The sequence below is a fragment of the Staphylococcus sp. NWU MK-U1 genome, assembly GCF_033283505.1.
GTDB lineage: Bacteria > Bacillota > Bacilli > Staphylococcales > Staphylococcaceae > Staphylococcus > Staphylococcus haemolyticus.
This window is the reverse complement of record NZ_JAVSMG010000001.1, coordinates 519,042-576,712: the sequence shown is the minus strand read 5'-3', so window position 1 is coordinate 576,712 and position 57,671 is coordinate 519,042. Positions and strand designations below refer to the sequence as shown.

51 protein-coding genes and 4 pseudogenes (2 of these 55 cut by a window edge) are annotated in these 57,671 nt (G+C 34.6%); 41 read left to right on the top strand and 14 right to left on the bottom strand.

Going from position 1 to position 57,671, the window contains the following annotated elements; translation table 11 throughout:
- Nucleotides 1–2,544, bottom strand: partial view of a 5'-nucleotidase C-terminal domain-containing protein gene (locus SBL16_RS02910; protein ID WP_119472296.1) — the 5' portion only. The gene continues 360 nt to the left of window position 1, outside the view; only the first 2,544 of its 2,904 coding nucleotides appear in the window; the start codon lies at nucleotides 2,542–2,544; the stop codon falls past the left edge of the window.
- A 288-nt stretch (nucleotides 2,545–2,832) separates the two neighbouring features.
- Between SBL16_RS02910 and SBL16_RS02905 the strand changes: the two genes are divergently transcribed.
- From SBL16_RS02905 to SBL16_RS02880, 6 genes are all read left to right on the top strand, one after another.
- Nucleotides 2,833–3,789 carry an L-threonine 3-dehydrogenase gene (locus tag SBL16_RS02905; protein ID WP_317952655.1) on the top strand — a complete coding sequence of 319 codons (957 nt, stop codon included), beginning with the start codon at nucleotides 2,833–2,835 and terminating at the stop codon, nucleotides 3,787–3,789.
- 243 nt (nucleotides 3,790–4,032) lie between these two features.
- Nucleotides 4,033–5,109 (top strand): branched-chain amino acid aminotransferase, encoded by a 1,077-nt coding sequence (locus SBL16_RS02900; RefSeq protein WP_107612217.1) that lies wholly within the window; start codon nucleotides 4,033–4,035, stop codon nucleotides 5,107–5,109.
- A gap of 165 nt (nucleotides 5,110–5,274) precedes the next feature.
- Nucleotides 5,275–5,724: a GNAT family N-acetyltransferase gene (locus SBL16_RS02895; protein WP_059747568.1), complete on the top strand. Its 450-nt coding sequence runs from the start codon at nucleotides 5,275–5,277 to the stop codon at nucleotides 5,722–5,724.
- A gap of 610 nt (nucleotides 5,725–6,334) precedes the next feature.
- Nucleotides 6,335–7,558 carry a Fic family protein gene (locus SBL16_RS02890; protein ID WP_233641682.1) on the top strand — a complete coding sequence of 408 codons (1,224 nt, stop codon included), beginning with the start codon at nucleotides 6,335–6,337 and terminating at the stop codon, nucleotides 7,556–7,558.
- Nucleotides 7,559–7,979: 421 nt separating this feature from the next.
- The gene (locus SBL16_RS02885; protein ID WP_107612215.1) at nucleotides 7,980–8,399 is read left to right on the top strand and encodes a GNAT family N-acetyltransferase; all 420 of its coding nucleotides are present in this window, start codon (nucleotides 7,980–7,982) and stop codon (nucleotides 8,397–8,399) included.
- 99 nt (nucleotides 8,400–8,498) lie between these two features.
- On the top strand, nucleotides 8,499–9,200 hold the full coding sequence (locus SBL16_RS02880; protein ID WP_107612214.1) for an HAD family hydrolase: 702 nt from the start codon (nucleotides 8,499–8,501) through the stop codon (nucleotides 9,198–9,200).
- Nucleotides 9,201–9,257: 57 nt separating this feature from the next.
- On the opposite strand, the gene SBL16_RS02875 is transcribed toward SBL16_RS02880, so the two are convergent.
- Together SBL16_RS02875 and SBL16_RS02870 are read right to left on the bottom strand one after the other, a co-directional pair.
- A complete protein-coding gene (locus SBL16_RS02875; RefSeq protein ID WP_011276690.1) occupies nucleotides 9,258–9,920 on the bottom strand; it encodes a deoxynucleoside kinase in 663 nt (220 codons plus the stop codon).
- Nucleotides 9,913–10,530, bottom strand: a complete 618-nt coding sequence (locus tag SBL16_RS02870) for a deoxynucleoside kinase (RefSeq protein ID WP_053017854.1) — start codon at nucleotides 10,528–10,530, stop codon at nucleotides 9,913–9,915. Before SBL16_RS02870 ends, SBL16_RS02875 begins: the two co-directional genes overlap by 8 nt.
- Before the next feature lie 63 nt (nucleotides 10,531–10,593).
- Between SBL16_RS02870 and tadA the strand changes: the two genes are divergently transcribed.
- From tadA to SBL16_RS02820, 12 genes and pseudogenes are all read left to right on the top strand, one after another.
- On the top strand, nucleotides 10,594–11,067 hold the full coding sequence (gene tadA, locus SBL16_RS02865) for a tRNA adenosine(34) deaminase TadA (RefSeq protein WP_107612213.1): 474 nt from the start codon (nucleotides 10,594–10,596) through the stop codon (nucleotides 11,065–11,067).
- A 136-nt stretch (nucleotides 11,068–11,203) separates the two neighbouring features.
- Nucleotides 11,204–12,073 carry a Cof-type HAD-IIB family hydrolase gene (locus SBL16_RS02860; RefSeq protein ID WP_053018533.1) on the top strand — a complete coding sequence of 290 codons (870 nt, stop codon included), beginning with the start codon at nucleotides 11,204–11,206 and terminating at the stop codon, nucleotides 12,071–12,073.
- A gap of 22 nt (nucleotides 12,074–12,095) precedes the next feature.
- Entirely contained in the window at nucleotides 12,096–12,662 is a 567-nt protein-coding gene (locus tag SBL16_RS02855; protein ID WP_053017847.1) for an NADPH-dependent FMN reductase, read from the top strand.
- Between the two features lie 351 nt (nucleotides 12,663–13,013).
- Nucleotides 13,014–13,172, top strand: a pseudogene (locus SBL16_RS12165) (YSIRK-type signal peptide-containing protein); the annotation flags it as partial.
- A 981-nt stretch (nucleotides 13,173–14,153) separates the two neighbouring features.
- A pseudogene (locus tag SBL16_RS12160) lies at nucleotides 14,154–14,540 on the top strand (Ig-like domain-containing protein); the annotation flags it as partial.
- 30 nt (nucleotides 14,541–14,570) lie between these two features.
- Nucleotides 14,571–16,113 (top strand): annotated as a pseudogene (locus tag SBL16_RS12155) (fibrinogen-binding adhesin SdrG C-terminal domain-containing protein); the annotation flags it as partial.
- 219 nt (nucleotides 16,114–16,332) lie between these two features.
- Nucleotides 16,333–16,452 (top strand): annotated as a pseudogene (locus SBL16_RS12150) (LPXTG cell wall anchor domain-containing protein); the annotation flags it as partial.
- A gap of 295 nt (nucleotides 16,453–16,747) precedes the next feature.
- Nucleotides 16,748–19,900: a Rib/alpha-like domain-containing protein gene (locus SBL16_RS02840; RefSeq protein WP_317952644.1), complete on the top strand. Its 3,153-nt coding sequence runs from the start codon at nucleotides 16,748–16,750 to the stop codon at nucleotides 19,898–19,900.
- Nucleotides 19,860–23,495, top strand: coding sequence for a Rib/alpha-like domain-containing protein (locus tag SBL16_RS02835; RefSeq protein ID WP_317952678.1), 3,636 nt, complete (start codon nucleotides 19,860–19,862; stop codon nucleotides 23,493–23,495). The genes SBL16_RS02840 and SBL16_RS02835 overlap by 41 nt, the downstream gene beginning before the upstream one ends.
- 123 nt (nucleotides 23,496–23,618) lie before the next feature.
- On the top strand, nucleotides 23,619–25,235 hold the full coding sequence (locus SBL16_RS02830) for a poly(glycerol-phosphate) alpha-glucosyltransferase (protein WP_107634674.1): 1,617 nt from the start codon (nucleotides 23,619–23,621) through the stop codon (nucleotides 25,233–25,235).
- 9 nt (nucleotides 25,236–25,244) lie between these two features.
- Nucleotides 25,245–27,305, top strand: coding sequence for a UDP-N-acetylmuramoyl-tripeptide--D-alanyl-D-alanine ligase (locus tag SBL16_RS02825; RefSeq protein WP_142813469.1), 2,061 nt, complete (start codon nucleotides 25,245–25,247; stop codon nucleotides 27,303–27,305).
- A 180-nt stretch (nucleotides 27,306–27,485) separates the two neighbouring features.
- Nucleotides 27,486–28,787, top strand: a complete 1,302-nt coding sequence (locus tag SBL16_RS02820; RefSeq protein WP_107611805.1) for an MFS transporter — start codon at nucleotides 27,486–27,488, stop codon at nucleotides 28,785–28,787.
- A gap of 81 nt (nucleotides 28,788–28,868) precedes the next feature.
- Here SBL16_RS02820 and folE2 read toward each other — a convergent pair whose 3' ends face one another.
- The 3 genes from folE2 to SBL16_RS02805 are packed head-to-tail and all read right to left on the bottom strand — an operon-like array spanning nucleotide 28,869 to nucleotide 30,802.
- Nucleotides 28,869–29,747: a GTP cyclohydrolase FolE2 gene (gene folE2, locus SBL16_RS02815; protein WP_053017977.1), complete on the bottom strand. Its 879-nt coding sequence runs from the start codon at nucleotides 29,745–29,747 to the stop codon at nucleotides 28,869–28,871.
- A 13-nt stretch (nucleotides 29,748–29,760) separates the two neighbouring features.
- A complete protein-coding gene (gene bshB2 / locus SBL16_RS02810; protein ID WP_053017978.1) occupies nucleotides 29,761–30,426 on the bottom strand; it encodes a bacillithiol biosynthesis deacetylase BshB2 in 666 nt (221 codons plus the stop codon).
- A 13-nt stretch (nucleotides 30,427–30,439) separates the two neighbouring features.
- Complete coding sequence (locus SBL16_RS02805; protein ID WP_161772886.1) at nucleotides 30,440–30,802, bottom strand: YojF family protein; 363 nt, start codon at nucleotides 30,800–30,802, stop codon at nucleotides 30,440–30,442.
- A gap of 269 nt (nucleotides 30,803–31,071) precedes the next feature.
- Here SBL16_RS02805 and hxlA point away from each other — a divergent pair, with 269 nt between their 5' ends.
- The 8 genes from hxlA (at nucleotide 31,072) to SBL16_RS02765 (ending at nucleotide 37,165) form a co-directional block, all read left to right on the top strand.
- Entirely contained in the window at nucleotides 31,072–31,704 is a 633-nt protein-coding gene (gene hxlA / locus SBL16_RS02800; RefSeq protein ID WP_107611804.1) for a 3-hexulose-6-phosphate synthase, read from the top strand.
- A gap of 2 nt (nucleotides 31,705–31,706) precedes the next feature.
- Complete coding sequence (gene hxlB / locus SBL16_RS02795) at nucleotides 31,707–32,255, top strand: 6-phospho-3-hexuloisomerase (RefSeq protein ID WP_053017979.1); 549 nt, start codon at nucleotides 31,707–31,709, stop codon at nucleotides 32,253–32,255.
- 183 nt (nucleotides 32,256–32,438) lie between these two features.
- Entirely contained in the window at nucleotides 32,439–32,690 is a 252-nt protein-coding gene (locus SBL16_RS02790) for a hypothetical protein (protein WP_233641642.1), read from the top strand.
- A gap of 12 nt (nucleotides 32,691–32,702) precedes the next feature.
- On the top strand, nucleotides 32,703–33,824 hold the full coding sequence (locus tag SBL16_RS02785) for a long-chain fatty acid--CoA ligase (protein WP_313770318.1): 1,122 nt from the start codon (nucleotides 32,703–32,705) through the stop codon (nucleotides 33,822–33,824).
- Nucleotides 33,821–34,966, top strand: coding sequence for an acetyl-CoA C-acyltransferase (locus SBL16_RS02780; RefSeq protein WP_107611803.1), 1,146 nt, complete (start codon nucleotides 33,821–33,823; stop codon nucleotides 34,964–34,966). Before SBL16_RS02785 ends, SBL16_RS02780 begins: the two co-directional genes overlap by 4 nt.
- Complete coding sequence (locus SBL16_RS02775) at nucleotides 34,935–35,315, top strand: hypothetical protein (protein ID WP_053041205.1); 381 nt, start codon at nucleotides 34,935–34,937, stop codon at nucleotides 35,313–35,315. Before SBL16_RS02780 ends, SBL16_RS02775 begins: the two co-directional genes overlap by 32 nt.
- Nucleotides 35,305–35,565: a hypothetical protein gene (locus SBL16_RS02770; RefSeq protein ID WP_107611802.1), complete on the top strand. Its 261-nt coding sequence runs from the start codon at nucleotides 35,305–35,307 to the stop codon at nucleotides 35,563–35,565. The genes SBL16_RS02775 and SBL16_RS02770 overlap by 11 nt, the downstream gene beginning before the upstream one ends.
- A 193-nt stretch (nucleotides 35,566–35,758) precedes the next feature.
- Nucleotides 35,759–37,165 (top strand): MFS transporter, encoded by a 1,407-nt coding sequence (locus tag SBL16_RS02765; protein WP_053017124.1) that lies wholly within the window; start codon nucleotides 35,759–35,761, stop codon nucleotides 37,163–37,165.
- Between the two features lie 338 nt (nucleotides 37,166–37,503).
- On the opposite strand, the gene vraX is transcribed toward SBL16_RS02765, so the two are convergent.
- On the bottom strand, nucleotides 37,504–37,674 hold the full coding sequence (vraX, locus tag SBL16_RS02760; RefSeq protein ID WP_011276668.1) for a C1q-binding complement inhibitor VraX: 171 nt from the start codon (nucleotides 37,672–37,674) through the stop codon (nucleotides 37,504–37,506).
- A gap of 250 nt (nucleotides 37,675–37,924) precedes the next feature.
- A complete protein-coding gene (gene thiD / locus SBL16_RS02755) occupies nucleotides 37,925–38,755 on the bottom strand; it encodes a bifunctional hydroxymethylpyrimidine kinase/phosphomethylpyrimidine kinase (protein ID WP_037537375.1) in 831 nt (276 codons plus the stop codon).
- Nucleotides 38,756–38,894: 139 nt separating this feature from the next.
- Between thiD and SBL16_RS02750 the strand changes: the two genes are divergently transcribed.
- The 4 genes from SBL16_RS02750 (at nucleotide 38,895) to SBL16_RS02735 (ending at nucleotide 41,939) form a co-directional block, all read left to right on the top strand.
- Nucleotides 38,895–39,554, top strand: coding sequence for a uracil-DNA glycosylase (locus tag SBL16_RS02750; RefSeq protein WP_070839491.1), 660 nt, complete (start codon nucleotides 38,895–38,897; stop codon nucleotides 39,552–39,554).
- Entirely contained in the window at nucleotides 39,555–39,938 is a 384-nt protein-coding gene (locus SBL16_RS02745; protein WP_107611801.1) for a DUF5327 family protein, read from the top strand.
- Between the two features lie 27 nt (nucleotides 39,939–39,965).
- Nucleotides 39,966–40,334 (top strand): DUF423 domain-containing protein, encoded by a 369-nt coding sequence (locus SBL16_RS02740; protein ID WP_160380486.1) that lies wholly within the window; start codon nucleotides 39,966–39,968, stop codon nucleotides 40,332–40,334.
- A 126-nt stretch (nucleotides 40,335–40,460) separates the two neighbouring features.
- Entirely contained in the window at nucleotides 40,461–41,939 is a 1,479-nt protein-coding gene (locus SBL16_RS02735; RefSeq protein ID WP_053018559.1) for an APC family permease, read from the top strand.
- A 70-nt stretch (nucleotides 41,940–42,009) separates the two neighbouring features.
- Here the strand turns inward: SBL16_RS02735 and SBL16_RS02730 are convergent, their stop codons facing one another.
- From SBL16_RS02730 to hemQ, 3 genes are all read right to left on the bottom strand, one after another.
- Nucleotides 42,010–42,462 carry a threonine/serine exporter family protein gene (locus SBL16_RS02730; RefSeq protein WP_317952643.1) on the bottom strand — a complete coding sequence of 151 codons (453 nt, stop codon included), beginning with the start codon at nucleotides 42,460–42,462 and terminating at the stop codon, nucleotides 42,010–42,012.
- Nucleotides 42,463–42,474: 12 nt separating this feature from the next.
- Complete coding sequence (locus SBL16_RS02725) at nucleotides 42,475–43,242, bottom strand: threonine/serine exporter family protein (protein ID WP_053017129.1); 768 nt, start codon at nucleotides 43,240–43,242, stop codon at nucleotides 42,475–42,477.
- 739 nt (nucleotides 43,243–43,981) lie between these two features.
- Nucleotides 43,982–44,731: a hydrogen peroxide-dependent heme synthase gene (gene hemQ / locus SBL16_RS02720; RefSeq protein WP_011276660.1), complete on the bottom strand. Its 750-nt coding sequence runs from the start codon at nucleotides 44,729–44,731 to the stop codon at nucleotides 43,982–43,984.
- A gap of 173 nt (nucleotides 44,732–44,904) precedes the next feature.
- Here hemQ and pta point away from each other — a divergent pair, with 173 nt between their 5' ends.
- From pta to SBL16_RS02690, 6 genes are all read left to right on the top strand, one after another.
- Nucleotides 44,905–45,894 (top strand): phosphate acetyltransferase, encoded by a 990-nt coding sequence (pta, locus tag SBL16_RS02715; RefSeq protein ID WP_107611800.1) that lies wholly within the window; start codon nucleotides 44,905–44,907, stop codon nucleotides 45,892–45,894.
- Complete coding sequence (locus SBL16_RS02710; protein WP_016930863.1) at nucleotides 45,894–46,736, top strand: biotin/lipoate A/B protein ligase family protein; 843 nt, start codon at nucleotides 45,894–45,896, stop codon at nucleotides 46,734–46,736. Before pta ends, SBL16_RS02710 begins: the two co-directional genes overlap by 1 nt.
- Nucleotides 46,737–47,664: 928 nt before the next feature.
- Nucleotides 47,665–48,588, top strand: a complete 924-nt coding sequence (mvk, locus tag SBL16_RS02705; RefSeq protein ID WP_037537381.1) for a mevalonate kinase — start codon at nucleotides 47,665–47,667, stop codon at nucleotides 48,586–48,588.
- A 4-nt stretch (nucleotides 48,589–48,592) separates the two neighbouring features.
- On the top strand, nucleotides 48,593–49,576 hold the full coding sequence (mvaD, locus tag SBL16_RS02700; RefSeq protein ID WP_107611799.1) for a diphosphomevalonate decarboxylase: 984 nt from the start codon (nucleotides 48,593–48,595) through the stop codon (nucleotides 49,574–49,576).
- A 12-nt stretch (nucleotides 49,577–49,588) separates the two neighbouring features.
- A complete protein-coding gene (locus SBL16_RS02695) occupies nucleotides 49,589–50,665 on the top strand; it encodes a phosphomevalonate kinase (protein WP_053017131.1) in 1,077 nt (358 codons plus the stop codon).
- Between the two features lie 207 nt (nucleotides 50,666–50,872).
- Nucleotides 50,873–51,214, top strand: a complete 342-nt coding sequence (locus SBL16_RS02690; RefSeq protein WP_011276654.1) for a DUF1450 domain-containing protein — start codon at nucleotides 50,873–50,875, stop codon at nucleotides 51,212–51,214.
- Nucleotides 51,215–51,344: 130 nt separating this feature from the next.
- Here the strand turns inward: SBL16_RS02690 and SBL16_RS02685 are convergent, their stop codons facing one another.
- The 3 genes from SBL16_RS02685 to hypR all read right to left on the bottom strand — a co-directional run bounded on the left by SBL16_RS02685 (nucleotide 51,345) and on the right by hypR (nucleotide 53,530).
- The gene (locus tag SBL16_RS02685) at nucleotides 51,345–51,548 is read right to left on the bottom strand and encodes a cold-shock protein (protein WP_049426256.1); all 204 of its coding nucleotides are present in this window, start codon (nucleotides 51,546–51,548) and stop codon (nucleotides 51,345–51,347) included.
- A 232-nt stretch (nucleotides 51,549–51,780) separates the two neighbouring features.
- Nucleotides 51,781–53,103, bottom strand: a complete 1,323-nt coding sequence (merA, locus tag SBL16_RS02680) for a hypothiocyanous acid reductase MerA (RefSeq protein ID WP_107611798.1) — start codon at nucleotides 53,101–53,103, stop codon at nucleotides 51,781–51,783.
- Nucleotides 53,090–53,530, bottom strand: a complete 441-nt coding sequence (gene hypR, locus SBL16_RS02675; RefSeq protein ID WP_107611797.1) for a redox-sensitive transcriptional regulator HypR — start codon at nucleotides 53,528–53,530, stop codon at nucleotides 53,090–53,092. Before hypR ends, merA begins: the two co-directional genes overlap by 14 nt.
- Before the next feature lie 129 nt (nucleotides 53,531–53,659).
- On the opposite strand from hypR, the gene SBL16_RS02670 reads away from it, so the two are divergent.
- The 5 genes from SBL16_RS02670 to SBL16_RS02650 form a co-directional block, all read left to right on the top strand.
- Nucleotides 53,660–54,595 carry an aldo/keto reductase gene (locus SBL16_RS02670; RefSeq protein ID WP_107611796.1) on the top strand — a complete coding sequence of 312 codons (936 nt, stop codon included), beginning with the start codon at nucleotides 53,660–53,662 and terminating at the stop codon, nucleotides 54,593–54,595.
- 244 nt (nucleotides 54,596–54,839) lie between these two features.
- Nucleotides 54,840–55,376, top strand: a complete 537-nt coding sequence (locus tag SBL16_RS02665; RefSeq protein WP_053017135.1) for a flavodoxin family protein — start codon at nucleotides 54,840–54,842, stop codon at nucleotides 55,374–55,376.
- A 115-nt stretch (nucleotides 55,377–55,491) separates the two neighbouring features.
- Nucleotides 55,492–55,968: a GNAT family N-acetyltransferase gene (locus SBL16_RS02660; protein ID WP_053017136.1), complete on the top strand. Its 477-nt coding sequence runs from the start codon at nucleotides 55,492–55,494 to the stop codon at nucleotides 55,966–55,968.
- Between the two features lie 19 nt (nucleotides 55,969–55,987).
- Nucleotides 55,988–57,304 carry an HD domain-containing protein gene (locus SBL16_RS02655; RefSeq protein WP_172592541.1) on the top strand — a complete coding sequence of 439 codons (1,317 nt, stop codon included), beginning with the start codon at nucleotides 55,988–55,990 and terminating at the stop codon, nucleotides 57,302–57,304.
- A gap of 40 nt (nucleotides 57,305–57,344) precedes the next feature.
- On the top strand, nucleotides 57,345–57,671 hold the 5' portion of the coding sequence (locus tag SBL16_RS02650; RefSeq protein ID WP_162838998.1) for a YwhD family protein. The gene runs 210 nt beyond the window's last position; 327 of the gene's 537 nt are visible here — the first part of the coding sequence; its start codon is at nucleotides 57,345–57,347; the stop codon falls past the right edge of the window.

Genomic DNA, 57,671 nt, shown 5'->3' with positions numbered 1-57,671 from the left:
GTTGTTAGTATGCATCTTGTCGGTAGTGCTTGGAATGACAAGATTATCATCAGTGCTATTATGAGTTTGATTATTGTTAGCTGGGATTTCAATTACGTTGTTATTATCTTTTTGATGGTCTTTATTAGGGAATTCAATGACATTATCTTTATTAGAAGAATCAGCTTGTTTATCCTCTATAGTATTGTCATCATTATCATTAATATGACCAGTATTGTCTTTGTTATCATTGTTTGAATCTGGTGTTTGTTGTTGGCCATCTTGTCCATTAGTTGAATGATTATTATCATTATCTTCTTTACCAGTATTTGGTTGTTCATTACTTTCCGGTAGACCATTAATGATACGTACAGGTTCTTCGGTATTGTATTGATTTAAATCTGTATTCTTAATATATTGAGCGACAACTGCATCTAAAGAAATGCCTTCCTCACGTTGTCCACCAAACATATCATAGCCATCTCCTTGATTAGCTGTGAAGTCATTGGTAGTTACATAGTAAGTACGGTTAGGATCTAAATCTTCATATTCTCCATTCTCTTTATTCAGTACCTTGATGGCATTAATGCGTTGGCCAGATGCTTTATTGATATCATAATACACTCTGAGTGAGTCAGATACTTGTAAGAATCCTCCATTTGCACCTAAGACTTTCTTACCGTCTTGAGTTTCAGTATCAGCACTTAAACTGTGTTCAAATGCCTTTTCAACATCTGAACCCTTCACTTGAATTTGAGAAATTAAATTACCGAATGGTAACACTGTTATGATGTCGTTTTCAGTAACCTCACCTTTTTCAATTGAAGCTCGAATACCACCACCGTTAGTGATTGCGAAATCAGGTTGATGTGAGAAGTTCTTAGAGGCATATGCTTCCATAGCATCTGTAATAAGGTTACCTAAGTTTGTTTCTTGTGTGCGCGCTTGAGCACGTTCACCATTTAACGTCACTGTATTATTAGGTATAACAACTGTTGACGTTTCTTTTAAGAAGTCGTCATTTGCCTTTTTAGTTTGTGCATCAATTTGTGAGTCAGGTGTGATATCTTTAGCGTCCGCTACATTGATTAATGATGCTTTGATATCAGACGCTTTTTGATTTTGAAAAGTAAAATCCACATGTCCTACATTTGCTAGTGCAGTACCAGTTTGAGCGAGTAGATTATTAGTCCCATAATGTTCACCGTTATCAATCACGGTATGTGAGTGACCATCTAATACGAAGATAGGTTTTTTAAATGAACCGTCTTTCGTAAGTTGATCAATTAAATAATCACCACGCCAAGTTTTTTGGGTCGATTTATCTACACCTAAGTGCGATAAGATAACGAATACATCGACATTGTTTTTAATTTCATTCATGGCTTGTTTGACACTAGTTAATGGATCTTTAAATTCAACACCTTCAACAGCAGTAGGCGACGTTTTAGTTTTTGTTTCAGGTGTCGTGACACCTACAATACCATAGCGGACATTGTTTTTAGTTACTGTAGTTGAAGGATCAAATACGCGTTTACCATTTTTGTAGATATTAGAAGAAACAATAGGGAAGTTTAATTGTTTCTGCAATTTAAGTAATTGGTCATAACCAAAGTCAAATTCATGGTTTCCGACAGTCATTGCATTATAGCCAACACTATTCATAGCTTTAGCCATTTCTTCTCCCTTTGAATTGTTAGAAACAGGTAAACCTTGAAAAGCATCTCCTGAATCCACCATTAAATCCGGATTATATTTGTCTTTAAGACCTTTTACTTTAGCCATACCGATGACTCTTCCATCATCCTCTACAAATCGGCCATGTATATCATTTGTATGTAAAATTGTATGTTTATTTGTGTTGTCAGAAGTTGTTGCCATTCTTTTGTTGACAGTCACATGTTGAGATTTCGATGCTGCTTGTTCTGATGTAGTATTGCTATTTTTAAACACTTGCTTTGAAGCAGGTGTAGATTGTTGTGATTCAGGAACATTACGCTTTTGCTGTTGTTGAGTTGATTCTTGAGGTGTTTGTTTAACTTTAGTGGAAGTAGATTCTTTTGTAGTTTCTACTTGCGTAGACTTGCTTTGATCCGACGTCGAAGGAGAAGGTTTCATCTCCGTATCATGGGATTGCGATGTATTATTTTCATTCGAAGTTGATTCAGACGATGCTTTTTCTTGTGAAGATGTATTATTTTCGTTTGTAGTAGGTTCAGGTTTAGCTTTTTCTTGTGAAAATGCAGAACCTTGAGATGAATTATTATGCTTCTCTGAAGTAGTGTTTTGTGTTGTAGACGTTTCAACATTAAGATGTGAAGTTGTTTCAGACGAAGGTGTGGCTTGGTCATTATGTGAAACGTTGTTTGACTCAAGGGATAAAGGTTTATTAGTAGATTCAATGTTAGCTGATGATGCTTCTTTTGAAGCCGATTGTGGTACTTCTGCGGTAGCTGTTGTGTTAGTAGCTTGTGTTGCCTGAGATTCAGCAGCATAAGAGGTACCAGTGGTGATACCAAATACGATAAAACATAAAACTAAAAGTGGAATAAGATATTGCTTCATATTTGCCTCCTTTATTAGATGAAATTTACATTCTCATATTAGCATAAGTCGCAAAGCCTTAAGCTTACTCATTAAATTATTTACAATAATTTTAAAAACAATTAATAAATATAACGTTATGAAGAGTATGTATCTCTGACTTTTCAAAAATAAAGTGAATTTAAAAGAGTGTACTTTGTGAGTATACAAGAAAGCGCTTTTATATTATAATAAGCATGTAAATAGGGAGTATGTACACCCTAAAAGGACAATCATTCGTGGTAAACACACAAAGGGAGTTTTTTATTTATGGAAAGAATCGTTATTACAGGAGCACTTGGTCAAATTGGTACTGAGTTGGTATTAAAATGTAGAGAAATTTACGGAAATGACAATGTATTAGCTACGGATATTAGAGAGCCGGAAGAAGATTCACCAGTTAACAATGGTCCGTTTGAAGTATTAGATGTTACAAATCGTGAAGCTATGATGGCAATCGTTGAGAACTTCAAAGCAGATACGTTAATGCATATGGCAGCATTATTATCAGCGACTGCTGAGAAAAATCCTTTATTAGCATGGGATTTAAATATGGGCGGTCTAATGAACGCATTAGAAACAGCTAGAACGTATGAATTACATTTCTTCACACCAAGTTCAATTGGTGCATTTGGTGATTCAACGCCTAAGAAAGATACACCACAAAATACAATTCAACAACCTACTACAATGTATGGTGTGAACAAAGTTGCTGGTGAGTTATTATGCCAATACTATTTCACAAAATTTGGTGTCGATACGCGTAGTGTGAGATTCCCAGGACTTATCTCTCATGTTAAAGAACCAGGTGGCGGTACTACTGATTATGCTGTTGAAATTTATTTTGAAGCGGTTAGAAAAGGTCGTTACACAAGCTACATTGCTAAAGACACATACATGGATATGATGTATATGGATGATGCAATTGATGCAATTATTAAATTAATGGAAGCAGATAGCGACAAACTTGTAACACGTAATGGCTATAACCTAAGTGCTATGAGTTTTGAACCTGAACAAATTAAAGCTGAAATCCAAAAACATTATCCTGACTTCGCATTGGATTATGAAGTAGATCCAGTACGTCAAGCAATTGCTGATAGCTGGCCAGATAATATTGATACAAGCTATTCTCGTAAAGAGTGGGGCTTTAACACTAAATACGATTTAGCTGGTATGACTGAATTAATGTTAAAAGCGATTGAAGAAAAAGAACAAAATAAATAAAGTGTGACTGTCATACAAGTCATATAACACAGAACCTCAGACTAAATGTTTGAGGTTTTCTTTTTTATCTGAAATTAGTTAGTAATGGCCATTAAAAATTTACTAAAGTATGTTATTTTTAAAGAAAGGGTTTACAATTAGTATTTAGTTTGAATTTTTAGAAAATTCATTGAATCAACATTACGAGATTGCTATAATTTAATATACTATTACTAACTAAGAATTATTTAGGAGGCTTTCATCATGTCAGAAAAAGTTAAATTTGAACAACGCGACTCACTTAAAGAAAAACCAGAAGGTAATTTAGGATTCGGTCAATACTTTACAGATTATATGTTAAGTTTTGATTATGATGTAGATAAAGGTTGGCATGATTTAAAAATTGTTCCTTACGCACCATTTGAAGTTTCACCAGCTGCACAAGGTCTTCACTATGGACAAGCGGTATTTGAAGGTTTAAAAGCATACAAACATAAAGGTGAAGTTGTATTATTTAGACCAGACCAAAACTTCAAACGTATTAATGATTCATTAGCACGATTAGAAATGCCTAAAGTAGATGAAGAATTATTACTAGAAGGTTTAAAACAATTAGTAGACGTTGAACGTGATTGGGTACCTGAGGGAGAAGGACAATCATTATATATCCGTCCATTTGTATTTGCGACTGAAGGCATTTTAGGAGTAAGAGCATCTCATCAATACAAATTATTAATCATTTTATCTCCATCAGGCGCATATTATGGCGGAGACACATTAAAAACAACTAAAATTTACGTTGAAGATGAATATGTTCGTGCCGTACGTGGTGGTGTAGGATTCGCTAAAGTAGCAGGTAACTATGCAGCAAGTTTATTAGCACAAACAAATGCTAATAATTTAGGCTATGATCAAGTATTATGGTTAGACGGTGTAGAACAAAAGTATGTTGAAGAAGTTGGTAGTATGAACATCTTCTTCGTTGAAAATGGTAAATTAGTTACACCTGCTTTAAATGGTAGTATCTTACCAGGTATTACACGTAAATCAATCATTGAATTAGCTAAAGAGTTAGGCTATGAGGTTGAAGAACGTAAAGTGTCAATCGAGGAATTATTCGAAGCTTACGATAAAGGTGAATTGACTGAAGTATTCGGTTCAGGTACAGCAGCAGTTATTTCTCCAGTCGGTACATTAAAGTATGAAGATAGAGAAATCGTTATTAACAATAACAAACCTGGCGAAATTACTAAAAAATTATATGACACATACAATGGCATCCAAAGTGGTAAATTAGAAGATACGCATGGTTGGAGAGTCGTAGTTCCAGAATATAAATAAGGTAAGTTTTAAGAACTGGAAATCTTGAGAAATCGAGGTTTCTAGTTTTTTATGTCTATGTCTGGATCTAGTTATATAAAATTGAAATTTTATTAGGATTAATAATTGACCTATTGAGATATAGTAATTAGAAATATATTCTATCTTAAAAAAGTGGGGATAATTATGTTTGAAAAATTGGACTCTATTGAAGATGCACCATTTGATTTACTGTTGTTGGCTGATCCTTCTATGAAATTAGTTTTAAAATACCTACAGAGTGGAAAGTGCTTTATTTATAAAGATGATTCAAAAATATTAGGTTGTTATGTATTGATAGAGATAAGTGTAGACAGGGTTGAACTAGTCAACATAGCTGTTCGTGAGAATAAACAAGGACTAGGAATTGGTAAAAAATTATTATTACATTTGTTTGATTATGCAAAACAAAAAGGATACAAAGAGATCATTGTGGGGACAGGCAATTCTAGTATTGATCAAATTGCTTTTTATCAAAAAGCAGGTTTCAGAATGATTGGAGTAGAAATTGGGTTCTTCGAAAGAAATTATAAGGATAAAATATATGAAAATGGAATTTTATGTAGAGATAAGATTTGGTTTTTGAAAAAAGTGTGAGCAAGTAGTATATGGATGTTATATAAAAATAATAAAGATTAAAAATAAGCATTGATATGCAAAGTTTTTTATTAACCAACTTAAATTGTATAGCACTTTTTACACTAAAAATTATTTATAAAACCATTTACAGTTTCATACTAAAAATTGATGTTATTAAGAAAAGAGCTTATTGTAAATATATGAGAATAATTGCGATTATATTAGTGATATGTCTATGGACTAGCTTATTTATTAATTTTGGTATGATTAATGTCTTTTTAAATATAGCCACTACATTTGTGGTACTTAAGTTACTTAATGATAGAAAGAAATAATTTATTTGGATTTATTTTAGTTTACACACCTGTTACTATGACAGGTGATTTTATATTAAAATGTGCACCCATTGGAAATATAGAAGGAATATTCAATGATGATTAGTATACTTATAAAAATGACTATTTAACATAATTAATTTTTAACTATGTTTCATCTTGAGTATAGTGATTTTTAAAGTTAAGAATATTGCTTTTAAAAGAAGAACGTATTATATATAATATAGTCATTCATAAATATCATATTTAAATATATGATAAGTAAGAAGGTGTATCTTGTGGAGTACAAATCATTGAAAAAGCTTTTTCATATGTATGGATGGGATAACATTGAAACAGAATATAATATGCGCTTAAATAGTTATTCAAGTTATGTTACCGATTTTATTATTCATCCAATTCAGGATGAAAAACAACAAAGAGACGTTGAGTATCCTTTATTTTTTATTCTTAACAGAACGTTGGGTATTAATCTTGAAAAAGTCTTAAAAAACTCAGATAAAATTAAGCAACTTTCTTCAGCATTGCCTGATATCGCAAATGAAGCATATATTAAACATTTATTAATTAATGAACTTCAAAGTACTAATGAAACAGAAAATATAAAAAGTACGAAAAAAGAAATAGCTGCGTCTTTAAACAAAACTAAAGGTGAGAATAAGCGTTTTGATGGTTTAGTAAACCAATATATTATGATTGAAAATGATGATGTTGAAATTAACTCAATTACAGATATACGTAATATCTTTGATTTAATTGTTGCTTCTGAAATTCTAGAAAAAGATTTACCAGATGGAAATTTGTTTAGAAAAAATTCTATTGGTGTATATGACAATGCTAAAAGTAAATGGATTCATAGAAATGAATTTAATGAACCAGAAATTTTTGAATATCTAACTATCTTTTTAAGTTTTATTAAACATTACAAAGCACCAGATATTTATAAAATTCTAGCTAGTCATTACATGTTTGAATATATTCATCCGTTTTATGATGGAAATGGAAGAGTAGGAAGATATATTTTAGCTAAATTACTTAATGATAACTTGGATTCATTTACAGCACTCACTTTTTCATACGTCGTAAATCATAATAAAAATAAATACTATAAGGCATTTCAAGAAGCATCTGATTACTTTAATAAAGGTGAAATAACAAATTTCATTGATGATATGATGCAATTACTTATTGAAGGACAAAATAATATAATAGAAACGTTTGAAAATAATACAGAAATCATTAAAAGACTTGCACAGGCACTTGATCAACAAGGATTGAATAAATATGATTCAGATGTTCTCTTTATATTACTTCAAGATAAAATTTTTGGAAGTAAATATTCTAGAATTACTATTAAAGGAGTTAAAGATATCGCAGGATATTCAAGAAATAAAGTTAATGAAGTAATAAAAAAATATGAAAGCAAATTAATTAAGTTAAAAAGTAATCCTGTTGTTTACGAGGTGAAGGATAGTTACGTACAAGAATTGCTTTCTATGCAAAACAATACAAATTGAAATATTTAAACATACAAATACGCAACATTAATGAGCAATTACGCAATAAACGCCAAATTTATCCTCAGGCGCTTACAATAAAAATGTAATTCAAATATTAATGAAGGAGTGGAATCAAATGACAGACGTATTCGGTTTCATAAAAAAAGCGATTGACTTTATTAGTAGTATTTTAGTACACGGTGAACCTAAATAATTAAATTTATAATGAAAAATCACCCCGGTGTTAGATTAAAAATCTAATTTTCGGGGTGAATTATTTATATCGGTTTTTAAATTACACAATCATAAATTTAGCTTAATTGAATCAACGTAGGCAAATGATAAAGAAATCGGTATTGAGACGCATTTATTTATAAGACTTAAAACCTATAAAAAAAGTGTATATTATATAGAAAAAGACCATTTAGGGGGGGATTAAATGGAATTTAAGCTAATTACTTATTTCGATGAAAGCTATATTAATTCAATTTATGAAGTATATCAATCAGTTGGGTGGTTAAAACATGACAAAGAGACTATATGTGAGATTTTCCGTAATAGTACACATGTAGTCTTTGCAATTTATGATAATAAAGTCATTGGTTTTGCTAGAGCATTATCAGATGGTGTATTCAATGCAGCTATTTATGACTTAGTTGTTAATAAAGATTTTCAAAATAATCAAATTGGTATGCATATGCTTAAACACATTCTTAAAGAAATAGGGTCACTTTCATGTATCCATTTAATCTCAACTATCGATAATTTAGAATTTTATCAAAAAGCAGGATTTAAAAAATTGAAAACTGGTATGGTTATATATCAAGATAAACGCCTAACAGATACATATACTGAATAATTGGTAGATGGAATATTAAATCATTCTATTGAGTCTAAAATAAAAATTTGTATTACAATAGAAGAGTTAATAATCATAATTCACAGGAGTGTTATGAAAATGGAATGGATATTATTTGATAAAGACGGGACTTTAATAGAATTTGATAAGAGTTGGGAGAAAATTGGTATAAGATTAGTGGATAGTCTTTTAGATGAATACCCAGTAGCTAATAAAGAAGTTGCACATCGACAATTAGGTGTTCTTGATAATGCAATCGTACCTGATTCTGTAATGGGTTCAGGGTCACTAGATGAAATGATTAAAGCTTTTAATAACGTTGTTGGTAAAGATGTCTCAACTTGGACACGTAATACGAGCCAGGAACTTGTTGATACACGTGTGCCAGAGAACAACTGGATTGATGGTGTGTATGATATGATTCAATCTTTAAAAAAAGAAGGCTATAAAATTGGAATTGTTACAAGTGATTCACGAAAAGGGGTATTGCAATTTCTTGAAGATACCAACTCTAAAGACGCTTTCGACTTAGTTATCTCTACAGAATCACATGCAGCGGAAAAGCCAAATCCAGCAGTATTAAATCCACTGTTTGATTCTTATGATGTCAAACCTGAAGATGTAGTTATAGTAGGAGATACTAATAACGACATGAAAACAAAGGTTAATGCTGAATTAGGTCTAGCAATTGGTGTGCTTACTGGTATAGCTAAAAAAGAAGAGTTAGTAGATGCTGATGTGATAATAGAGACAGCTGTGAGTGTGCCCGAAGTCTTAAAACAATATATTGAAAACAAATAAGATAAAAAATGTAGAAACGCTACACAAAGAGTTTGAAATGTGTAGCGTTTGTTTATGTTAACGATTATCTACCTTGCGATAAGTATTAATTACATGTGCAATTTTATCAATAATAGGGTCTAAAGAGTCAGGATTTTCGTGAATATCATATTCATTGATATTTACACGTACTACTGGACAAGCATTAAAGTTATTTATCCAGTCTTCATAACGTTTGAATAACTTTTGCCAATACTCAGGATCCGTATTAATTTCCATATCACGACCACGTGCTTTGATACGCTCAATTACTTCATTGTAGTCGCACTCAAGATAAATTAATACATCAGGTTTAGGGAAGTAAGGTGTCATTACCATTGCATTGAACAACTCAGAATATGTTTTAAAATCATCTTCATTCATAGTACCTTGTTCTTCGTGCATTTTCGCGAAAATATCAACATCTTCATAAATAGAGCGATCTTGAATGAATCCACCACCATATTCAAACATACGCTTTTGTTCTTTAAAACGTTCTGCTAAAAAGTAGATTTGTAAGTGGAAACTCCAACGTTCAAAGTCATCATAAAATTTATCTAGATAAGGATTATGATCTACATTTTCAAAAGAGGTTTTAAAATTTAATTTGTCAGCTAAAGCCTGTGTCAATGTTGATTTCCCAACACCAACGGTACCAGCAATGGTGATTATTGCGTTTTGAGGTACTTTATAATTATTCATGTTCAATTGCTCCTATCATAGGTCTTATTTTTTCTAAAATTGATTGATAATCTGAGTCATTTTTAACAAAATCAATTTCACTTGTATTAATTAAGACGACATTCGCGCCTTCACTTTTCATGGCATTATAAAATGTTAAATAATCTTCTTTGAGATTCAATAAATAGTCATCCTCAATATGATGTTCAAAACTACGATTACGTTGCGCTATTCTTTGTTTCAGAACATCCAAATCAGCATCTAAGAAAATAATCATGTTAGGCATTTCAAGATCTTCAGTTAAAATATCGAAAATGCGGTCAAATTTATCAAATTCATTATTACTCAACGTGTTACGAGCGAAAATTTTATTTTTATAAATATGATAATCGCTAACAACACCTTGAGTCATTTTAGCGATATCTTTTGCCTGTTTATATCGATTACAGAGGAAAAACATTTCTGTTTGAAAACTCCATTTAGAAATATCATCGTAGAAGTCAGATAAAAATGGATTTTCATCAATTATTTCTTTTTCTTCATAGTAATTTAATGTCTGGCTAAGCTTATGAGTTAGGGAAGATTTACCTACACCAATTGGGCCCTCAATTGCGATAAATGGTTTGTTCATAATCACATCTCCAAATGTTAAAATAGACAATGAGTATTGTATCATAAGTGAGGTATAACACACATGGCAAATGATGAATATTACATGAAATTAGCGATTGAAGAAGCTAAAAAAGCTCAAAAACTTGGAGAAGTTCCTATAGGCGCAATCATAGTTAAAAACAATGAAGTCATAGCAAGCGCACATAACTTAAGAGAAACTGCGCAGCTACCTACGGCTCACGCAGAACATATCGCTATTGAACGTGCTTCAAAAGTAGTTGGAAGTTGGCGTTTAGAAGAATGCAAATTATATGTGACACTTGAACCGTGCGTCATGTGTGCCGGTGCCATTGTGATGAGTAGAATTCCTAAAGTGGTATACGGCGCCACTGATCTTAAAGGTGGATGTAGTGGTAGCTTGATGAATCTATTAGAAGAATCTCGATTTAATCATAGAGCTGAAGTTGTTAAAGGCGTACTTGAGCAAGAATGTGGTGATTTATTACGAAACTTCTTCCGTGAGCTACGGTTAAAGAAGTCTAAAGCGAACATGTAAGCGTACAAATTGAGCTATATTTGTTAAAATAATACACGTGAATTAAGTGTTCAAGTTGAGATTTTAAATTTTAACTTTAAGATGGTTTTTTCAAGATAAATAATAATTAATTAAGAGAATGAAACGAGGTAACTGTATGATTAAATTAATAGCAACAGATATGGATGGCACATTGTTAAATGCTGCACATGAAATTTCTCAAGAAAATGTTGATGCAATAAAATATGCACAATCACAAGGGATAACAGTTGCCATTGCGACAGGTCGTGCATTTTATGAAGCGAATACACCTGTAGCTGAGACAGATTTAAGCGTACCATATATTTGTTTAAATGGTGCAGAAGTACGTGATGAATCGTTTAATATTATGAATACGTCTAATTTGAATCATGAATTAGTGGAACGCATTAAATCAATACTAGATAAAGATGACGTATATTATCAAATTTATACTAATAGAGGGATTTATACAGAAGATCCAACCAAAGATTTAGATATCTACTTAGATATTGCTAAACAAGCAGGACAAGAAGCGGATGTTGAAAAGATCAAACAAGGCATTCAAAAGCGTATAGATAATGGCACATTAAAAGTTGTAAATAGTTATGAAGAAATTGAAGATATCCCGGGAGAATTAATCATGAAAGTCTTAGCTTTTAATCCGGATTTAGAGAAAATTAACGCCATTGGAGCAGAACTTTCAGCTATTCCAAGTTTAGCCATTTCATCATCTTCACGCGGAAATCTTGAAATTACACATTCTGACGCGCAAAAAGGAATCGCGTTAGAGTCTATTGCTAACCAATTAAACATTGATTTAAAAGATGTTATGGCATTAGGTGATAACTTGAATGACGTATCAATGCTAGAGCGTGTAGGTTATCCTGTTGCAGTAGAAAACGCTATGCCTGAAGTTAAAGCAGTTGCTAAATATGTAACGGACACAAATGAAAATAGTGGTGTTGGAAAAGCCATAATGAAGTTATTGAAAGAAGAAAATAATTAATATTAAGAGGTGTATAGTAGAAATGAAAGGACTTATAGTTGTTGGTAGTGCCAAAGTTGGCTCACATACAAATGCGTTAGCTAAATACTTAGTGGGACAGTTTGATACACATGATTTAGATGTTGATATTTATGATTTAGCAGAACGCCCATTAAATCAATTAGACTTTTCTGGGACAACGCCGTCTATCGATGAAATTAAAACCAATATTAAAGATTTTCAAGAAAAAGTAATGGCAGCAGACTTCTTAGTACTTGGAACTCCTAATTATCATGGTTCATATTCTGGCATCTTAAAAAATGCATTAGATCATATCAATATGGATTATGTCAAAATGAAACCAGTAGGATTAATCGGTAATAGCGGAGGCATCGTAAGTTCAGAACCATTATCACATTTACGTGTTATTGTTCGCAGTTTATTAGGTATCGCTGTTCCAACACAAATTGCTACACATGACTCAGACTACAGTAAACTTGACGATGGTACATTATATCTTGATGATGACCAATTTCAGTTGCGTGCAAAATTATTTGTAGACCAAATTGTATCATTTGTGAATAATAGTCCTTATGAACATTTAAAATAAATTTTAATTACCTAAAAAAACACATATATAATAGTAGAAACTAGTTTTTTAAGAACGATAATTATCGTTCTTTTTTTATTGTTTAAAAAAAGAATATTTTAGCAAACCATTTACAAAAAATATAGAAGTGTAGCATAACTACCTTATTATTCATGATTTAAGAATAAAAAATAATTAATCTTTAAATTAAATTATATTTACTTGTTTTTTTAATGTAAAAATGTGGTATAGTTTTTCTGTATTTAATTGTTTTCAATAATTTGGAGATTAATCTTTTCGACATTTTATAATTTTTAAACAATTAAATTAAAATTTTAATGAATTTAGGTCGATTTATAATTCGTTTAAGGAGTGTTCTGTTTGAAAAATAAACAAAATAAGAGGTTAGATTTTCTACCGAATAAACAAAATAAATATTCGATTAGAAAATTTACAGTAGGGACAGCATCTATATTGGTTGGCGCAGCATTGATTTTTGGCAGTGCAAATGATGAAGCAAAAGCAGCTGAAAAAGATCAAGTTTCTACAACAACTAATAGTAATGAAGAACAAGATGTAAAAGCTAAAGGTAATGTACAAACATCAGAGAGCACTACACTATCACAGGTTAATCCAGAACAAGTTGATGTAACAAAACAAAATGTTGAAACAGATGTAGATAATAATGCATCTGAAAATGCATTTAACAACGAAATTTCAAATGAAACTAGTAAACAAGAAACTACAGAAAACTCATCAAATCAAGATGTAAGTTCTCAAGAAGGTACAAATGAAAATAATAGCATTGAAACTAGTAAAAATTCAAATTCTACAGAGACATTAAGTTCAGAAGAACCATCACAAAATAATTCTGCAGAAAAATCAATTAGTGAAAAAACAACAGAAAAAGCATCTACAGAGGAAAGTCAAAGTACCCTAAATGCTAAAAATGATGCAACTAATGCAGCTAAATCAGAACAACCAAGTACAAAAGAAACAACTAAGCAAGAACCAAAAACTTCAGAAGACTCAACTCATAACGAACTACAATCGAGCACAGAAAGCGATACTAAAGAAGCAAATAAAGACGTTAGTATAGAATCTAATCCTGAACAAAAAGACGCTAAAACACCAGAAGTTAATTCAAAAGAACAGACATCTGTTGAAAATAATAAGTCAAGTGATGTAACTAGCAATTCAAATAATTCAGTTAATACATCAAATTTAGATACATCATTTAAAAATGCTGAGACTCAATTATATAACGCTAATGATAACACAGCTAAAGAAGAAGCATTAACTAACTTTGTAGCTGAAAATACTGGTAGCTCAGTAGAAGAAGCAAATGAAAGTGTTAAAAATCTTAATATTGACTATAACAATGTAAATAATAAAGCATTACTAAGTGCGTTAATTAATGCAGATTCAAACAAAAAAGATTCTGAAACAACTTATGCAACAACGAGTGATATAAATACAACGCGTTCAATACAACCCAAAAGTAGATTAGCTGTGAATAAATTAGCAGCTGCAAGTCAAGGTCAAAACGTAAATGACTTAATAACAGTTTCAAATCAATATATTGAAGAAGGTCAAAATAATGATGGTGTAATTCACGCACATGACGGTGAGCCAATTACATATCATTCAGATATTGCTGTCGATGACGCTGTAAATAGTGGGGATACAATGACGATTGATTATGATCCACATACAATCCCATCTGACCTAACTGATCAATATTTTGTGCCAGATATTGCAGATAGTAATGGAGATATAATAGCAACAGGTACGTATGATGATGCTACTAAACGTGCAACATACACATTTACAGATTTCGTTGATACGCATTCAAATGTTACTGGAACTTTATCATTATCATCATTTATTGATAAATCAAAAGTACCAGCAAGAGACACAAATATCGATATGACATTTAAAACTGCTAATACTGCTTATGATCAGAATTTCACTGTTGATTATCAGTATCCTAAAGTTGAAGGTGATTCTAATATTCAAAGTATATTTACTCATCTTGATTTAGATAATCAAACAGTCGAACAAACTGTGTATGTTAATCCATTAAGATATACAGCTAACAATACAGAAGTTACAATCAACGGTACTGGACCAAACGGTAGCACAATTATTGATGATAGTACTGACATTAAAATTTATAAAGTTGCAGATGATCAATATCTACCTGACAGCAATAGAATTTATGATTATTCTCAATATGAGGATGTTACTAATGATTATCCAATTACTGTTAATGGTGATAATACTGCCTCCATTAATTTTGGAGATATAAATACACCTTACATTATCAAAGTAGTTAGTAAATATCAGCCTGATTCAGAAGGTAACGTAAATATCCAACAATGGGCATCTATGGTTACAACTAATAAATATTATGGTACTGATGACACGGCTGAATATGGTAACAACATAACATTTGCTACTAGTAACGGTAACGGAAATGGTGACGATACTGACAGTGATGCAGACGCAGATAGCGACGCAGATGCCGACGCAGATGCCGATGCCGACAGCGATGCGGATAGTGACGCCGACGCAGATAGTGACGCGGATGCCGATGCCGACGCAGATAGCGACGCCGATGCGGACAGTGATGCAGATGCTGACAGTGATGCGGATGCGGATAGTGACGCGGATGCCGATGCCGACGCAGATAGCGACGCCGATGCGGACAGTGATGCAGATGCTGACAGTGATGCGGCGGATGCGGATAGTGACGCGGATGCCGATAGCGACGCCGATGCTGACAGTGATGCGGATGCGGATAGCGACGCCGACGCAGATAGTGACGCGGATGCAGATAGTGACGCGGATGCAGATAGTGACGCCGACGCAGATAGTGACGCAGATGCCGACAGTGACGCAGATGCCGATAGCGATGCCGATGCTGACAGTGACGCAGATGCCGACAGCGATGCGGATGCCGACAGTGATGCAGATGCGGATAGCGATGCAGATGCCGACAGTGACGCAGATGCCGACAGCGATGCGGATGCCGACAGTGATGCAGATGCGGATAGCGATGCGGATGCAGATAGTGATGCGGATGCCGACAGTGACGCGGATGCCGACAGTGATGCAGATGCGGATAGCGATGCGGATGCAGATAGTGATGCGGATGCCGACAGTGACGCGGATGCATGCCGATAGTGACGCAGACGCAGATAGTGATGCGGATAGCGATGCGGATGCGGATAGTGACGCGGATGCCGATAGCGACGCAGACGCAGATAGTGACGCGGATGCCGATAGTGACGCAGACGCAGATAGTGATGCGGATGCCGACAGTGATGCCGATGCGGATAGTGACGCCGACGCAGATAGTGACGCAGATGCCCACAGCGATGCGGATGCAGATAGTGACGCGGATGCAGATAGTGACGCAGATGCCGACAGCGATGCCGACGCAGATAGTGATGCGGATGCCGATAGTGACGCAGATGCCGATAGTGACGCAGATGCCGACAGTGACGCGGATGCCGACAGCGATGCCGACGCAGATAGTGATGCGGATAGCGATGCGGATGCAGATAGTGACGCAGATGCCGACAGCGATGCCGACGCAGATAGTGATGCGGATGCAGATAGCGATGCGGATGCAGATAGTGACGCAGATGCCGACAGTGATGCAGATAGTGGAAAAGAAAATAATGAATTACCAGATACTGGTAGTGATGAACAAAAAAATGGAGTGATTTTTGGATCATTATTTGCTGCAATTGGAGCATTACTATTAGGTAAGAATCGTAGAAAAAATAATAATAAAAAATAATTAATTTTTAAGTAAAAAATGTGTCCGTAGCATACTTAATTTGAGTGTGCTACGGACATTTTATTTAAATAGAATTAGGGAACAATTTTTATTATGTTTAGTAAATTAGAATAACGAAAATTAAATATCATTGAATAAAACAAAATTATTATAAAATTATAAAAAATAATTTAGCATGACTAAATTAATGTTTTTTTAAAAAACCGAAAATTTATATTGTAACTACATATAAAACATGATAAGTTTTTCATGAGTGTTGTGCTCAATTAATTTGAAAAATAGGGATGTGAGTTATTTGAAGAAAAAATCAAATAAAAGATTAGATTTCTTACCGAATAGATTAAATAAATACTCGATAAGAAAATTTACAGTGGGGACGGCATCGATTTTAGTCGGTGCAACATTAATTTTTGGTGCTGGTCACGATGTAGCTAAAGCTGCTGAAACTAATCAAACTGAAAGTGGAAAAAATCAAACTGATTCAGATGCACCTGAAGAAGATACGAGTAATCAAACAAACACATCTCAGAACGAAATTTCACAGGAAAATTCAACTCAAGAAACTAGTGTTAGTGCAGAAAAATCAACAGTAGATGAAAATTCTACTGAAAATGTAAGTGAAGAACAACCATCAACAGATGAGAAAGTAACTGAAGAAAGTACAACAGAACAACCATCAACAGAAGAGAAGGTAACTGAAGAAAGTACAACAGAACAACCATCAACAGAAGAGAAGGTAACTGAAGAAAGTACAACAGAACAACCATCAACAGAAGAGAAGGCAAGTAAGGAAAGCACAACAGAACAACCATCAACAGAAGAGAAGGCAAGTAAGGAAAGCACAACAGAACAACCATCAACAGAAGAGAAGGCAAGTAAGGAAAGCACAACAGAACAACCATCAACAGAAGAGAAAGCAAGTAAGGAAAGCACAACAGAACAACCATCAACAGAAGAGAAAGCAAGTAAGGAAAGCACAACAGAACAATCTTCAACAGAAGAGAAAGCAAGTAAGGAAAGCACAACAGAACAATCTTCAACAGAAGAGAAAACAAGTGAAGAAAGTGCAACAGAGCGATCCACGGTAATAGATAAAGATTCAAGCCAATCTGTTCAAAATATTTCTCAAAATCTTGGTGTTTCAAATGAAGAAACAATAAGTGCACTTAACGATGCTGGAGTAAATACAAGCAATGCTAGTGAGGTTGACGCTATTGCAGCACTTATCCAAAAAGATTATCAAAATAATAAAAATGAAAATCCAGTAGCAACTTTTTCAAACACTTCAAGCCAAGCGACTACTAATAATAATACTAGAACTAGAACTTTAGCTCATAAAATTAGAATTGCGGCAGCTGCGGTAGCTGAAAATAATAGTAGAATTATAGATGCTGATGCGATTGCTAATGGTTACATTAAAGGTCAAACTGATGCTACTAATGCAGCTAATACTTTATCAGGACGTGCTTGGGTAGTTGATCAAGGTACACCTTCAACTATGTCAAATGGTTTAACTCCTGTTCCTGACGGTACAGCTGTTTACATGCAATGGATTGATACTGATGGTGTAGTATCTCCAATCTATAGAGCGCATACTAACAATTCTTTATCAACGTCAGATGGTTCACAAGTAGGACCTGGTGCTTATGCGTTTGACTTAAGACAAGCCTATACTGATGCAAACGGTAAAGAACATAAATATTCAGCGACTAGCGGTCAGTATTATAAATTATGGATTGAGGATTATCAAACTAAGAATGGTAATACTGTAACGATGTTACGTCAAGCAGGTGGATTCTTCCCTGGTTCTTATGTAAATTCAGTAACAAGTAATAATATTGGTCAATTTCCATTAATCGGTACAAACATGCAACGTACTGGTATTTACATGGTCGTTAAACCTACATCTGATTACATGACTACAAGTAAAGATCAATGGATTCATGATACTCAAGGACCGATTAGTAACGCAGCTGTAAACACAAAAGCCAAAAATACAGTTTCTGGACAAGTTTGGTTAGAAACTGGTACTGGTGTTGATTTAGCAAACTCTGCAACTGGTCCAAACTTATCTGGGAATGATAAAGTTGCTCCAGGCTATACAGTAGTTATGTCATCACTTACTAGCGAAGGTGTTCAAGCATATAAAGCTGCTGTAGATAGTTTACCTGAATCTGAAAGAGCTGATGCAGCTAGAGTTCTATTAAGTGACCATCCTGAATATATTTCTGCAACAGTATATGGTGAAACTGACTCAAATGGTAGATATACGTTGCGTTTTCCAGATGGAACTCTAAATGATGAATATATGTATGGTTATGTGGTTAATCCAAATGGAGAAGTTCAAAACGCATACTCTTCATTCACATCACCACAATTTAGATCTCCAATGGCTAACTCATCATTTGTTCCTCAATCTAGACCAGGACAAAACTTGATAGTTGACCCTATGTGGTACAATTTAAACTTTGCATTAGTGCCTCAAAATGATGTTAAAATTGACATAACTAATTACAACAATACTACTAAACCGGCTAAACCAGGTGATGTAGCTCAAATTGATTTAAGTGGTACTCAATTATCACCACTTCCTACTCATATCGAGTGGAGAGATAAAAACGGAAATGTTGTTTCTAAAACAGATGATATTACTTCATTTACTGATGGAGAGCAAAAGGGTCAATTTACTGTTCCAGCCTCAGCGCAAAGTGGCGATGTATACACTGTAGTTTTAGTTACAGGTGGTAAAGACGTTGGATCAGATTCATTTGTAGTTGCTACAGATAAAGCTGCTTATGTACCAACAGCTACAACTATAAACAAAGATTACGGACAATCAACTACTACAGATGAAATTACTAATGCTATTAAAATTACTGATAATAATGGTGACCAAGTATATCCATCTGATAAAACTTATCCATCATTTACAGTAACTGGAGATATTCCAGATGGAAAAACACCTGGTACATTTAACGTTCCAGTAACAGTGACATATCCAGATGGTACAACTGACACTGTTGATGTACCTGTAGTTGTAGGAGAACCAACTGACGCTACAACTTATGAACCAACAACAGACGAAGTAACAAAAGATTATGGAACACCAACAACTGAGGGAGACGTAACAGGAGCAGTAACGATTCCAAATTATCCATCAGAAAAAGGAACACCAACAATCACAGTCGATGATCCAAGTACATTACCGGACGGTAATACGCCAGGCACAGTGAATGTTCCAGTAACAGTGACATATCCAGATGGCACACAAGATCATGTGACAGTACCAGTAACAACAAACGAACAAGCGGATAACAAAGCTTATGAACCAACAACAGACGAAGTAACAAAAGATTATGGAACACCAACAACTGAGGGAGACGTAACAGGAGCAGTAACGATTCCAAATTATCCATCAGAAAAAGGAACACCAACAATCAACAACTGAGGGAGACGTAACAGGAGCAGTAACGATTCCAAATTATCCATCAGAAAAAGGAACACCAACAATCACAGTTGATGATCCAAGTACATTACCGGACGGTAATACGCCAGGCACAGTGAATGTTCCAGTAACAGTGACATATCCAGATGGTACACAAGATCATGTGACAGTAACTGTTGTTACTAAAGACGATGAAACACCTGACGAAGTAATTTACGAACCAGTAAGTGAAGGTGTAAATCATGATTATGGAACACCAACAACATCAGATGAAGTGATTGGTTCAGTAACAATTCCTGGATATCCAACAACAGGAGAACAACCAGTTGTAACAGTTGATAATCCAAATAGCTTACCAAATGGAACTACACCAGGAACAGTAAATGTCCCAGTAACAATAACTTATCCAGATGGAAGTGTGGATCATATCACAGTACCTGTTACGACAGGAGAAAAACCAACACAAGATAAAGTGATTTATGAACCAACAAGTAATGGTGTAAACCACGATTATGGAACACCAACAACATCAGACGATGTAATTGGTTCAGTAACAATTCCTGGATACCCAACAACAGGGGAACAACCAGTAATCACAGTTAATAACCCAGGTAATTTACCAAATGGAACTACACCAGGAACAGTAAATGTTCCAGTAACAGTGACATATCCAGATGGAAGTGTAGATCATATTGATGTACCTGTGACAACAGGAGAAAAACCTGCTAATAACAATGTCACTTATGAACCAGTAACAACTGGAGTGAAACATGATTATGGAACACCAACAACATCAGATGATGTAATTGGTTCAGTAACAATTCCTAATTATCCAACAACAGGGGAACAACCGGTAATCACAGTTAATAATCCTGATAATTTACCAAATGGAACTACACCAGGAACAGTAAATGTTCCAGTAACAGTGACATATCCAGATGGCACAGTAGATCATATTGATGTACCTGTAACAACTGGTAAAAAACCAGCAGCTACTGCTACTAAATATGAACCAACAAGTGATGTTGTTCGTAAGCCATATGGAGTACCAACAACTGAAGGTGATGTAACTGGAGCGGTAACTGTTCCTAACTATCCAACGACAGGAGAACAGCCAGTAGTTACAGTGGATGATCCAGAAAGTTTACCAAATGGTGAAAATCCTGGCACATATTATGTTCCAGTAACAGTAACTTACCCAGATGGTTCACAAGATCATATCACAGTAGAAGTTGTCATTGACGAAGAACCAATTGATAGTGACGCAGACGCAGATAGCGATGCAGACGCAGATAGCGATGCAGACGCAGATAGCGATGCAGATGCAGATAGCGATGACGCAGATGCAGATAGTGATGCAGACGCGGATAGCGATGCCGATGCAGACAGTGATGCCGACGCAGATAGTGACGCAGACGCAGATAGCGATGCAGACGCAGATAGCGATGCAGACGCAGATAGCGATGCAGATGCAGATAGCGATGCAGACGCAGATAGCGATGCAGATGCAGATAGTGACGCAGATGCAGATAGTGATGCAGACGCGGATAGCGATGCCGATGCAGACAGTGATGCCGACGCAGATAGTGACGCGGATGCGGATAGTGACGCAGATGCAGATAGTGACGCAGATGCAGATAGTGACGCAGATGCGGATAGTGATGCAGACGCAGATAGTGACGCAGATGCGGATAGTGACGCCGACGCAGATAGTGACGCCGACGCAGATAGTGACGCCGACGCAGATAGTGACGCCGACGCAGATAGTGACGCGGATGCGGATAGTGACGCAGATGCAGACAGCGATGCAGACTCAGATAGTGATGCGGATGCCGATAGTGACGCCGATAGTGATGCAGACGCTGACAGTGACGCAGATGCGGATAGCGATGCCGATGCGGACAGTGACGCGGATGCCGATAGTGACGCAGATGCCGATAGTGATGCAGACAGTGATGCCGACGCCGATAGTGATGCAGATGCAGACAGTGATGCGGACGCAGATAGTGATGCGGATGCAGACAGTGACGCGGATGCAGATAGTGACGCAGATGCGGATAGTGATGCAGACGCAGATAGTGACGCAGATGCAGATAGTGACGCAGATGCAGATAGTGACGCAGATGCCGACAGCGATGCCGACGCAGATAGTGATGCGGATGCTGACAGTGACGCAGATGCCGATAGTGATGCAGACGCAGATAGTGACGCAGATGCCGATAGTGATGCAGACGCAGATAGTGACGCAGATGCCGATAGTGATGCAGACGCTGACAGTGACGCAGATGCGGATAGCGATGCCGATGCGGACAGTGACGCGGATGCCGATAGTGATGCGGATGCAGATAGTGACGCAGATGCAGACAGCGATGCCGACGCAGACAGTGATGCGGATGCCGATAGTGACGCAGATGCCGATAGTGACGCAGATGCCGATAGTGACGCAGATGCAGACAGCGATGCAGATGCAGATAGCGATGCGGATGCCGATAGCGATGCCGACGCAGATAGTGACGCAGATGCAGATAGCGATGCAGATGCAGATAGCGATGCCGACGCAGATAGTGACGCCGACGCAGATAGTGATGCAGACGCTGACAGTGACGCAGATGCAGACAGTGACGCAGATGCCGATAGCGATGCAGATGCCGACAGTGACGCAGATGCAGACAGCGATGCGGATGCCGACAGTGATGCAGATGCCGACAGTGATGCCGACGCAGACAGTGACGCGGATGCGGATAGCGACGCAGATGCCGACGCTGATGCAGATGCCGACAGTGACGCAGATGCAGATGCCGATAGTGACGCGGATGCAGATAGTGACGCAGATGCCGACAGTGACGCAGATGCCGATAGCGATGCAGATGCCGACAGTGACGCAGATGCCGACAGCGATGCGGATGCCGACAGTGATGCAGATGCCGACAGCGATGCGGATGCGGACAGTGACGCGGATGCTGATAGCGATGCGGATGCCGATAGTGACGCGGATGCGGATAGTGACGCGGATGCGGATAGTGACGCGGATGCGGATAGTGACGCCGACGCAGATAGTGATGCGGATGCCGATAGTGATGCGGATGCTGATAGCGATGCGGATGCCGATAGCGATGCAGATGCGGATAGTGATGCCGACGCCGATAGTGACGCGGATGCCGACAGCGATGCAGATGCGGACAGTGACGCAGATGCAGATAGTGACGCGGATGCAGATAGTGACGCAGATGCGGATAGTGATGCAGATGCGGATAGCGATGCCGATGCGGATAGTGACGCGGATGCAGATAGTGACGCGGATGCCGATAGTGACGCAGATGCCGACAGCGATGCGGATGCCGATAGTGACGCAAATGCTGACAGTGACGCCGATGCAGATGCAGACAGTGATGCCGACGCTGACGCAGATGCGGATAGCGATTCAGACGGCGATAGAGATCATAATGACAAAACAGATAAACCAAATAATAAAGAGTTACCAGATACTGGTAATGATGCTCAAAATAATGGCACATTATTTGGTTCACTATTCGCTGCGCTTGGAGGATTATTCTTAGTTGGCAAACGTCGTAAAAACAAAAATAATGAAAAAAAATAATATTTAAACTTCATAATTTTGGGTAAAACTTAAAACCAGGCCTTACATGGCCTGGTTTTATTTTAAATACTATGATATAAATTAATGGAAATAGAATAAATATTTAAAAATAAGGAGGAAACAATGGAATTTGAACATAAATTAGAGAAATTAATATCCGAAGTAAATAATAAGACTGAAATTAATAATTATGTTTTTTTAAGTTTAGGTAAGTCAAGTGTTAAAGCACAGGTTAAGTTATTGAAAAAAACTAATTATCTTAAACAAGATATTTCAAAATTGGCACTTAAATTTAAAAAGAAATCAGGAGAATTTCCTGAGTGGATTAAATTAGATATTGTAACGTCGACTGAAAAAATATTATTTAAAGAATTAAAAAAAACACTGATCAATACAAGAAGAAATTATGTAGATTTTGGTATAGCATTTGATAGTCAATGGAATTTTGCAGTATTACCTGAAGAAATTAACGCGAATGCCTTTGTTCGACCAGATAATACTACTAAAGAGTTATTTCTTTCGGAAAAAAACATCAATAATTATTTACGCAAATATACTACAAATAAAAAGGCATTTTCTAGTGAATTCTATAATGAAAAAGAAGTTATTAAATTCTATACTCAAGGTTTCTTTATAGGTGATGAAGAAGTACATGAACTTTATAGCGAAGGCTATAAAAAAGGTTTAAGAAAAGTAAATGATTTAAATAATGAAATTGATCAATTAATTGAAAGTAGTACTAATTTCTTACAAAATATGTTGTTAGATAATGGTAAATATATTTATGGATATTTTCCTCATTTTGATAATGAAATTGGATTCTACAATATATTAAGACACTCTTCTTCTACATATGCCTTAATAGAGGGTCTGTCCTATTTAGGTAAAAGCTTACAACCTGTTGAAAAAGCAATTGATTATGTCATTTCAAATCAACTGTTTGAGGTTGGCGATAAAGCTTATATCTTTGATGATACAGAGGAAGCAAATGAAATTAAATTAGGACAAAATGCATCATTTATATTCGCAGTTTGTGAATATTTAAAGCATGAAGATAATCCTAAATTTCTTGAGTCAGCTCAGAAAGTAGCTAAAGGTATTCTTTCAATGATAGATGAAGATACATATGAGACAACTCACTTATTGAATTATCCTGATTTAAGCGTAAAAGAGAAGTTCAGAATTATTTATTACGATGGTGAAGCAGCGCTTGCTTTATTGAGATTGTATCAAAAGGATGAAAATGAACTATGGCTAAAAACTGTAGAAAATTTGATGGACCGTTTTATTGAGAAGAAATATTGGCAATATCATGATCATTGGTTAGGATATTGTACGAATGAATTAGTTCAAGTTAATCCACAAGACAAATATTTTGAATTTGGAATTAAAAATGTGAATAGTTACTTAGATTATATTAAAAATCGTGAAACAACATTTCCAACATTCTTAGAAATGTTAATGGCCACATATCGATTAGTTCAAAAAGCGAAAGATACTGGTCGGAAGGAATTAGTAAACAATTTGATAGACGAGCAATATTTGATAGATGTAATTAATATTAGAGCAGATTACCAAAGAGTTGGCTTCTTTTATCCTGAAACTGCTATGTATTTTAAAAACCCATCAAGAATACTAGGTAGTTTCTTTATTAAACATCACGGTTATCGTGTTCGAATTGACGATATCGAACATTATTTATCTGGATATGTACAATATCAAAAGGCATTTAAAGGTTAGGTAATTATTATGCTAACAATTAAAAAGATATTTAATATTATAGGTGGAGAATTAAAGGACGCACACAATAAGGAAGCAAATGAGATAAATGATTTTGAAACAATTTATAAATTTGTAAATAGTAAAAAAACTGCTTATTTTTCTCCTAACAAAGAAACATGGTCAAGAGAATTAGGAAGAAATAAAAATGCTTTAGACGGTAATGATTTGGTTAATAAAGAAAATGGAGAAATTGGACTAATTATAACTGAAAATTACATTTCTGATTTAAAATTTGAAATCCCTCAAATAATTGTAGAAGATTCTGTTCAGGCATTTAAACAATTAGCTATATATATAAGAAATCAATACAAAAACCCAGTTATTGCTATAACTGGATCAATGGGTAAAAGTTCAACTAGAATGTTAATTACAAGCTTGTTGGGTGATTATAATGTACTTGAAAATAGAGGGAATAATAATGTTAGAGCAGCTATTTACAATAATATGCTGAAATTAATAAAAAATCCTGACTTTGCTGTTATTGAAACATCCATGAATGCGATTAATTATCTTGAAAATACCTCTACTTTTTTAAAACCAGACATAGCAATTATTACAGGTATTGGTGAAGCGCATTTTTCTACATTTAAGTCAGTTAAAGATATAGCTAAGATCAAAACTAGAATTTTTGACGGTCTTTCTTCAACCACTGGAGTGGCAATTATTAATAAAGACACGTTATATGCAGATTATTTAATTGATAAAGCACATGAAAATGCAAGTAATGTGTTAACTTATAGTATTAATAAAGACGCAAAGGCGGATTTAACTGTTGATAACATTAAGTACAACAAAGGAAGTATTGAATTATCAATTACTAACCAAGATAATAAAAGTGAAATTTATCGACTCAATACTATTAGTGAAGGAATGGTTTCTAACACATTAGCAAGTATCTTAACGCTTAAAAGTTTAAATTTACCAATAAAACAAGAATTACTAAATGATTTCAAACCGTTTTCAAAAATATTAGCCTTAAAAGAAATACATGCGAAAACTCATAAATTAACATTACTTGATGATACACATAATGCTTCATTACCGGCGATGATTAATGCTATTAGAGCATTTAATAGTCAAACTAAGTTTTATTCAGGTCATAAAATAATAGCAATAGGAAAAATTAGTGATTTAGGTCGTAAGTCTAATGAAACTCATTTAAGATTAGTTGAAGAATTAGAAAATAGTAATGCTGATTATATTTTATGTAAGGATAATGAATTGAGACAAGTTGTAAATAAGGTGCGAAACAAGAATATAACTTGGTATCCCAACAAGGAATTGTTAATAAATGATTTAAAATATTTATGTAATGAAGATTCACTTACATTGTTAAAATCTTCTGTAACTGGAACAGATTTTCCAGAAATAGCTAAAAACTTACCTAATATTTTAAGGGATAATAACATAGAGTTTGATTTTGATGATCTATTTGAAAAATTAAGTGAAGTAGGAAAAAGCTATATTAAAATAAATAATAAAACTGGTGAAATAGTTGAAGAATATAATAGTGGGCTTTCTCAAACGATAGAAGGAATGGGACCATTAATTTATTATTTAAAATCTATCGATGAAAAATTAGAAAATAGAATTATTAATTTGAAAAGTTGGCCGACTAATAATGCCAAAAAAGGATATTTTGAAGGTTTAGAAATTAATACTTATACATTGCTTGAAAATATGACTGAATCGCCTTATCCATCTGAAATCTATGAGTTAGCTAATGAGTTATTTAAAAATCATGCAGATAGAAAACAATATATAAATAATTTAATAAAAGAGCTGAAATTATCCACTTCAATAGCTACAAACCTAACTGGTCGTTTTAGAAGTAAAGACAGACAAAGTTATACTGTAAAAGATTTGTTTGAAATATATAAACATTATAAATATGATTTATTTAAATTCAGTAATTCTTTTGTATTAGGTCTTAAATACAAAAGTGGCTTTATAAGAGGGAAAGAGGAAACAATAATATTCACTTCCTATAATGATTTAGAGTATTTAAAATCTACAATCGATTTTTAATAGTTTTTTAGCTTTAAATATATGACAAGACAATTTCTGATTTATTCTTATCAGAAATTGTTTTTTACTAAGAAGTTATTCAGTTTTACTATATTTATTCAAATCTCTATGATAACGTTTTCAAAAGTGTGATAAAATGTCATAGTAAAGTAAATTTTCTGACAAAGGGTGGGGGCTATGATGAAGAAATATAGATACTTTATTATCACGATGATCATTATAATGACGATGATTAACTACATAGACCGTGGCGCTATCTCATATGCACAAAAAGACATTATCAGTGAATATGGGTTTGATACGATCGCTTGGGGTAAAATTCTAGGCTACTTTGGATACGGATACATGCTAGGATCACTGGTTGGTGGTTTAACAGCTGATAAGAAGGGGCCAAAGTTTGTCTGGATTATTGCTGGAACTTCATGGTCTATCGCTGAAATGGCAATGGCATATGCTGGAGAGTTAGGTATGGCCATTTTTGGAGGTTCTGCGTTAGTAGGATTTGGATTACTTAGAGTATTATTTGGAGTTGCAGAGGGTCCTGTATTCTCAATTATTAGTAAGACTAATGCCAATTGGGCTGCACCTAAGGAACGTGGATTATTATCAGCACTTGGACTTATAGGTGTACCACTTGGTGCATTAATTACAGCTCCAATCGTATCTGGTTTCTTAACAATTGCAAGCTGGAGATTATTATTCATGATATTAGGGGCTCTCGGTTTAGTTTGGGTAATCATTTGGGCATTCGTGTTTACAGATTATCCAGAAGATAACAAGCGTGTTTCTAAAGATGAATTAAAAGAAATTCGTTCAACGGAAGGTAGTTTAAATGTTGAGAAAACGATTGAAACTGAAGATGTAAAAGATGAAAAATGGTACCATTTCTTTAAAAGTCCAACGTTAGTTGGTAACATGTTTGGGTATTTTGGTTTCCAATATGTTAATTTCTTAATATTAACTTGGACACCAAAGTATCTACAAGACGAGTATCATTTTGAAATTCACTCACTATGGTATTTAGGTATGGTTCCGTGGATTGGTGCATGTTTCACAATTTACTTTGGTGGACATATCTCTGACTGGCTACGTCATAAAACTGGGAATTTACGTATTGCACGTTCATACTTTGCAATTGCCGGAATGATTTGTGCGGCAATTTGTTTCTTAATTATTCCATTTACGCATAGTATCGTTGCAATCATGATTTTAATGATGATAGGGAATGCCTTCATATTCCTACCTAATGGTGTATATTGGTCAGTAATTATTGATACTGCACCTAATAAGACTGGTACATATGGCGGTATTACACACTTTTTCGTTAACTCAGCTACTGTTATTGCACCAACATTAACAGGGTACTTAGTAGCAAGTTATGGCTACTCTTCAATGTTTGTGTCAGCCGTGATCGCATCACTAATTAGTGTTGTAGCTATGTGTTTCGTTAAACCTGGTGAAAAGAAAATGGCTAAACATTAACACTAATATTTATAAATATTAAACAAGGCAGTTATCACATTTGAAACGTGTGACAACTGCCTTATTATTTATACGCAACGATTATTTTCTATATTTTAATTTCGCAAATGCATCATGTTGGTGAATAGATTCTTCGTTACGACATTCAATGTCAAAACCATCTATCCAATCAAATTCTACTAAGTCAGCAGCGATAAGACGAATTAAATCTTCGACGAATCGTGGATTTTCATAAGCGCGTTCTGTAACACGTTTTTCATCTGGACGTTTCAAAATTGGGTATAAGATTGAACTTGCGTTTGCTTCCATAGCATCTAGAATTTTATCTTTATAATCATCAACAACCTGGTTGTTTTTATCTAAATAAACTTTAACTGTAACTACACCACGTTGGTTGTGGGCTGAATATTCACTGATTTCTTTAGAACATGGGCATAGTGTTGTTACAGTTGCTTCAATTGTAATTTCTTTACGTGTAATTTGATCATGTTCGATGGCTAATCCGTAAGTGACATCGGCATTGCCTACTGCTTTAATGTTCGTTACTGGACTAAAGCGATCAAAGAACCATTTACCCGAAACATCAACACCTGCTGAGTTCTGTTTCATATTTGTCTGTAATGTACGTAATACTTGATATAGTGTATCGAAATTCAACTCTAAACCATTGCTGTAATGTTTTTCTACGCTTTCTAGAATACGGCTCATGTTAATGCCTTTTTCATCTTTATTTAAGCTCGTTGAAAAGCTAAATTGTCCCGCCGTTTGGAAACGATCAATATTAACGGGGTAAATTAAATTTTTAATACCGACTTCTTCGATTTCAAATAAGAAATTTTTATGTGTACTTTGTAAGTCAGTCATTTCATTTTTAGTTGTTGGTTTTGTACCTTCGATTGGGTCAACTGAGCCAAAGTGTTTCCAACGACCCTCACGTGTGGATAAATCAAATTCAGTCATTGTTTACCTCCCCTTAAGATTCAAAATGATATGTCCAATACGGTTCAACGTCTAAGAAACTTTGTGTTTCGCCACCGACTTCTGGACTCGCTAATTGTTTTAAAAATGGACCAGTTTGAGATGCATGTGCTTCGAAAGCTTTCAATTTAAGATCTCGATATGCACGAATGTCATTTAATATATCTGGTTCGCCTAGTATTTCTGGTGCATCATTACTAAACGCTACAAGTTGTAAACGTGGTCGTGCTTCTTCAGGCATACGTCCTACGGTTCTTACTACGGCTTCAGCTGTTGCTTCATGGTCGGGATGGACAGCAAATTTAGGATAGAATGAAATAATCACTGATGGATTTGTTTCTTCAATCAACTTTTTAACCATGTCATCCATTTGTTCATGAGGCTCAAATTCAACCGTTTTATCACGTAATCCCATTTTACGTAAATCGGTGATGCCAATAATCTTCATCGCTTCTTCTAATTCACGTTCACGTATATCAGGTAGTGATTCTCGAGTTGCAAAAGGAGGATTACCTAAATTACGTCCCATTTGTCCTAATGTTAGGCATGCATAAGTGACAGGAATGCCGTTATCAATATAACTTGCAATCGTTCCAGCTGATGAGAAGGTTTCATCATCAGGGTGTGGGAATATCATTAACACGTGTCTTTCATCTTTCATGAATAAACCTCCTCTATACTGTAAATGGCTTTTCACTAATCTCGATTGTGGCAGCCAATTGTCCTTCGTAGTTAAATCCTGCGATTAAAAATTCGTTGTTGTTATTGATTTCGTAATGCGTTAGTCCTTGAACATAGACCCAACCTCCGTCACGAAGTTTTAAACCAACTCTATAGGGGTCTTTCTCTCCACCTTTAAGTTGTGCATGTTCATATGTGACTTGTATATTTCTTAAAAATGTACCCGCATTAAAGACACGTTGATCGAAATGATTTGCATATGCACCATTAGTCGTTTCAACGTGTAGGTATACAGGTTTATTTTCGAATGATGTTAATAATTGTTGTACTTCTTCAGCGTTAATGAGTTCCAACACTTTCACTCCTTGCAACCATACAATATGTTTATCTATTTATTTTACTAAAAAGAAGAGACTAATTGTACATCTCTGCTCAATTTATTCAGAAAAAGTGGTAATTATACCTTTAAAGAGTTGATTTACTGTAAGTATTGTATGTGATAAGTGAGTAAATTGTTAGGTTTAGGAGTATCGTTTAAAAATTTATAAGACGGGTAGACTAATGAATGTGAAAGATAAAATAAGAACTGAAGATATATCACTTTAGTAATGAAAGGATGTTTGCATTGGAATTACAATTAGCAATCGATTTATTAAACAAAGAGGAAGCAGCAGAATTAGCTAAAAAAGTTGAGGAATATGTAGATATCGTAGAAATTGGTACGCCAATCGTAATCAACGAAGGTTTACCAGCAGTTCAACATTTAGATGAAAATATTAGCAACGCTAAAGTATTAGCTGACCTTAAAATTATGGACGCAGCAGATTATGAAGTAAGCCAAGCAATTAAATTTGGTTCAGATGTTGTAACAATCTTAGGTGTGGCTGAAGACGCTTCAATTAAAGCGGCAGTTGAAGAAGCGCACAAACATGATAAACAATTATTAGTTGATATGATTGCGGTACAAGATTTAGAAAAACGTGCAAAAGAATTAGATGAAATGGGTGCTGACTATATTGCAGTACACACTGGTTATGACTTACAAGCAGAAGGTCAATCTCCATTAGACAGTTTACGTACTGTTAAATCTGTCATTAAGAATTCTAAAGTTGCTGTAGCTGGTGGTATTAAACCAGATACAATTAAAGATATTGTTGCAGAACAACCTGACTTAGTTATAGTTGGTGGCGGTATTGCTAACGCTGATGATCCAGTCGAAGCTGCTAAACAATGTCGTGACGCGATTGAAGGTAAGTAATTATGTCTCAATTTACTAATTACAAATTAATTCTTGAAGAATTAGATCGAACGTTATCACATGTTGAAGATGAACAATATGACCGTTTTGCAAATGATGTGAATGGTGCGCAAAGAATCTTCACTGCAGGTAAAGGCCGTTCAGGATTTATGGCAAATAGTTTCGCAATGCGACTTAATCAACTTGGTAAAGAAGCATTTGTAGTAGGTGAATCAACGACACCTTCTATTAAAGAACATGATTTATTTGTTATTTTATCTGGTTCGGGTTCAACAGAACATTTACGCTTATTAGCTGAAAAAGCACAATCAATAGGTGCTAAAGTTGTATTATTAACAACAAGCCCTGATTCTCCAATTGGTGAGTTAGCTGAAACAGTAATTGAGTTACCAGCTGGCACAAAACACAATGTTGAAGGGTCTGAACAACCATTAGGAAGCTTATTTGAACAATCATCATTATTGTTCTTAGATAGCGTGGTTCTGGGCTTAATGGAAACATTTGATATAAGTGAAGAAGAAATGCAAAATAATCATGCAAATTTAGAATAAATAGCGTTTATTTAATCCAATCGATTCCCAAAAAAAGGCATCGGTTGGATTTTTTTATAGATTAATAAATGACATATCGCTTTTATGGAAATTTCTTAATGTAATAGTATGTGAGTTATATTAAAAATAATGTTAACATAATATAAATTGAAGTTAACATTTAAGAACGGAAGAGGTCATACAATGCTAGAAATCATAAAGCGACTTGAACATTACGCTAAGGTTCAGCCTCAATCCATAGCACTGCAAATCGATGATGAAATTGTAAATTATGAGAATTTATACCAAAAAATTTGTGATTGCACTTTGAATTTACCAAAATTTAAGCTTGGAAGTAGAGTGGCACTATTAAGTGACTCTCCAATAGTAAATATCACAAATTATTTTGTTGTTTTAATGATGGATGGAGTTCCATGCTTTTTAGATAACAAATAGTCACGTGACACTATAGATAAACTTATAGAGAATTATCATATTGAATATGTAACGACTGCTATCGGAAAGTTTAAACGTACAACATCATTTGGTACATACGAAAAATATATAATTGAGCAATTAAAAGTGGATGACTTGTTACATATTGGATTTACATCTGGCACTACTGGCTTACCTAAAGCTTATTACCGTAATGAACCTTCATGGATTGCATCTTATGTTGAAAATGAAAAACTTATATATAACTATGAAAAAGCTCTCGCTGCACCAGGTCCACTCGCACATTCGTTATCGTTATATACATGTATTTACGCATTATATTCAGGTAGAACTTTCATTGGACAACGACAATTTGATGCAAAACAATTCATTTCCATATTAAATGAACAACATTCTAATATCGCACTTTTTCTTGTACCAACCATGTTGCATCAATTACTGAATGTAGATACGACTATCACACACATTAAATCTATATTTTCTAGTGGTGCGAAACTGTCAGAATCATTGTTTAAAACTGTGTCCAAACAATTTAATAACGCAAATATAATTGAATTTTTTGGAACATCTGAAGCAAGTTTTATTACGTATAACTTCAATCAGACATCACCAACTAACTCTGTTGGTCAAGTATTTCCTAATGTTTCAATTAAACTTGAAGCGCAAGATAATCGGAAAATAGGTTTATTGAAGGTTCAAAGTAATATGATTTATTCAGGGTATGTCGATGTTGAAGTGGTGCAACCTCATAGCTGGATTGAAACCGGAGATTATGCATACATACAAAATAATCAACTTTATTTAGTAAGTCGTAAAAGTGATCGACTTATTATTGGGGGTAAAAATATATATCCAAATGTAATAGAACAGCAAGTGAAATCATTAGAGGGAATTGAAGAAGCGGTTGTCGTTGGTGAGCCACATAGACGTTTTGGAGAAATTGCAGTATTAATTTATGTAGGAAATCAAGAACTTGATTATACGACATTGAGACGATATTTACGACAAACGTTATCAAGATATGAAATTCCTTCAAAGCTCATAAGGGTAAAAGAATTGCCATTTACCAATAGTGGCAAAGTAGCACGTAACGCTGTTCAAACATTATATTTAGAGGGAGCGTTTAAAGTATGAAAGAAGCAGTTGTAATATGGGCTAAAAGAACACCGTTTGGTAAATATGGTGGTGCGTTAAGACATTTAGAACCTGAAGCGCTGTTGTTACCACTTTTTCAAAATTTGAAGCAAACATTTCCTGAAGTAATGGATCAAGTGGATGATGTTGTATTAGGTAATGTTGTAGGGAATGGTGGTAATGTTGCGAGAAAGTCGTTACTAGAAGCCGGTTTAAATCATCGAATTCCTGGCATAACATTAGACCGTCAATGTGGCTCGGGTTTAGAAAGTATCATTTATGCGTGTCGAATGGTGCAATGTGAGGCTGGGAAGGTGTTCATTGCTGGTGGCGTAGAGAGTACAAGTCGTGCACCATGGAAGATTAAGCGTCCTCAATCTGTCTATGAAATGCAATTACCACAATTTTTTGAGCGTGCATCATTTGCACCTGAAGGTCAAGATCCAAGCATGATAGAAGCAGCTGAGAATGTCGCGCAACATTATAATATATCTCGTAATGATCAAGACTTATTTGCAGCACGTAGTCATCGGTTAGTGGCAACGCATTTTAATAATGGTGATATTAACCGTGAGATTGTTCCTCTTACAATTAAAGGAGCGTTATTTGATAGGGATGAAAGTTTAAAACCAAATCTGACTGAGGCGCGTTTACATAGATTACGTCCAATATTACCAAATGGTACAGTTACAGTTGGTAATAGTTGCATGAAGAATGATGGCGCCGGAATAGCTTTAATTATGGAAAAGGAAATGGCTGTGGCAATGGGGATTAAATGGGGAATGTTATATAGAGATGCTGTTACAACAGGTGTGGATCCAACCTTATTAGGGATAGGTCCAGTACCCGCAGTTTCTCAATTATTGAAAAGGCAGAAATTAAATATTGAAGATATATCAGCCCTTGAACTGAACGAAGCATTTAGTTCTCAAGTGCTGGCATCTATAAATGAGTTGCATTTAGGTTTGGACAAGGTAAATCAATGGGGAGGTGCGATTGCTACTGGACATCCATATAGTGCTAGTGGCGCGGCATTAGTTGCTAGATTATTAAACTTACCTAATTGGCAATATGGAATTGCTACGATGGGTATAGGAGGAGGTATGGGAAATGCGGTACTCTTTGAAAAGTGGCGCCAATGAAACAAGAGAGTTTAAATTCCATTCCGAGGACGTCCGAATTTATTGTAGTGTAATAGGGAAGGAATATGACGGCACAGTACCACCGCTAATGTGTGCAAAGTTGTGGCCTAAATTTAAAATGTTTCAAATCTTTAAAGGTGAAGCAATACGATTAGTACGTACTAATGTTGAATTGTTTGAAAATTTAGAAAGCGACATACAATATTGTGCATATTTAACGCATAAAAAATCTGAAAAAGTAAAGCAATTTGACCGTTTTATTTTTAAATTGGAAATTAATAAAAATAATAAAACATGTATGATTATCGAACAAACGTTTATTTCAGAGGATGGAATATATGGTTTTTAATAGGGAAATAGTAGAACAGTATTTAGCAATTGTAGATGACGAAAATCCGATTCATGAGTATATCGTTCCAGGACAATTAATCGTTGAAAAGGTATTTTCTATGATGGATGATCAATGGGCTAGCTATAAAATTAAGTATGTTCAAACCACTAATATCAATGAAACAATAGATTTTGAGGTGGTTGAAAACGAACGGATTATTGTTTCGAATGAAGCTAATGGGGTAAAACTAGTTATAATTAGAAATTGATAAAATTATTAATTTTTAATTATAGCCTTTTTTGTTTTTATTAAAATTATGTAAGCGCGTACAAAAGAAGGTTGTTAAATTCTGTAAAATGAATAATATTGTATTTTTGAAATTTATATAATTTTTAGTGATTTGACAACATTCATTAGGTCTGTATAATTATGTAACATAAATAGAAGGAGTGTTACAGGTCATGGATTTTAAAAAAGATAGAATTAACATGGTCGATGGGCAAACAGCGAAGAAAACTGTATTTGCCACGGGTATTGGTAACGCCATGGAATGGTTCGACTTTGGTGTCTATGCGTACACTACGGCATATATCGGAGCGAATTTCTTTTCGCCAGTACAAAACCCACAGATTCAACAAATATTTACATTTGCAGCATTAGCAATTGCCTTCCTATTACGACCAATAGGTGGGATAGTGTTTGGAATCATTGGTGATAAGTACGGTCGTAAAGTTGTATTGACGACGACTATTATTTTAATGGCTCTATCAACATTAACGATAGGTGTTTTACCAAACTACGATATGATAGGATTATGGGCACCAGCGCTCTTACTGCTCGCTAGAATATTACAAGGATTTTCTACTGGTGGTGAATATGCTGGAGCAATGACATATATTGCTGAAATTTCACCAGATAAGAAGCGTAATAGTTTAGGTAGTGGTCTTGAAATTGGAACTTTATCGGGTTATATCGCAGCTTCAATTATGATCGCATTATTAAGTTTCTTCTTAAGTGATGCACAAATGGAAGCGTGGGGTTGGAGAATTCCATTTATCTTAGGTTTATTCCTTGGTTTATTTGGACTTTATTTACGTCGTAAACTTGAAGAATCTCCAATCTATGAAAATGATGTAGAAACACCAGCACGTGATAACATAGGATTCTTCACAATTATCCGTTATTACTTTAAAGATATCTTAGTATGTTTCGTAGCAGTTGTATTTTTCAATGTAACAAACTATACAGTTACTGCTTATTTACCAACATACTTAGGACAAATTGTTAAAATTGATGAAACAACTACAAGTGTGTTAATTACATGTGTTATGGCAGTAATGATTCCGTTAGCATTATTCTTCGGTAAATTAGCTGATAAAATTGGTGAGAAGAAAGTATTCTTGATTGGTACTGGTGGTCTTACACTATTAAGTATTGTGGCATTTAGTTTACTCAATACAAAATCATTACCATTCATTATACTTGGTGTGTTTATTTTAGGTTTCTTCTTATCAACATACGAAGCAACAATGCCTGGTTCATTACCAACAATGTTCTTTACACATATTAGATATCGTACATTAGCAGTTACATTTAATATTTCAGTTTCACTATTTGGTGGTACCACACCGTTAGTTAACTCATGGTTAGTTGAATCAACTGGTAACATTTACGCACCAGCGTATTATTTAACTGCAATTAGTATTATCGGCTTTATTGTGATTGCGGTACTGCATGTAAGTACAGCAGGTAAATCACTTAAAGGTTCTTATCCTAATGTTGACAATAAAAAGGATTTAGAATTTTATGAATCAAATCCTAAAAAAGCATTATGGTGGATTAAAGTTAAGAAAAATAAAAACGCATAATAATTATCAATTAAACGCATTGATGCACGTTCGCTTCAATGCGTTTTTTTAATTCATTTAACTTTAAATAGAAGTACTATAAATAATTAGCGACGTAAAAATATAGCGTCAATGTTAGCAAAGCTTAAAGTTACTCTCTAAGCATACGAGGGGGGACAATCCTCGTCTAACATCGACGCTATTTAAATAAGGTGAGTTTAGGAATGATTAATGACTTATAAAGTTACTTATAGTATTAGGGGGCATAAGAACTTTAAAATCAATTTTGGGAATAATTCATCTGTTTGAATTCTCAATTTGGAAAACACTTTTACTGTGCTTCTTGATGTCTAAATGACTTAATAACCTAGTTTCATGTTATCAAGGTCATTTTCTAGTAGAGAGAGCAATTTATAGATTTCATTCTTGTTAAACGTTTCATCAAATTTTACCGTAATTGTCTTGAAGGTTTTCGTAATGATTTCGTACATTGGGATACCATTCTCTATATTTTGCTTGTAGATAATCATGATGTGTAATTCCTCCTTTGTCTCTCTACACTTAATATAGTAAAGCAATTTTAAAATAAAAACATGAGCCCAAGGTACCAACTTTGGATACAACGTATAGCCTATCACTTTCTACGACTTAATACCTAGAATTTATAATAAGCCTAAATTAATGTGAATGAGTTAAATAAAATACCTCCTCAATGAATGGTCTTAATAAAGACTTTATTGAGGAGGTTAGTTTGAGTTTATAAAAATTAAGTGTTTACTATTAAACTTCTGTTACGTCTACATCGATGTGTTCAACACGATTATAGGCACCATGATCTACTGGACCTACGAAGTCGTTCATTTTCCAGCCATTTTTAATTGCTGAAGCAACAAATGCTTTGGCACTAATAACAGCTTCTTTAGGTGATTTACCATTAGCTAAGTATGCTGTTGTAGCGGCTGCGAATGTACAACCGGCACCGTGGTTGTAGCTTTGTTGGAACATATCTGTTGTTAATTGGTAGAACGTATTACCGTCATAGTATAAGTCGTAAGATTTATCTTGATCTAACGCTTTACCACCTTTAATAATGACGTGTTGAGCGCCTTGATTAAAGATGATGTCTGCTGCTTTCTTCATGTCTTCGATTGAAGTTAATTTACCTAAACCAGAAAGTTGGCCTGCTTCAAATAAGTTAGGTGTCACAACAGTTGCTTTTGGTAATAAATATTCAATCATTGCATCAGTATTTCCTGGGTTAAGTACTTCATCTTCGCCTTTACATACCATAACAGGATCTACTACGAAATATTGTGCGCCTGATTCTTCAAATGCTTCTCCAGCACGTTTAATGATTTCTTGAGTACCTAGCATGCCAGTTTTAACAGCATCTGGACCAATTGAAATAGCTGTTTCAAGTTGCTTTTCAAATAAATCCATAGGAAGTGGTGTCACATCATGAGACCAAGTTTCCTTATCCATTGTTACAACAGCTGTTAAAGCGACCATGCCGTATGTGTCTAATTCTTGGAATGTTTTAAGGTCAGCTTGCATACCAGCTCCCGCACTTGTATCTGAACCTGCAATTGTTAATACTTTTTTTAAAGCCATGTAAATTCACTCCCGACAATTTCTAATCTATGTCTTATAATATCACGTTTATCAGACTACGTGCTAGCTTGAAGTAATGGATAAAATCAATAACTGATTAGGTTAGCATTATGTTAAAATATGGCTTGAGGTGAAAACGATGGAATGGTCAGAAATATTTCATGATATTACGGAACGACACGATTTCAAAGAGATGCACGATTTTTTAGAAAAAGAATATACAACACAAACCATCTATCCAGATAGAGACAATATTTATCAAGCTTTTGATTTAACACCTTTTGAAGATGTGAAAGTGGTTATATTAGGTCAAGATCCTTATCATGGACCGAATCAAGCCCATGGTTTAGCGTTTTCTGTGCAACCTAATGCTAAATTTCCGCCTTCTTTGAGAAATATGTATCAGGAATTGGAAGATGATATTGGGTGTCATCGGACATCACCACATTTACAAGATTGGGCTCGTGAAGGTGTCTTGTTATTAAATACTGTTCTGACGGTTCGACAAGGACAAGCACACTCGCATAAGGATATTGGATGGGAAACATTTACAGATGAAGTGATCCAAGCTATTTCGAAACATCGTGATGATGTTGTATTCATATTATGGGGTAAGCCTGCACAACAGAAAATTAAATTAATTGATACGTCAAAACACTATATTATTAAATCGCCACATCCAAGCCCGTTATCGGCTTATCGTGGGTTCTTTGGTTCTAAACCATATTCTAAAACTAATGATTATTTAGTATCTAAAGGTAAATCACCTATCAATTGGTGCGAGAATGGGGAGGCTTAAATGAATAGAGCGCAAGTGATTCAACTAATTGAACATGAGTTAGTGCAAGCTGATGAGGCTACTAACGAGCAACAATTCGAGAAACATATGTATGCGATTCATACATTAACGTCAATATATGCTAACAACGAAAGTAAGCCAGCGTCATCAAAATCACAAGGTCAGGATTTTACAAAAACTGTGACTACGTCATTTTCAAAAGTAAATCAAAGTTCAAACACATCATCGTCACAAGGTAAATCCAAAGTGACTGCTGCAGAAATTGAGGCGATGGGTGGAAAAGTTCCAGATTCAATGAAATCGTCACAGAATAATAGCTTGCCATCTAATACAATGGTAACGGATGATGAAATTGGTAATGGAGAATCAATATTTGATTTTTAAACTGAATGAGGAGAATGAATGTATATGATGAAATTATTTATAATACTAGGTGCGCTATGTACAATGATGTCAGTTGGTACTGGGGCATTTGGTGCACATGGTCTTGAAGGTAAATTATCGGACAAATATATGTCAGTGTGGGAAAAAGCAGTGAATTATCAAATGTACCATGGATTAGGATTAATCATTATTGGTGTTATTAGTGGTACAACATCTATTAATGTGAATTGGGCAGGTTGGCTTCTCTTCCTTGGTGTGGTGTTCTTTAGTGGTTCGTTATATATATTAGCTTTAACACAAATCCGTATCTTAGGAGCGATTACACCAATTGGTGGTTTATTGTTTATCGCGGGTTGGTTAATGCTTATTATCTCTACATTTAAATTTGTAGGATAAAATTTAACATAATTTATCAAATTTATTAGTTTTATATAAAACTGCAAAGCACTTATATTGTGTCAATAGTATAGATTAAACAACTCACCTTTTGGGTATATAGCATACTTGAGGTGAGTTTATTTTATGAGTAAAAATAATCAAAATCAGGATATAGATAGAGGCGATTTGAAACAGAACCTCTCTGAAAAGTTTGTCTGGGCTATTGCTTATGGCTCATGTATAGGTTGGGGTGCTTTTATTTTACCTGGAGATTGGATTAAGCAATCTGGTCCAATTGCTGCATCTATAGGTATCGTAATTGGTGCATTATTAATGATACTCATTGCAGTAAGTTATGGGGCCTTGGTAGAAAAATTTCCAGTTTCAGGTGGCGCCTTTGCATTTAGTTACTTAAGTTTTGGTAGATACGTTAGTTTCTTCTCATCATGGTTTTTAACATTTGGGTATGTATGTGTTGTTGCACTTAATGCAACGGCATTTAGTTTATTAGTAAAATTCCTACTTCCTGATTTGTTGAATAATGGGAAGTTATACACGATTGCAGGATGGGACGTTTACATAACTGAAATCATTATTGCCACTGTGTTATTACTTGTCTTTATGCTAGTAGCAATCCGTGGTGCAAGTGTATCAGGTTCATTGCAATATTACTTTTGCGTAGCTATGGTTATTGTTGTGTTGCTTATGTTTTTCGGTTCATTCTTTGGAAATAATTTTGCATTTGAGAATTTACAACCATTAGCTAATCCTAAATCAGGTTGGTTCACATCTATAATTATGATTGTGGCAGTAGCGCCTTGGGCGTATGTTGGCTTTGACAACATTCCTCAAACTGCAGAAGAATTTAACTTTTCACCTAATAAGACATTTAAATTGATAGTGTATAGTTTGTTGGCAGCGTCACTGACATATGTCGTAATGATTTTATACACAGGTTGGTTAAGTACTAATAATGCAAGTTTAAATGGTAACTTATGGGTAACAGGTGCTGAAACACAGTCAGCATTTGGTTATATTGGTTTAGGTGTATTAGCCATAGCAATTATTATGGGTATATTTACAGGTTTAAATGGATTTTTAATGAGTGCAAGTCGATTGTTATTCTCGATGGGGCGTTCAGGCATCATGCCAACTGCTTTTAGTAAATTGCACTCTAAATATAAGACACCATATGTAGCGATTATCTTTTTAGTAGCTGTTACATTAATTGCACCTTGGTTAGGTCGTACTGCATTAACATGGATTGTTGATATGTCGTCAACTGGCGTATCAATTGCTTATTTTATTACATGTTTATCTGCAGCTAAGTTGTTCAGTTTTAATAAAGAAAGTAATACGTACGGACCTGTTTATAAGACATTTGCCATTTTTGGTTCGATTGTATCATTTATTTTCCTTCTCTTATTGTTAGTGCCTGGATCACCAGCATCGCTCTCAATGCCGTCATATATTGCTTTAGGTGGATGGTTAGTAATTGGACTGATTTTCTTCGTTATCCGTTATCCTAAATTGAAGCGAATGGATAATGATGAATTAAGTCGATTAATTTTAAATCGTTCTGAAAAAGAAGTTGAAGATATGGTAGATGATACTTATAAATAGTTCAACTTTAAAAAGCGCGGGCTCTAGGGAGCCACGCGCTTTTCTAATATCAACAATAGTATAAATGATGTTATATTCTTTTTCTTGTTCTTGCAAAACCAGATAATATAATTTTAGAAATTTGGTCTGCAAATAATAAGCCGAGCGCAATGGCGCCAGCAATGAGTGTTACTTCAAGCATTGTATTAATCGCTTTACTGAAGTCTAATAGTACTAAATTCTTAGTAGCATCAAACGCTAGACCACCAGGTACAAGAGGAATAATTCCAGGTACCATGAAGATAATTGCCGGTTCTCTCTTTGTACGAGCCATATAGTGACTAATTAAACCTAACGCTAAACTTCCGAAGAAACTTGAGTAGATCGTATGTGTGTTCAAACCTTGATAAAAAAGAATGTAAATCATCCAACCACATGCTCCTACAAATCCACAAGAGAGATAAAGTTTCCTAGGCGCATCGAAGATCACACAGAAAAAAAGTGAAGCGGTATAACTAAAAATTAAGTTTAATATCCAAAACATTCATTCCCACTCCTAAACTAAGATTAAAACTGAACCAACGCCAGCGCCAATACCAAAAGCAGTGACGAGTGCTTCTAAGGACTTCGTTGTAAACATAAGCATGTGTCCACCAAATAGATCTTGAATGGCATTTGTTATAAGTACTCCGGGAACAATAGGCATTACAGAGGCAATAATAATTGTTGCAAGATCACCTGTGGGTAATAAATAATGACCAAGTACTGAAATAATTCCTATAACGAGTGACCCTAAAAATTCTGGAATAAATTGCGCATGTAAACGTCTATCTAGTATTTCAACTACAAGATAACCTAAGCCGCCCGCTAACAATGCGGTGATAACATCGACAAGTTTACCATCCTGTAAATATAGGAAACTAATAGCAATAATGGCAGCAGCAATTCCCTTGAAAAGTAAACTACTATCACGTTTAGCAACATATATATTCTCAAGTTTTAATTTAGCTTCTTCTAGTGTAATTGCACCTTTTGTGATTAAGCGTGAGATTTCATTTGTTTGAGAAATTTTAATGAGATTCGTATCACGTGAATTAATTCTAAAAATTCGAGGATAAGATTCATTATGTAATGTAAATTGAATAACAGTATTGGTAACAAAGCTATTACTCTCAGAATAGCCTAATTTACGTGCAATACGTGTCATTGTATCTTCAACACGTGTACCTTCAGCACCGGACTCCAATAATATGCGTCCAGCCATCATGACAACGTCTTTAATTAATTTTTCATCTGCATTTTCGTGTATTTGTGTATTATCCATTTCATCACCATTCGTTAAGATGTACTCATAATTATAGTCAATGAGTCTAAGATATAAAAGTCTTTTAGGTTTATGATACAAAATTAAAGTAGCTAATTGAAGTAAGCACGCTTATATTAAAAGTTTCTAAGCTCTGATTCGCTCTTATAAAAAAGAGTCTCACATTGTGTATAACAAATGCCTAGAAAATCCGCGCTCCAAAATGAAGAAAATAAGACAATTAAATGTTAAAAAATTAAAAAGAGTGTACATTAATCATTATAGTATAATGTTGCAATACATTTAAAATAAAAAATATATACAAACTCATTCTATAATGTTTCAAAATATTACAATTTGGTTAAATAATAATTAGTTAGCAATTTATGAATAATATTGGGTAGCGACAATATTTTCATAGTTGTTAATGTTCAGAGTAGTAATTAAGTTCTCCCAAAACACATACTACACTATAATAGCCTGAGGCATAGTAAGTGCCTCAGGTTATCGTTGTTTTAAAACCTATTTAAATGTGGCGATTAATAGCTATTCCCTAAATATTCGTTTATTAAACTATTATCAAAATAAGATATTGTGGGCATTTATAAAGTTTGGCACGTCATCTTTGTTAGAGATACATTAGAGTTCCATTATCGATTTATTTTCTATAAATAAAAAGTTCCCTTCAAAGCCATGTTCAAGCAAGCTTAGAAGGGAACAAGTTATGAATTTTACAAAATAGATTTATCTAATAACAAGTTTAGATAGCAAAAAAGTGTTCGAAATCATCTGTTTTTAAGATGTGACCAATATAGAAACCACCAAATTCTCCATATCTAGCAGTTGTCTCATCAAAACGCATTTCGTATACAATTTTTTTGAATTGTAATACATCATCAGAGAATAAAGTTACGCCCCATTCAAAGTCATCAAAACCAACTGACCCTGTGATGAATTGTTTGATCTTACCTGCATATTGTCGACCAATCATACCATGGTTATACATTAATTTCTTACGTTCTTCCATTGGTAACATATACCAGTTATAAGTCTCATTACGACGTTTATCCATTGGATAGAAACAAATATACTCTGTTCTAGGTAATTCAGGATATAATCTCGCTCTAACATGTGGATTTTGATATGGATCTTCATCAGACTTACCTGCTAAGTAATTACCTAATTCAATCACTGACACGTATGAGTATGTTTGAATAAAGAAATCAGCAATACGAAGTTTATTGAGTTCATTTTCAATTTCATTAAGTTCTTTCATTTCTGGACGTAAGTACCATAATAGAATGTCAGCTTTTTGACCTGTAATATTATATAGCGCATAGTCGCCAGCTTGTTGTTCTCTAGCACTAGCTTTATCGTTAATGAATGTCTTGAATTCATTGATCATAGCTTCACGTTCATCCTCAGGCACTAGTCTAAATGTTGCCCAATCTACAGCATAAAATAAATGAAGACTGTACCAACCATCTAAAGTTTCAGCTGCTTCACTCATGTGTATCGCTCCTTCAAAATTGATTATTATTATTTAATACAGACTAAATTTTATCATAAAGAGAATTAGTAAACATACTTAAATGATTACAAATTAGTGAAATGGAAATATCACTATAAATACAGTATAATTAGAGTGCAAAATATTATTATGAAATTATTTAGGAGGGCATTATGTCTAGTTTATTAGATGTATTACAAGAAAAACTTTCAGGAAAAAATGTCAAAATCGTATTACCTGAGGGTGAAGATGAGCGTGTGTTAACAGCTGCTACACAATTACAAGCAACTGACTATGTAACACCTGTAGTTTTAGGTGACTATGACAAAATCAACTTATTAGCTAAAGATAAAGGATTAGATGTTTCAGACATCGAAGTCATTAACCCATCTACAAGCGAATTAAAACCAGAATTAGTTAAATCATTCGTTGAACGCCGTAAAGGTAAAGCAACTGAAGAACAAGCTGATGAATTATTAAATAACGTTAACTATTTCGGTACAATGTTAGTTTACGCTGGTCATGCTGACGGGTTAGTAAGTGGTGCAGCACATTCAACTGGAGATACTGTTCGCCCTGCATTACAAATCATTAAAACGAAACCAGGCGTATCTAAAACTTCTGGTATCTTCTTTATGATTAAAGATGATCAACAATATGTATTCGGTGATTGTGCAATTAACCCAACATTAGAATCATCTGATTTAGCAGAAATCGCAGTTGAAAGTGCGAAATCAGCTAAAAGCTTCGGCATGGACCCACGTGTTGCTATGTTAAGCTTCTCAACTAAAGGTTCAGCTAAATCTAACGATGTTGATAAAGTAGCAAATGCAGTTAAATTAGCTCAAGAAAAAGTAGAATCTGAAGGCTTAACAGACGTTGTAATTGATGGTGAATTCCAATTTGATGCTGCTATTGTACCTTCAGTAGCTGAGAAAAAAGCGCCAGGCGCTAAAATTCAAGGTAATGCAAATGTCTTTGTATTCCCAAGTTTAGAAGCAGGTAATATTGGATACAAAATTGCTCAACGTTTAGGCGGTTTTGACGCAGTTGGTCCTGTATTACAAGGTTTAAACTCACCTGTTAACGACTTATCACGCGGTTGCTCAACTGAAGACGTTTATAAATTATCAATCATTACAGCTGCTCAAACATTACAATAATGGACTTAGCGAGTAAATACTTTAATGATATCGATTGGCGCTATGTAGACCATTCGTCTGGTTTAGCACCAATGCAATCATTTGCTTTTGACGATACGTTTTCAGAAAGCGTAGGAAAAGATTTATCATGCAATGTGGTCAGAACATGGATTCACCAACATACCGTTATTCTCGGTATTCATGATTCGCGTTTACCATTTCTTAAAGATGGTATTCGATATTTAACTGATGAAATAGGTTATAACGCAATTGTGAGGAATTCGGGTGGTCTTGGTGTCGTGTTAGATCAAGGAGTATTAAATATCTCACTTATTTTCAAAGGTCAAACGGAAACGACAATTGATGAAGCATTTACAGTAATGTATTTATTGATTTGCAAAATGTTTGAAAATGAAGATGTAGAGATTGATACACGAGAGATTGAGCACTCATATTGCCCAGGAAAATTTGATTTAAGCATTGATGGTAAAAAGTTTGCCGGCATTTCACAACGTCGTGTACGTGGTGGTATTGCAGTGCAAATATATCTTTGTGTTGAAGGATCAGGTTCAGAACGCGCGGAAATGATGCGTGTCTTCTATGAACATGCACTTAAAGGCGAAGTGACTAAATTTAAATATCCGGATATACAACCTGAATGTATGGCATCACTGGAAACGTTGTTTGGGCGAGAGATTAAAGTCCAAGATGTGATGTTCCAATTATTACACGCTATTAAAGATTTAGGTGGTAATCTGAATATGGATCCAATCACTGAAGATGAATGGACACGTTATGAAGGTTACTTCGACAAGATGATAGATCGTAATGAGAAGATGAATCGTTCAATAGAAGCTGATTAAGCGTGAAACAACTTTTAAAATTGAAAATTTGATACAGTTAAATAGGCTGGGACAAAATAAAATGTCTCAGCCTACTTTATCATGTTGTCAGTAGCTGACTGATTTGAAAATGCGCTTGCGTCAAGCGTTTTTTCAAACCTAGTCATCCTTGCCTCGTAATCGGTGCCCCCAACAAAGAGAATTTCCTAAAGAAATTCTACAAGCAAAGCAAGCTGGGGTTCGGGGCCCCAACAAAGAGAATTTTTCAAAGAAATTCTACAAGCAAAGCAAGTTGGGGTTCGGGGCCCCAACAAAGAGAATTTCCTAAAGAAATTCTACAAGCTAGGCAAGCTGGGGTTCGGGGCCCCAGCAAAGAGAATTTCCTAAAGAAATTCTACAAGCTAAGCAAGCTGGGGTTACAACGAAATAAATCCTGAGAAAATATTATTTCTGTTCTACTCCCTTTTCATTTGGAATAATGTAATTTTAGGTGGAATTATATATCAAATTTATTATAAATTGCTATATTCCTATTACTTTTTATAGTAATATAGTTTAGGTAGATTAATATAAAAACGATGTAGATTGTGTATCATTTTAATATATTGATGGTGGAGATTAATCAAGAACGAAGGCCATCTTAATTAAAAGACTAACATGACAGTATGTTAGAGATTTTAAATTTAGGGTATAAATATTTTTAAGTTTTAAAGTTAAATTAACTGAGTCTATCTTTTATTCAAGTCGAAAAAGGATACAAAAATGTGGATAGACTATGACATGCAATTATAAAGTTAATTTGCGTACACACTACGATAAAAGGTCAGTAATTTAAATACAAATTGACATAGGCATTTATAGAGTTGAAAGATTTAGGATATATGCATGATAAGTATGTCCACTGACCTCGAAAATAATTTTTCAGAAAGAATATTAAAGGTGAGATATCATGGTACAACGTGGCTATGGGGAGTCTAACGGCAAAATAATATTAATCGGGGAGCATGCGGTAACATTTGGTGAACCTGCAATTGCGATTCCGTTTACTTCAGGAAAAGTAAAAGTCTTAATCGAAAGTTTGGAAAAAGGTAATTACTCAGCGATACAAAGTGATGTCTATGATGGACCACTTTATGATGCGCCAGAACATTTGAAATCTTTAATTGGCCATTTCGTAGAGAATAAAAAGGTAGAAGAGCCATTATTAATAAAAATTCAAGCAAATTTACCACCATCTAGAGGTTTAGGATCAAGTGCAGCCGTTGCTGTCGCTTTCATAAGAGCAAGCTATGATTATTTAGGTTTACCACTAACTGATAAAGAATTATTAGAGAATGCAGACTGGGCAGAACGTATAGCTCACGGTAAACCAAGTGGTATAGATACTAAGACTATCGTTACGAATCAACCTGTTTGGTATCAAAAGGGCGAAGTTGAAATATTAAAGACCTTAGATTTAGATGGTTATATGGTAGTTATCGATACAGGTGTTAAAGGTTCTACTAAACAAGCAGTCGAAGATGTGCATCAATTATGTGATAATGATAAGAATTATATGCAAGTTGTTGAACATATTGGTTCTTTAGTTTATTCAGCAAGTGAAGCGATTGAGCATCATAGTTTTGATCAATTAGCTACAATCTTTAATCAATGTCAAGATGACTTGAGAACATTGACGGTGAGTCATGACAAAATAGAAATGTTTCTTCGCTTAGGAGAAGAGAATGGTTCAGTTGCTGGCAAACTAACAGGTGGCGGCCGTGGTGGTAGTATGCTTATCTTAGCTAAAGAATTGCAAACAGCTAAGAATATTGTCGCTGCAGTTGAAAAAGCTGGGGCACAACATACATGGATTGAGAAGTTAGGAGGATAAACCATTGAAAAAGAGTGGTAAAGCACGCGCACATACGAATATTGCACTGATTAAATATTGGGGTAAAGCCGATGAGGCATTAATCATACCAATGAATAATAGTTTGTCAGTTACACTTGACCGTTTTTACACTGAAACGCGTGTAACATTTGATGAAACATTAACAGAAGATCAGTTAATTCTTAACGGGGAAGCTGTAAACGCTAAGGAAAGCGCTAAGATTCAACGTTATATGGAAATGATTCGTAAAGAAGCTGGGATTTCAGAACATGCACTTATTGAAAGTGAGAATTTTGTTCCAACAGCTGCAGGATTAGCTTCGTCAGCAAGTGCATATGCTGCATTAGCCGGTGCGTGTAATGAAGCTCTACAATTAGGTTTATCTGATAAAGATCTTTCACGTTTAGCGCGTCGTGGGTCTGGTTCAGCATCTCGTAGTATTTATGGTGGGTTTGCTGAATGGGAAAAGGGACATGACGATGAATCTTCGTTTGCACACCGTGTTGAAGCGGATGGCTGGGAAAATGAACTGGCTATGGTTTTTGTTGTTATTAATAACAAATCTAAAAAGGTATCCAGTCGTTCAGGTATGTCACTTACACGTGATACGTCACGTTTTTATCAATATTGGTTAGATAACGTTGAACCAGATTTGAAAGATACTAAAGAAGCCATTGCTCAAAAAGATTTCAAGCGTATGGGTGAAGTTATTGAAGCTAATGGTTTACGCATGCATGCAACTAATTTGGGAGCACAACCTCCATTTACATATTTAGTACCAGAAAGTTATGATGCTATGCGCATCGTTCATGAATGTAGAGAAGCGGGTTTACCTTGCTACTTTACAATGGACGCGGGTCCTAACGTTAAAGTATTGATTGAAAAGAAAAATCAACAAGCTATCGTAGATAAATTCTTACAAGAATTTGATCAATCACAAATCATCACAAGTGACATTACCCAATCAGGAGTCGAAATAATTAAGTAAGGAAGAGATATAATGATTCAGGTGAAAGCACCAGGAAAGCTTTATGTAGCAGGTGAATATGCAGTGACTGAGCCAGGATATAAGTCTGTCTTAATTGCGGTCGATCGATTTGTTACAGCTTCAATTGAAGCTTCTAATGCAGTAACAGGTACGATTCATTCCAAGACATTACATTATGAACCTGTAACGTTTAATCGCAATGAAGATAAAATTGATATCTCCGATGCTAATGCTGCTAGTCAATTAAAGTATGTTGTAACTGCAATTGAAGTTTTCGAACAATATGCGAGAAGTTGCAACGTCAAATTGAAGCATTTTCATTTAGAAATCGATAGTAATTTAGATGATGCTTCAGGTAATAAATATGGGCTTGGTTCTAGTGCGGCAGTTTTAGTGTCAGTCGTCAAAGCATTAAATGAGTTTTACGATATGCAATTATCTAACCTATATATTTATAAACTTGCAGTCATTTCTAATATGCGATTACAAAGTTTAAGCTCATGTGGTGATATAGCTGTAAGTGTATACAGTGGCTGGCTAGCTTATAGTACTTTCGATCACGATTGGGTCAAACAACAGATGGAAGAAACATCAGTTAATGAAGTATTAGAAAAAAATTGGCCGGGTCTTCATATTGAACCTTTACAGGCCCCAGAGAATATGGAAGTCTTAATCGGTTGGACAGGTTCGCCTGCTTCATCACCTCATTTAGTCAGTGAAGTGAAACGCTTAAAATCAGATCCTTCTTTTTATGGAAGATTCCTTGATCAATCTCATACATGTGTTGAAAATCTTATCTATGCGTTTAAAACAAATAATATTAAAGGTGTTCAGAAAATGATTCGACAAAATCGTATGATTATTCAACAAATGGATAATGAAGCGACAGTCGACATTGAAACTGAAAATTTAAAAATGTTATGTGATATTGGAGAACGTTATGGTGCTGCTGCCAAGACATCAGGTGCTGGCGGTGGCGATTGCGGTATCGCCATTATTGATAATCGCATTGATAAAAATCGTATTTATAATGAATGGGCATCACACGGTATTAAACCGTTGAAATTTAAAATTTATCATGGACAATAATAATATAAACTAATAAGTGAGTAGGACTGAATTCAAATGTTGAATCAGCGTCTTGCTCTTTTTTATTATGGCTGAGAATGACTTTTAATGATAGGCTTGAATTTTCTTGTAAAAGGAGTAAAATAATTAGAGTTAAATTCATTGATTCGTATTAATATGCTTCAAAATTTAGGATAGAAACGACAATATAGAAAGGTAGGTGGCAAGGTGAAAAATAAATTTTTAATATGTGATGAATGTCAGGCGGTAAATATCAAAACTTTGAAAAGAAAATTAGAAAAATTAGATCCAGAAGCAGAAATTGAAATCGGCTGTCAATCTTATTGTGGCCCTGGACGTCGAAAAACGTTTGCCTTCGTCAATAATCGACCACTTGCTGCGCTTACTGAAGACGAATTGTTAGAAAAAGTCACAGCTCAGCTAAAAAAACCAAGAGATCCGGAAGAAGAAGAACGATTAAGAAAGCGTAATGAGGAACGTAAACGCCGTAAAGAAGAACAAGACCGAAAGCTAAAAGAGAAATTAGCTAAACGTAAGGCGATAAAATAGAGGAATGAAGTTATATTATAAACTTAAGCTATGAGTGTATTCTAACCTGAATATTGTCGTAGCTTTTTTATTACAATAAAAAAAGCACTTAGAAGATATTTATCTTCTAAGCGCTTAATTAGGTCTAATCCTATGACATTACAACAACGTTAGTTGCTTGTTCGCCACGTTGACCTTCAGTAATATCGAAGTCAACTTTTTGACCTTCTTCTAAAGTTTTGTAACCTTCACCAGCGATACCGCTGAAGTGTACGAATACGTCACTTCCGTCTTCTCTTTCGATGAAACCAAAGCCTTTTTCTGCGTTAAACCATTTTACTGTACCGTTATTCATATAGAATACCTCCATGTGCTTTTGCACGAATATTTGTAACAAATTCATTTATAAAAAAGAGAGTATTCTAAACAAACACACTACATTTAAATTCACGAGCTTTTATTACGTTAGATTAACTATAACTGTTATTTATTAATAAGTAAAGCTTTTTATTTTTAAAAATATTGATAAGTTGAATTTATATCTCTTGAAGTACTAGTATGACAGTATTTTAATAAATTAAAAATTTTTAAATATTAAACAAATCATTAAAGGATTCTACTATAGTTGGGTGAGTATAAATAGTATCTCTTAGAACTTGGTAAGGTATATGTTGATCAATTGCTAACTTAATTAAATTAATAATTTCTTCTGATTCTTTGCCATAAAGTGTAGCACCTAAAATCAAATCAGTATCTTTATCGATAACAACTTTGAAAATGCCGCGAGCGTCATTATTAATCTTATGTCTCGGAATTTGAGCGACAAGTAATGTATTTTCAATATAATTATAGCCTTGAGATTGAGCTTCTTTAGCTGTTAAACCTACTCGAGAAAATGGTGGATCAATAAAGACAGTGTAAGGAATTGTACCGCGGTTAAGTGTAGTACGCGATTGGTCACCATATAGTGTAGATTTTAGAATTCTAAAGTCGTCCAGAGAGATATACGTGAATTGTAGTCCGCCTTTGACATCTCCAACAGCATAAATATGTTCGACTGAAGTTTGAAGATGCTCATTCACTTTGATTTCACCACGTTCACCAAGTTCAACATCAGTTTCTTCAAGCGCTAAATCAGTATTAGGTATACGACCTGTAGCTATCAATACAGCGTCAGCTGAGAAATTGCCTTTAGAAGTTACAATTGTCGTTTGGTTGTTGTTATTTTTAAATTCTAGCGTTTCTGCATTTGTGACAAAGGTAATCCCTTTGTCCTCTAAATCTTTAATTGCATGTGCAACCACGTCTTGATCTTCACGTGGCATGATATGTTCGCCGTGTTCTATAACTGTGACTTTTGAGCCAAAATTAGCAAACATTGAAGCAAATTCTAGGGCGATATAGCCACCACCGATGATGACTAAATGCTTAGGTTGATATGCAATATTCAATAAACCTTGTGAATCAAATAAATGTTTAGCACTTTCGATACCCGGGATAGATGGAATATTCGATTTTGCGCCTGTATTAATAACAATTCTATCCGCAGTTAAAGTATGTACAATAGCACCATCCTCGTCTAGTAGATTAACTTCAGTATTAGATTTGAATTGCGCTTTGTAATTGAATACTTCAATGTTTGTATCATTTGCTAAGTTATCATAGTTTTTCTTATTTAGTGCGCTGACTACGTCTTTTTTTCTTGAAAAGGCAGTACCAAAGTCTGTACCATCAATCCCATCATGTACGAGTACTTTAGACGGGATACAACCGTGGTTAATGCACGTGCCGCCATAGTTATCTGATGATTGTTCTACTAAAGCGACGTGTTGACCTTGTGATGCCGCGTACTTGGCAAGTGTTTTTCCTGCTTTACCGAAACCAATAACTAATAAATTAAAATGTGTCATTTGATGTGTCCTCCTGAAGTGTATCTTTAATTACGTCGTTAATTGTCAAGTTACGATAAAAATTGAGCGCTAGTGCAGTTTCTTGCTCTTTGTATTTATTCATAGTGGTTGCGATATTTCTAGAGATTATACAATGGCTTTCTTCGCTACCAGTAAAAATACGTTGTGTTGGTAATTTATCTAACACGAAAAGTTGATATAGTGTATCTAAGGTGATGGTTGGAGTGTGCGCATTAGCTCGATAGCCACCACCTTTTCCAAGAATTGAATCTATATATTGTTGATTATTAAGTGTAGTGGTAACGCGCCTTAGTTGCACAGGATTAAGACAGGTAAGTTCTGCTAAATCCTGGCTATTGAATTGTTCTTCGGAATGCTTAGTAAGAAAGCTTAGCACGTGTACTGCAATGTTGAATTCTAAATTCATAGTATACCGCCTTTAATGTAACTTGATTAGTTACATTAAAATACATTGCTCATCAAAAGTCAATATGAATGTCATAATAAGAAATGGGTAAACTATAAGTAGTTATATAGAATAAAGGAGCGATTATAGATGGCAGATTTAGTACAATTAGGTAAATCAGATGTTCACGTATTTCCAATTGCATTAGGTACAAACGCAGTAGGTGGTCACAATTTATACCCAAATTTAGATGAAGAACAGGGTAAAGATGTTGTACGTAAAGCAATTGACAACGGTATTACGTTACTAGATACAGCTTATATTTATGGACCTGAACGTTCTGAAGAATTAGTTGGCCAAGTAGTTCAAGAGTATCCTCGTGAACAAGTTCAAATTGCAACGAAAGGTTCACATGTTATTAAAGAAAATGATGAAATCGTACAAAATAATGATCCAGATTATTTAAAACAGCAAGTTGAGAATAGCTTGAAACGCCTTCAAGTAGATTATATTGATTTATACTACATTCATTTTCCAGATGAAAATACACCGAAAGATAAAGCAGTTGCTGCATTAAAAGAACTTAAAGATGAAGGCAAGATTAAAGCGATAGGCGTGTCTAACTTCTCATTAGAACAACTTAAGGAAGCGAATAAAGATGGTTATGTCGATGTAGTGCAATTAGAATACAACTTATTACATCGTGAAAATGAAGAAGTCATGAAATATGCAGCTGAAAATAATATTACATTTATACCATACTTCCCATTAGCATCAGGCATCTTAGCTGGTAAGTATGAGGAAAATCAAACGTTTGATGATCATCGTGCACCTCGCCGTGATTTCCAACCGGAAGTATTTAATGATAATGTTCGACGAGTGAAACAATTACAAGGCATTGCGGAAGCTCATAACACATCTATTGCTAATGTGGTTCTAGCATTCTACTTAACGCGTCCAGCGTTAGATGTGGTGATTCCTGGTGCGAAACGTGCTGAACAAGTTGTGCAAAATATTGAAGCGGCAAATATTCAATTAACAGATGATGAACTGAACAAAATTGATGAATTATTTCCGATTGAATAAAATAAATTAAGGTAAAATTAAATAAAGTAATTGATACTCTTACACCGTTTATATGTGTGTAAGAGTTTTTTATAACTGAAATAAATAGTAATGATTCTTTTTTATTTTTAAAAATACACATATATTACGTGAAATAAGGGTACTAGGCAAATATGTAAAATATTAAGTAAGTATGAAGTGTTTATGTTGTTAACAATGAATAAGGGAATAGTTTTTTAATATAAATAAAGAGAGAGTGATAAAAATGATAACAGTTTTATTTGGAGGAAGTCGTCCAGAGGGGAATACAGCACAACTTACTAAGTCAGCAGTTGAGGGATTAGATTATAAATGGATTGACTTAACCGATTATCAATTCAATCCCGTAAGAGACTTTCGTCACGAGAATAGAGATATTACAAGCTATAACGATGATTATAAACAGGTCATTGATCAAGTTTTAGAAAGTGATACGGTCATATTTGCATCACCGGTGTATTGGTATAGTGTTTCTGCATCTTTAAAGGCATTTATCGATCATTGGTCTGAAACTTTGATAGACGATAACTACAAGGACTTTAAAGAAAAAATGGCAAAGAAAGATTTTCGACTTATTTTAGTTGGTGGAGACTGCCCTAAAGTGAAAGCTAAGCCATGTATTACTCAAATGAAATATACATTAGATTTTATTGGTGCTGAACTTAATGGATATATAATTGGTACCGCTGAACGTCCAGGTGATATTTCGAAAGATACGTTTGCACTAGAAAGAGCTAAAGAATGGAATGGAACACTAGCGTAAGCCTAATTTAAAAGTATATTAAACTACGCTGATAAATATTCTATATTAAGCGATTGGATAAGTACTGTGATATAATTTCATTATTAATTCCATAGTAAAGTCAGGAGAATCAAGTATGTTTAAAGTCAGAGAAGCTACACCAAATGACGTTGTAGCGATTAGAGATGTTGCTACTAAGGCATGGTATAACACATATTTAAATATTTATGCAGCATCAACAATAAATGAGTTATTAGCTGCTTCTTATAATGAGCAACATTTAAAGAAACGTTTAGAAGAACAACTATTTTTAGTAGCCGAAGATAATGATGAAATTATTGGCTTTGCTAATTTCATTTATGGTAAAGAATTGTATTTGTCTGCGCATTATGTACATCCAGAATCTCAACATAAAGGTTATGGTTCTAGTCTACTTAAGAAAGGATTAGAACAATTTGACGGTAAATATGATGCAGTATTTTTAGAAGTTGATAATAAAAATAAAGATGCAATTCAATATTATCAAAATAATGATTTTGAAATCGTACGTTCTTATCAACCAGAAATGTATGGAGAACAAATGGATTTAGCTTTAATGAAGAGAAGTCTATAAACGCTATGACTATACTGTAATGAGAGGAAGGATTTATTTGACGCAAACACCCTATGTTGAACAGAAATTAGCTGAAGAGAAGGTATTCAAAGACCCTATTCATAAATATATTCACGTCAAAGATCAACTTATTTGGGATCTTATTAAGACAAAAGAGTTTCAACGTTTACGTCGTATTAAGCAACTAGGCACATTATATCTTTCTTTTCATACTGCAGAGCATAGTCGTTTTGGCCATTCTTTAGGTGTATATGAAATCGTGCGACGCATGATTGACGAATCATTTGTGGGACGAGACGCTTGGAACAATGAAGATAGACCATTGGCATTATGTGCAGCATTATTACATGATTTAGGTCATGGTCCATTTTCACATAGTTTTGAAAAGATATTCAATACAGACCATGAAGCCTTTACGCAAGCAATTATTACTGGACCTACTGAAGTTAATGAAGTTTTAAGTCGCGTATCGAGTACTTTTCCTAAAGAAGTTGCAGAAGTAATTAACAAAACGCATCAAAATAAACTTGTAATTTCTATGATTTCATCGCAAATTGATGCTGATCGAATGGACTATTTACAAAGAGATGCTTATTTTACGGGCGTCTCTTATGGCACATTTGATATGGAACGTATTTTACGTTTAATGAGACCATCTAAAGATGAAGTTCTTATTAAAGAGAGTGGAATGCATGCCGTTGAGAACTTTATAATGAGTCGCTATCAAATGTATTGGCAGATATACTTTCATCCGGTTAGTAGAGGCGGAGAAGTATTGTTAAATAATTGTTTGAAACGTGTTAAACAATTGTACAATGAGGGGTACCATTTTAAGATGTACCCAGAAGATTTTGTTCCTTTTTTTGAAGAGAAGGTTACAATTGAGCAATACGTTGATTTAGATGAAGTCGTAGTACTTTATTATTTGAAGAAATGGATACAAGAAGATGATGCAATTCTCAGTGATTTAGCACGTCGTTTTATAAATAGAGACTTATTTAAATATATCCCATTTGATGGTTCAATTATTACTATTACTGAACTACAAGAGTTGTTCATAGAAGGTAATATTGATCCGAACTATTATTTTGTTAGTGAGGCTTTCTCTGATTTACCATATGATTATGATCGACCTGGTTCTAATAGACAACCAATACATTTATTAAGACGTAATGGTAGTATTAGAGAAATTAGTAGTCAATCACTCGTTATTTCAAGTATTACAGGTATTAATCGTGAAGATTATAAATTATACTATCCTAAAGAAATGATTCTTAATATTGAGAATCCACAAACTAAGGGTTCTATTATTAATCTGCTTAATGAATTGAATTAAGTCATTGAAACTTTATTATATAACGCATAATATAGAGATTATGAATTCAAGTTTTTCGGAGGTGTCATGTGTGTCTGAGAACAAAGGTTTTAAATTTAATATTATCAAGAATGACCCGCTTGACGGGCATAAAGGGACGAATATAGGCTCAATTAGTTTAGATAATATTGCACCAGTATTTATAGATGTTGCGAATAAAGAGGCGTTTATAGATATAGGTGGTATGCATGCACGTGCTCAAGTTGAAAAAGGTGTTAAATGGATAAATGACAAATCGGAAGTTGAAGGCGAAGAAGCTAAAGAATATTGGCTTTGCTGGGTGACTACTGAACGTAGTGAGAGTGGTCCATATTATGCTGGTGTTACT

Excerpts from the sequence above, each read along its gene's own strand:
- SBL16_RS02905 (WP_317952655.1), top strand. The coding sequence starts at position 2,833 with ATGGAAAGAATCGTTATTACAGGAGCACTTGGTCAAATTGGTACTGAG.
- SBL16_RS02900 (WP_107612217.1), top strand. The coding sequence starts at position 4,033 with ATGTCAGAAAAAGTTAAATTTGAACAACGCGACTCACTTAAAGAAAAA.
- SBL16_RS02895 (WP_059747568.1), top strand. The coding sequence starts at position 5,275 with ATGTTTGAAAAATTGGACTCTATTGAAGATGCACCATTTGATTTACTG.
- SBL16_RS02885 (WP_107612215.1), top strand. The coding sequence starts at position 7,980 with ATGGAATTTAAGCTAATTACTTATTTCGATGAAAGCTATATTAATTCA.
- SBL16_RS02880 (WP_107612214.1), top strand. The coding sequence starts at position 8,499 with ATGGAATGGATATTATTTGATAAAGACGGGACTTTAATAGAATTTGAT.
- SBL16_RS02875 (WP_011276690.1), bottom strand. The coding sequence starts at position 9,920 with ATGAATAATTATAAAGTACCTCAAAACGCAATAATCACCATTGCTGGT.
- SBL16_RS02870 (WP_053017854.1), bottom strand. The coding sequence starts at position 10,530 with ATGAACAAACCATTTATCGCAATTGAGGGCCCAATTGGTGTAGGTAAA.
- tadA (WP_107612213.1), top strand. The coding sequence starts at position 10,594 with ATGGCAAATGATGAATATTACATGAAATTAGCGATTGAAGAAGCTAAA.
- SBL16_RS02860 (WP_053018533.1), top strand. The coding sequence starts at position 11,204 with ATGATTAAATTAATAGCAACAGATATGGATGGCACATTGTTAAATGCT.
- SBL16_RS02855 (WP_053017847.1), top strand. The coding sequence starts at position 12,096 with ATGAAAGGACTTATAGTTGTTGGTAGTGCCAAAGTTGGCTCACATACA.
- SBL16_RS02830 (WP_107634674.1), top strand. The coding sequence starts at position 23,619 with ATGGAATTTGAACATAAATTAGAGAAATTAATATCCGAAGTAAATAAT.
- SBL16_RS02825 (WP_142813469.1), top strand. The coding sequence starts at position 25,245 with ATGCTAACAATTAAAAAGATATTTAATATTATAGGTGGAGAATTAAAG.
- SBL16_RS02820 (WP_107611805.1), top strand. The coding sequence starts at position 27,486 with ATGAAGAAATATAGATACTTTATTATCACGATGATCATTATAATGACG.
- folE2 (WP_053017977.1), bottom strand. The coding sequence starts at position 29,747 with ATGACTGAATTTGATTTATCCACACGTGAGGGTCGTTGGAAACACTTT.
- bshB2 (WP_053017978.1), bottom strand. The coding sequence starts at position 30,426 with ATGAAAGATGAAAGACACGTGTTAATGATATTCCCACACCCTGATGAT.
- hxlB (WP_053017979.1), top strand. The coding sequence starts at position 31,707 with ATGTCTCAATTTACTAATTACAAATTAATTCTTGAAGAATTAGATCGA.
- SBL16_RS02790 (WP_233641642.1), top strand. The coding sequence starts at position 32,439 with ATGCTAGAAATCATAAAGCGACTTGAACATTACGCTAAGGTTCAGCCT.
- SBL16_RS02780 (WP_107611803.1), top strand. The coding sequence starts at position 33,821 with ATGAAAGAAGCAGTTGTAATATGGGCTAAAAGAACACCGTTTGGTAAA.
- SBL16_RS02775 (WP_053041205.1), top strand. The coding sequence starts at position 34,935 with ATGCGGTACTCTTTGAAAAGTGGCGCCAATGAAACAAGAGAGTTTAAA.
- SBL16_RS02770 (WP_107611802.1), top strand. The coding sequence starts at position 35,305 with ATGGTTTTTAATAGGGAAATAGTAGAACAGTATTTAGCAATTGTAGAT.
- SBL16_RS02765 (WP_053017124.1), top strand. The coding sequence starts at position 35,759 with ATGGATTTTAAAAAAGATAGAATTAACATGGTCGATGGGCAAACAGCG.
- vraX (WP_011276668.1), bottom strand. The coding sequence starts at position 37,674 with ATGATTATCTACAAGCAAAATATAGAGAATGGTATCCCAATGTACGAA.
- thiD (WP_037537375.1), bottom strand. The coding sequence starts at position 38,755 with ATGGCTTTAAAAAAAGTATTAACAATTGCAGGTTCAGATACAAGTGCG.
- SBL16_RS02750 (WP_070839491.1), top strand. The coding sequence starts at position 38,895 with ATGGAATGGTCAGAAATATTTCATGATATTACGGAACGACACGATTTC.
- SBL16_RS02745 (WP_107611801.1), top strand. The coding sequence starts at position 39,555 with ATGAATAGAGCGCAAGTGATTCAACTAATTGAACATGAGTTAGTGCAA.
- SBL16_RS02740 (WP_160380486.1), top strand. The coding sequence starts at position 39,966 with ATGAAATTATTTATAATACTAGGTGCGCTATGTACAATGATGTCAGTT.
- SBL16_RS02735 (WP_053018559.1), top strand. The coding sequence starts at position 40,461 with ATGAGTAAAAATAATCAAAATCAGGATATAGATAGAGGCGATTTGAAA.
- SBL16_RS02730 (WP_317952643.1), bottom strand. The coding sequence starts at position 42,462 with ATGTTTTGGATATTAAACTTAATTTTTAGTTATACCGCTTCACTTTTT.
- SBL16_RS02725 (WP_053017129.1), bottom strand. The coding sequence starts at position 43,242 with ATGGATAATACACAAATACACGAAAATGCAGATGAAAAATTAATTAAA.
- hemQ (WP_011276660.1), bottom strand. The coding sequence starts at position 44,731 with ATGAGTGAAGCAGCTGAAACTTTAGATGGTTGGTACAGTCTTCATTTA.
- pta (WP_107611800.1), top strand. The coding sequence starts at position 44,905 with ATGTCTAGTTTATTAGATGTATTACAAGAAAAACTTTCAGGAAAAAAT.
- SBL16_RS02710 (WP_016930863.1), top strand. The coding sequence starts at position 45,894 with ATGGACTTAGCGAGTAAATACTTTAATGATATCGATTGGCGCTATGTA.
- mvk (WP_037537381.1), top strand. The coding sequence starts at position 47,665 with ATGGTACAACGTGGCTATGGGGAGTCTAACGGCAAAATAATATTAATC.
- SBL16_RS02695 (WP_053017131.1), top strand. The coding sequence starts at position 49,589 with ATGATTCAGGTGAAAGCACCAGGAAAGCTTTATGTAGCAGGTGAATAT.
- SBL16_RS02685 (WP_049426256.1), bottom strand. The coding sequence starts at position 51,548 with ATGAATAACGGTACAGTAAAATGGTTTAACGCAGAAAAAGGCTTTGGT.
- merA (WP_107611798.1), bottom strand. The coding sequence starts at position 53,103 with ATGACACATTTTAATTTATTAGTTATTGGTTTCGGTAAAGCAGGAAAA.
- hypR (WP_107611797.1), bottom strand. The coding sequence starts at position 53,530 with ATGAATTTAGAATTCAACATTGCAGTACACGTGCTAAGCTTTCTTACT.
- SBL16_RS02670 (WP_107611796.1), top strand. The coding sequence starts at position 53,660 with ATGGCAGATTTAGTACAATTAGGTAAATCAGATGTTCACGTATTTCCA.
- SBL16_RS02665 (WP_053017135.1), top strand. The coding sequence starts at position 54,840 with ATGATAACAGTTTTATTTGGAGGAAGTCGTCCAGAGGGGAATACAGCA.
- SBL16_RS02660 (WP_053017136.1), top strand. The coding sequence starts at position 55,492 with ATGTTTAAAGTCAGAGAAGCTACACCAAATGACGTTGTAGCGATTAGA.
- SBL16_RS02655 (WP_172592541.1), top strand. The coding sequence starts at position 55,988 with ATGAGAGGAAGGATTTATTTGACGCAAACACCCTATGTTGAACAGAAA.